Consider the following 57,671-nt stretch of genomic DNA (forward strand, 5'->3'; position numbering starts at 1 on the left):
GGGCGGCGGCACCGCCGGTGACCTCTACGTGGAGATCCACGAGCGCCCGCACGACGTCTTCTCCCGCAAGGGCGACGACCTGCACTGCCGGGTCACCGTGCCGATGACCGCCGCCGCGCTCGGCACCCGGCTGACCATCAAGACGCTGGACAGCGAGGAGCCGGTCGACGTCAAGTCGGGCACCCAGCCCGGCAGCACGCTGCGGCTACGGGCGCGCGGCGTACCGCACCTGCGCGGCGCCGGCCGGGGTGACCTCTACGTCCACCTGGACGTGCGGACCCCCACCAAGCTCGACGCCGACCAGGAGCGGATGCTGCGCGATTTCGCCAAGACCCGTGGCGAGGAGGTCGCCGAGCTGACCAAGCAGGGCGGCTTCTTCTCCCGGATGCGGGACGCCTTCAACGGCCACGCCTGACGTGTCCGCTCCGCTGTTCCTGGTCGAGTCGTTGCCGGCCACCGACTCGATGGTGCTCGACGGCCCCGAGGGCCACCACGCCGCCACCGTGCAGCGGCTGCGGGTCGGCGAGGAGTTGCTCCTCGCCGACGGCCGGGGCGGTACGGCCACCGCCGTGGTCACCGCCGCCGGCCGGGGCACCCTCGACCTCGACGTGGTCCGCCGCGGGTACGTCGACGCGGCGAACCCCCGGCTGGTGGTGGTGCAGGGCATCGCCAAGGGTGAGCGGGGCGAGCTGGCGGTGCAGGCGATGACCGAGGTTGGGGTGGACGAGATCGTCCCCTGGGCGGCGAGCCGCTCGGTGGTGCAGTGGCGCGGTGACCGGGGCGTCCGGGCCCGGGGCAGGTGGTGGCGACCGCCCGGGAGGCCGCGAAGCAGGCCCGTCGGGCGTGGCTGCCGGTGGTGGCGGGCGCTCCGGACGAGGCGACCGTGTCGGTGGCCCGCCGGATCGCCGGTGCCGCTGCCGGCTACGTCCTGCACGAGGAGGCGGCGGATCGGCTGACCACCGTCGAGCTGCCCGAACGCGGCGAGATCGTGCTGGTGGTCGGCCCCGAGGGCGGCATCACCGCCGCGGAGCTGTCGGCCTTCGAGGAGGCCGGCGCCCGACCGGTCCGCCTCGGGCCCTCGGTGCTGCGCACCTCCACCGCCGGTGTCGCGGCCCTGGCGCTGCTGGCCACCCGTCTGCTGCGCTGGTGACGTTCACACCGCGACCCGGACCCGGCGTGTCGCGCCGGCCGGCGGTCGCTCCTCGTGCCCTTTGCTCTGCTTCAACCGACGCAACGCCTGGTTGCTGGCGACACCGTTGCGTCCGGTGAAGCAGAGCAGCGGGTGCGTCCGGTGAAGCAGAGCAGGGGATTTCGTGCCGGGGTGGGAAGCGTGGCGGGCGTGCGGTGCGGTACGGCCGGCGGCGTCAGCTGCGCAGGTAGGACGCGCCGTTCAGGTCGATGATGGTGCCGGAGGCCCACTCCGCCTCGGTGCTGGCGAGCCAGTGCACGGCGGCTGCGATCTCCTCGGGCCGGGCCACCCGGTCGAACGGGCTCTGCGCCCGGATCGCCGCACCCCGCGGTGCCTTGAGGTACTCGTTGGTCATGTCCGTCTCGACGAAGCCGGGCGCGACGGTGGCCACCGCGATGCCGTACGGCGCCAGGGCCACCGCCAGTGACTGCGCCATCGCGTTGAGGCCCGCCTTGCTGGCGCCGTAGGCCGGGTTGGCGGGCTCGCCGCGAAACGCGCCGCGCGACGAGACGTTGACGATCCGTCCGCCCCGCGCCCGCATGTGCTGTGCGGCGCACCAGGCGGCGTTGGCCGCACCGAACAGGTTCGTGTCGAGGACCTCGCGCCAGCGCTGGCGCCACTGCTCGTAGCTGCTGTCGAAGACCGGGTGCGGCGGGTCGATCGGGCCGAACACGCCGGCGTTGTTGACAAGTACGTCGAGTCCACCGAGCCGGTCGGCGGCCTGGTCCACCATCGCCCGTACCGCGTCGGGGTCGGCCAGGTCCGCGCGGACCACCACGTGACCCTCGCCCGGCAGCTCCGTCCGGAGCTGTTCGGCCAACTCCGCCGAGTCGCGGTGGTGGATGGCCAGCCGATCGCCACCGGTCGCGAAGGCCCGGACCACCGCCCGGCCGATGCCGCGCGAGCCGCCCGTCACCAATACCGCCCGTGCCGTCATGCCCGCCATCCTGCCGCACCCCGTCGGCGTTGCCGAACCTAGACTGCCCGGATGGGAAGCGACTGCCTGTTCTGCCGCATCGTCGCCGGGGAGATCCCGGCCACCGTGGTCCGCGAGACCCCCGCCACGCTCGCCTTCCGGGACATCGACCCGAAGGCGCCGGTGCACGTGCTTGTCATTCCGAAGGAGCACTACGCCGACGTGGCCACCCTGGCCCAGGGCGATCCGGCGCTGGCCGGCGAGGTGCTGGCCACGGCCGCCACGGTGGCCGAGGACGAGGGCCTGCTCGGCGACGGGTTCCGGCTGATGTTCAACATCGGGGCGTACGGCGGCCAGGAGGTGTTCCACGCGCACGCGCACGTGCTGGGCGGCGCCCCGCTCGGCCCGATGGTGGCCCGGAGCTTCTGGTGACCGTGGCCGTCGGCGCCACCGCAGCCGCCGGCCAGCTGGGACGGCTGGTGCGCCAGCTCCAGGCGCAGGCCCGGGTGCCGGCGGTCTCGGCGGCGGTGCACCGGGCCGACCGGCCCCTGTGGACCTGCACGGTCGGCGGCACCGGCAACGACACATCGCTGGACGAGCAGACCCGGTTCCGGATCGGGTCGGTGACCAAGACCTTCACCGCCGTGCTGATCATGCAGTGCCGCGACGACGGCCTGCTCGACCTCGACGATCCGGTGGGCCGGCACCTCGACCTGCCGGCGCACGGCGAGCTGACCGTGCGCCGGCTGCTGTCCCACACGGCCGGCCTGCAACGGGAGCCGTACGGCGACGTCTGGGACACGCTGCGCGCGCCGGACGCGGACGAGTTGACCGCCGAGCTGGCCCGGGCCGAGCGGGTGTTGCCCCGGGGCGCCGCTACCACTACTCCAACCTGGGCATGGCGCTGCTCGGGCGGCTGGTCGGGCAGGTGCGCGGCGGCACCTGGGCGGACGTGCTCGCCGAGAGGGTGCTGACCCCGCTCGGGCTGACCGCCACCACGGTCACCCCGGGCCCACGGGCCGCGACCGGGTTCCTGGTCGACGCGTACTCCGACGCGGCGCATCCGGAGCCGCCCACCGACTTCGGTGCGGTCGGCCCCGCCGCGCAGTTGTGGAGCACCGCGGCCGACATGGCTCGCTGGGCCGCCTTCCTGGCCGACCCGACGGCGCTGGACGCGGCGGGTCGGGTGCTCGCCCCGGCCACCCTGGAGGAGATGCGCTGGCCGGTGACGGTCACCGACGAGACGGTGTGGGCCGCCGGGTTCGGCCTCGGGCTGATCCTGCTGCCGCAGGGGGATCGGGTGGTCCACGTCGGGCACGACGGTGCGATGCCCGGCTTCCTCGCCGCCGTGTACGGGCGCCGGGGCGGCGAGGGCACCCCGGGCGCGCTGGGCGGCGCCGTGCTGGGCTCGTCGGGGACCGCGTCGCAACTGTTGGAGCTGCCGCACCGGCTGCTCGCCGCCGCGGCCGAGCACGACCCGGCCGACATCGACCCGTGGCGGCCCGGCGAGCCGGCACCGCCGAACGTGCGCGGGCTGCTCGGCCGCTGGTGGGGCGAGGGCTTCGAGTACGTCTTCCGCTGGCACGACGGTGCCCTCCGCGCCCAGGGTGCCGGCGACCCGCCGGGAAGCCGCCGGCGGTCTTCGCGCCGGTGCCGGACCGGCCGGACGTGTTCCGCACCGTCGCCGGCCGGGAGGTCGGCGAGCTGCTCCGGCTGACCCGGGACCCGGCCGGCGTGGTGGTCCGGCTGCACTGGGCGACGTACCGGTTCACCCGGCACCAGGAGACATTCGACCGCTACGACTTTCGCGCCTGACCGCGCTTGCCGACCGACCGGAGCGTCTGTTCGCCGTGTCCGTTTTGTCCGGTGGTGCGGGCTCGTCGGGGCGGCGGAAATGGGCAGCGTGCCCGCGCCGTTGACCCGATACGATGGCGGTAACGTTCGCACGCCGTGGCGCCAGGCCCGGCACCGAGATCGAGAGCAGGTGGCGCAGGGCCCCTCGGCCCGACCTATGACCGGCACCCCACCTCCCGGCCCGCCCCGGGTGCAGACCAGGATCACGGTCCCCGACTCGAAGATCATGGTCAACCTGCTCGGCGCGGGTGACGAGATCCTGCGACTGGTCGAGCGCTCGGTGAACAGCGACGTGCACGTGCGGGGCAACGAGATCACCATCACCGGAGCGCCCGCCGACAACGCCCTCGCCGAGCGGCTCTTCAGCGAGCTGCTCGAACTCATCGAGAAGGGTGAGACCCTGACCACAGACGCCGTCCGGCGTACCGTCGGCATGCTCGAGCAGGGCGGCACGGAGCGGCCCGCCGAGATCCTGACGCTCAACATCCTCTCCCGGCGCGGGCGCACCATCCGCCCCAAGACGCTCGGGCAGCGGCGCTACGTCGACGCGATCGACGGGCACACCATCGTCTTCGGTATCGGCCCGGCCGGCACCGGCAAGACCTACCTCGCCATGGCCAAGGCGGTCCAGGCGCTGCAGGCCAAGCAGATCAACCGGATCATTCTGACCCGGCCGGCGGTCGAGGCCGGGGAGCGGCTGGGCTTCCTGCCCGGCACGCTCAACGAGAAGATCGACCCCTACCTGCGCCCCCTGTACGACGCGCTGCACGACATGCTCGACCCGGATACGATCCCGAAGCTGATGGCGGCGGGCACGATCGAGGTCGCCCCGCTGGCATACATGAGAGGGCGGGCGCAGCCGTACGACGCGCGCGTACTGACGCCGGAAGGCTTCAAGCCCTTCGGTTCGCTCCAGGTGGGCGATCTTGTCATCGGCTCGGACGGGATGCCCACTCCGGTGATCGGGATCTACCCCCAAGGGCCCAAACAGGTCTACCGGGTGACCACGCAGGACGGGGCTTCCACCCTGTGTTGCGGTGAGCACCTCTGGACCGTGGCCACCCCCGAGGACAAGCGGCGCGGGCACCGGCGCACGCTCGAGACCCGCGAGATGGTCGGCCAGGAGCGGCGGGGGTACCTCCGCCGGTACGAACTCCCGGTGGTGGCTCCGGTCCAGCTGGAGCCGCAGGACGTACCCCTCGACCCGTACGTCCTCGGTCTGCTGCTCGGTGACGGTTCGATCTCGTGCCGGACGACGCCCGGGTTCACCACGGCGGACCCGGAGCTCGCCCGCGCGACAGAGGGACATCTCGTGGACATCGAGCTCCACCGCACGGGCGACCACGACCACGGACCCCGGCACGCCAAGGGCCACCGCGGCGGAGTGATCGTCGCGAACCCGGTGACGGTCGCGCTCCGCGAGCTGGGTCTGGCCGGGACGAAGTCGGGCACCAGGTTCGTGCCTTCCGTTTATCTCCGGAACAGCGTCGATGTCCGACTGGCCGTCCTGCAGGGGCTGCTGGACACCGACGGTGGACCGGTCGTCCAGGCGGGAGGTACCTGCCGGGTGCAGTACTCGACGACCTCTCCCCGCCTCCGCGACGACGTCGTCCACCTGGTCCGGTCACTCGGCGGGGTGGCGACCTGGCGCGTTCGAGTGGCTGAGGGCCGTACGCCTGGACTGGCGAACGGTCGACCCGTCGCACACCGGTCGGACGCCTACGTCGTGGAGATCCGCCTGCCGGAGGGCGTAGCGCCGTTCCGGCTGTCGCGTAAGCGCCAGCGGTACGAGGAGTGCGGCGGCGGCCGGCCGATGCGTTTCATCGACTCGATCGTCCCCGCTGGTGTCCAGGAGACGATGTGCATCCAGGTGGCGGCGGAGGATTCGCTGTATGTCACCGATGACTTCCTGGTCACGCACAACACGCTCAATGACGCGTTCATCATCCTCGACGAGGCGCAGAACACCACGCCCGAGCAGATGAAGATGTTCCTCACCCGGCTCGGCTTCGCCTCCAAGATCGTGGTGACCGGCGACGTCACCCAGGTGGACCTGCCCGGCGGGACGACCAGCGGGCTGCGCGTCGTACAGGAGATCCTGGAGGGCGTCGAGGACGTGCATTTCGCGCAGTTGTCCAGCGCCGACGTGGTGCGCCACCGGCTGGTCGGGGAGATCGTCGACGCGTACGCCCGGTGGGACGCCGAGCGGGAGAACCAGCAGACCCAGGGCGTGCACGCGGTGGCCGGGCGCAGCACCCAGGGCAACCGCGCCAGCCGGCGCCGCTAGACCGAGGGAAGACAGTTGTCCATCGAGATCGCCAACGAGTCCGGTGTCGAGGTCGACACCGACGCCGTGCTCGCCGTCGCCCGGCACGCGCTCGACGAGATGGGGGTCAACCCCCTCGCCGAGCTTTCCGTGCTGCTGGTCGACGTCGACTACATGACCGAGCTGAACCACCGCTGGATGGGCGGCGACGGCCCGACCGACGTGCTCGCCTTTCCCATGGACGAGGGCAGCGTCGACCACGGGCCCGGTGAGAGCGCCGCCACCGGTGCCGAGCCGGCGCTGCTCGGCGACATCGTGCTCTGCCCGGAGGTGGCGGCGAAGCAGGCCGCGACCGGCGGGCACAGCTCGGCCGACGAGCTGCACCTGCTCACCGTGCACGGCGTGCTGCATCTGCTCGGCTACGACCACGCGGAGCCGGAGGAGGAGCGGGAGATGTTCGGGCTCCAAGCGCGGCTGCTGGCCAGCTGGCGGTCGACCCGCGCCCGGTGATGGACACTCCACTGGCCGCGGCCGCCACCGGCCTACCCGACCTGCAACTTCTCGTCGTCGCCGCCGGGCTGGTGGTGCTCGCCGGTCTGATCGCGATGACCGAGGCCGCCCTGGCCGCGGTCTCCCCGGCTCGGGCGGCCGAGCTGGCCCGCGACGGCGTGCGGGGCGCCCGCACCCTCCAGACGGTCGCCGGTGACGTGGTGCGTCACCTCAACCTCCTGCTGTTGCTCCGGTTGCTCGCCGAGCTGACCGCGACCACCCTGGTGGCGCTGGTCGCGGTGGACACCTTCGGGGCGGGCTGGCGGGCGGCGCTGGTCACCGCCGGGGCGATGACCGTGGTCAGCTTCGTCGTGGTGGGTGTCGGTCCACGTACCCTCGGCCGGCAGCACGCGTACGCCGTGGGTCGGGCCGCCGCGCCGCTGGTCCGCTGGCTGGGCCGGGTGCTCAACCCGCTCGCGTCGCTGCTGATCCTGATCGGCAACGCGGTCACCCCGGGGCGTGGCTTCCGGGAGGGGCCGTTCGCCACCCAGGTCGAGCTGCGTGAGCTGGTCGATCTCGCCGAGCAGCGTGGCGTGGTGGAGCACGGCGAACGGCAGATGATCCATTCGGTCTTCGCCCTCGGCGACACCATCGCCCGCGAGGTCATGGTGCCGCGTACCGAGATGGTGTGGATCGAGTCGGGCAAGAGTCTCTCCCAGGCGCTCGCCCTGTTCCTGCGCTCCGGGTTCTCCCGGATCCCGGTGATCGGCGAGAGCGTCGACGACGTGCTCGGGGTGCTCTACCTCAAGGACCTCATCCGGCACACCCAGGGCGGGGCCGCGGAGGACCGCCAGCTCCCGGTGGCGGAGCTGATGCGACCGGCCACCTTCGTGCCCGAGTCCAAGCCCGTCGACGACCTCCTGTCGGAGATGCAGGCGGCGCGGAACCACCTGGTCATCGTGGTCGACGAGTACGGCGGCACCGGTGGTCTGGTCACCATCGAGGACATCCTCGAGGAAATCGTCGGGGAGATCACCGACGAGTACGACGTGGAACGTCCGCCGGTCGAGCAGCTGCCCGACGGTGCGGTGCGGGTGACCGCCCGGCTGCCGGTCGAGGATCTCGGCGAGCTGTTCGACACCGAGCTGCCGCACGACGAGGTGGAGACCGTGGGTGGTCTGCTCGCGCAGTCCCTGGGACGGGTGCCGATCCCGGGCGCGCAGGTCGAGGTGGCCGGGCTGCGGCTGCTCGCCGAGGGCACCACCGGCCGCCGCAACCGGATCGACACCGTGCTGGTGCGGCGGGCGGAATCGACCGGCCCGCCAGACAAGCCGGGCGGTACGCCGACCGCCTCCCGATCCGACACCGACCAATTCGAGGAGAGGCAACCCGCCGATGCCTGAGTCGTCCGCCGTCCCGACCGTCCGGCCCACCGGCTCCGAGCTGAGCGCCGAGGACGCCAAGCTGGTCATCCTCGCCCGGGGCGCCCGAGGCCGGGTGGGCGCCGTGGAGGGCGCCGCGGTCCGGGACCAGGACGGCCGGACCTACGCGGCGGCCAGCGTCTCGCTGCCCTCGTTGACGATCACCGCGCTCCAGCTGGCGGTCGCCTCGGCCGCTGCGGCGGGCGCCAGCCGACTGGAGGCAGCCGCGGTGGTGACCGAGGCGTCCACGCTGGACGGTGCCGGGCACGCGGCAGTGCGTGACCTGGCCGCCGACGCGCCGGTCCATGTCGCCGCGCCGGACGGCACGGTGCTGGGCACGGTGACCGAATGAGCGAGCGCGGCGAGCGTGAGCGGCCCGCCTACCGGGCGGGTTTCGCCTGTTTCGTCGGCCGGCCCAACGCCGGCAAGTCCACGCTGACCAACGCGATCGTCGGGCAGAAGATCGCGATCACCTCGAACAAGCCGCAGACCACCCGGCACATCATCCGAGCGGTGCTGCACCGTCCGGATTCGCAGTTGGTGCTGGTCGACACCCCCGGCCTGCACCGCCCGCGTACGTTGCTCGGCGAGCGGCTCAACGACCTGGTCCGGCAGACCTGGAGCGAGGTCGACGTGATCGGCCTCTGCATCCCTGCCGACGAGCCGGTCGGCCGCGGTGACCGGTTCATCACCGGGGAGCTGGCCGCGCTGAAGGCGACCGTGCTGGCGGTGGTCACCAAGACCGACCTGGTCGACCGGAAGCGGCTGGCCGAGCAGTTGCTCGCCGTCGCCGAAATGGGCGAGTTCGCCGAGGTGGTGCCGGTCAGCGCGGTTTCCGGGCACCAGGTGGACACCCTGGTCGAGGTGATGACGCGGTATCTCCCCGAGTCGCCGCAGCTCTACCCGGACGACATGCTCACCGACGATCCGGAGCAGGTGCTGGTCGCGGAGCTGATCCGGGAGGCCGCGCTGGAGGGTGTCCGGGACGAGCTGCCCCACTCCATCGCGGTGGTGGTGGAGGAGATGATCCTCGAGGGCCAGCTCATGAAGATCTACGCCGACGTGTACGTGGAACGGACCAGCCAGAAGGCGATCGTCATCGGGCACCGGGGCAGTCGGCTCAAGGGAGTCGGTACGGCCGCCCGGCGGCAGATCGAGGAGTTGCTGGGCACCAGGGTCTACCTCGACCTGCATGTGCGGGTCGCCAAGGATTGGCAGCGCGACCCGAAGCAGCTGCGCAAGCTCGGGTTCTGAACCGGGCCCGCCGGGCAGGGCGATCGGACGGCCGGTAGCGGATCGACTGACCGGTCCCGGTCGGGCAGGTGGGAAGTTTCACTGTCTCCGTGGGCGCCTGACGGTTTCGGTGTCGGCTAGAGCAGGGTAGGGAACGGTCGCCTCAACGCCCCCCGGACCCAGATGCAGGCTGATGCGAAACAGATACCTGGACCTGCTGCGCTTCCTGGCTATCGTGCGGATCGTCGTCTACCACGTCACCGGCTGGGCGTCGCTGACGCTGCTGTTCCCGGCGATGTCGGTGATGTTCGCGCTGGCCGGGTCGCTGATGGCGGCGTCCCTGCTCCGGTCGGGGCCGTCGGCGGTCGGTCGGCGGCTGCGTCGCCTGCTGCCGTCGCTCTGGGTGGTGGCCGCGATCTTCGTGCCGGCGATGGTGCTCACCGGGCTGCCGCTGACCCCGAAGGTGTTGCTCTGGCTGTTCCCGGTGGCCGACCCGCCGGCGAACCACTGGGGTGCGCTGGCGTTGAGCCCGATCTGGTACCTGCGGGACTACCTCTGGTTCGTCCTCGCCTCGCCGTTGGCTCTCTGGCTGTTCCGGCGTTTCCCGCTACCCACCCTGCTCGCCCCGTACGTCCTGTTGCTGGTGATCGAGGTGGGCAGCTACCCGAACGCCCCCGTCGTGCTGCGCCACTTCGGCCTCTACTTCGGCGCCTGGCTGCTGGGCTTCGCCCACCAGGCCGGGATGCTGCGTCGCCTGGCCGTGCGGGCCCTGGTGCCGGCCGTGCTCGTGCTCGCCGCGGCCGGCGGCGCCTGGATCCTGGCCAATCCCGGTCCGCGTGGTTACGACCTGAACGACAATCCGCTCGGCAACGCCCTCTGGTCGGCAGCGTTCATCCTGCTGGCGCTCGGTCGCGCCCCGGCGACCGCGCGATGGGTGGACCGCAACGAGGTGTTCGGCCGGACGGTCACGGTGCTGAACCGGCGGGCGCTGACGGTCTACCTGTGGCACATGGCGTTCGTGGTCGCGCTCACCCCGCTGGTGGACGTGGTCGGCTGGTCCCATCAGGATCCGCTGGGTCTGGCGATCCGGGTGGTGCTGGTCTTCCTGCTGGTGGGCCTGGTGACCGTACTGTTCGGCTGGGTGGAGGACGTGGCGGCCCGGCGTCCGCCCGAGCTGGTCCCCGGCCGGCGTCGGCGGGCGGGCACCGCCGGCCGACGACAGGCCGAGTCCTGCTCCGGCGACGATCGGACCCCGCCCGGCCCGCCGTCGGTCGCTGACGGGCGGGCCGCGGAGTGTCCCGCGGACGCCGTACCACGTCAGCGCGGTCCCGACGGTGGGGTCACCGCGAGGTGAGGGTGATGTTGCCGCTGCCGGTGCGCAGGTCGAGCACGAGCGTGGCGGACGGGTCGTGCGGCACGCCAAGCTCGGCCTCACCGGAACCAACCTTCGAACGGACCTGGTACCCGCCGCCCGGCACGGTCAGCTCGACGTTGCCGCTCGACGCGTGCGCCCGCGCGGAGACGGGCCGGTCCAGTTCGAGGCTGACGTTGCCGGAGTTCGCCTCCGCGTCGACCTCGCCGCCGAGCCGGGTTCCCGTCACGTTCCCGGAGGAGGCCCGCAGCACGACCGGCGAAGCCACGTTGTCCACCTCGATGTTGCCCGAGCCGGTCTCCACCCGGACCGGCCCGGCGGCGCCGGCCACCCGCACGTCGCCGGATCCGACCCTGAGGTCGACCCGGCCGACGTCGCTCAGGTCGACGTTTCCGGAGCCGGTCTCGCCCTCGAAGCTGACCCCCTCGCCGGCGGTCACCTCGAAGGAGACGCTGCAGCGGCGGCCGCACGAGGTGTCCAGCACCAGTTCCGTGCCCTTGATCTCGTAGGTCGGGCCCGGCTGTCCGCCCTGGTACCGCACCATCCGCTTGATCCGTACCCCGTCCGCGTCGGCGTCGGCCCGGATCACCACGCCGCCGGCGCCGGGCAGCACCCGGATCGCGGTGATCTGTGCGGACTCGGTGGTGTCGAAGTCCAGCCGGCGGAACGAGATGTTGTCACAGCCGACGAGGACGATGAGACCGGTGATCGCGGCGACCGCGATGCTGGTCCGGCGTGCGGTGCTGGTCCGATGCAGAGCCATGCCGAGGACGCTACGACCGCAGCCGGTGGGTACGCATCCGGGTTCGCCGGCACCGCGACCCCGAGCGGACCCTGAATTCCGACCCGGGGTCGGACCTGACTTCGGGTCGGGAGGGAGAATGGCGCGATGGCCGGTTACCGCCGACAGCTCTACCGCGACGACGCGGTGGTGCTGCGTGTGCAGAAACTCGGCGAGTCGGACCGGATCATCACCCTGCTCACCCGGCGGCACGGCCGGTTGCGGGCGGTCGCCCGGGGGGTGCGCCGGACCACCTCGAAGTTCGGTGCCCGGCTGGAGCCGTTCGGCCACGTCGACCTGCAACTCGCCGGTGACCCCAAGGGGGAGCTGGGCAGTTCGCTGCACAGCGTCAGTCAGGTCGAGGGGATCGACCTCTACGGCAAGCGGTTCCTCGGCGACTATCCCCGCTACACCGCGGCCAGCGCGATCGCCGAGACCGCCGAACGCCTCACCCCGGTCGAGCGGGAGCCGTCGCTGCGGCTGTTCCAGCTCACCCTGGGGGCGCTGCGGGCCCTCGCCGAGGGCGGACACGCCACGACCCTGGTGCTCGACGCGTACCTGCTGCGCGGCATGGCCCTGGCCGGCTGGGCGCCGGCCCTGACCGCCTGCGCGGTCTGTGGCACGCCGGGCCGGCACCGGGCCTTCTCGGTGCCGGCCGGGGGCGCGGTCTGCCCGGACTGCCGCCCACCCGGCGCCGCCCACCCGGCCCCGGCCACCATCGACCTGATGTCGGCGCTGGCCATCGGCGACTGGCGGGTCGCGGACGCCACCGAGAACGGCGTACGCCGGGAGTGCAGCGGGCTGGTCGCGGCGCACCTGCAGTGGCACCTGGAGCGCGCGCTACGCTCGCTGCCGCTGGTCGACCGGGGTGGCGTGCCGGTGGCACCCGGCCCGGTCCGGTCCGCCGGCGAGGTGCCCGTGGTGGCCCCACCGCCGCGGGCCGCCGGTGGCGAGCCACCCGACCGGGTTTCGCAGGACGTGAGCAGGGAGAGAGCCGAGTGATCCGATCCACCAGGGCCGGCCGGCGTGCGCCGGTGCCGCCGACGCCTCATCCGTCGGGAGCCCGACCGCCGGCACTGCCGGCGGGGGCGGTGCCCCGGCATGTCGCCGTGGTGATGGACGGCAACGGTCGGTGGGCCAAGGATCGCGGGCTCGCCCGCACCAGGGGGCACGAGGCGGGGGAGTTCTCCCTCTTCGACACCGTCGAGGGCGCCATCGAGCTGGGCATCCCCTACCTGTCGGCGTACGCCTTCTCCACGGAGAACTGGCGGCGCTCGCCGGACGAGGTGCGGTTCCTGATGGGCTTCAACCGGGACGTCATCCGCCGCCGCCGGGACCAGCTGGTCGACCTCGGGGTGCGGGTGGTCTGGTCGGGCCGCGCCGGGCGGCTGTGGAAGAGCGTCATCACCGAGTTGCAGACCGCCGAGGAGATGTCCCGCGGCAACTCCACGCTGACCCTGCAGTTCTGCGTCAACTACGGGGGTCGGGCCGAGATCGCCGACGCCGCCGCGGCGATCGCCCGGGACGTCGCCGCCGGGCGGCTCGACCCGGCGAAGGTCACCGAGAAGACGATCGGGCGCTACCTCTACCACCCCGAGGTGCCGGAGGTGGACCTGTTCCTGCGGCCCTCCGGCGAGCAGCGGACGTCGAACTTCCTGCTCTGGCAGAGCGCGTACGCGGAGCTGATCTTCCTGGACACGCTCTGGCCGGACTTCGACCGCCGCCACCTCTGGTACGCCTGCGAGCTGTACGCCCAGCGCGACCGGCGGTTCGGTGGCGCGCTGCCCAATCCGGTGGCCCCGGTCACCTGAGCGCCGGTGGCCCCGGCCACCTGAGCGCATATCCGGCGGCCACGCTGGGTATCACCGCTGGCAGCAGCCACTGACGGAGGTGAACCCATATGATCCGCAAGCGCATCGGGCAGTGGGCGGTGATGGCCATCGCGTTACCGGTCGCCGCCGCCGGAGCCCGGAAACTGAGCCATACGCTGGAGGCCCGACGTGGCCCCAACCGGGCCACCCGCCTGCTCAACAAGGGCGCCGACCTGATCCGCCCCCGGCAGGCCAAGCGCCGCCGCTTCTTCTGACGCGACCGGTAGCCCAGCAACACGGCATCTCGCGGTATCCCTCAACGGGATACCGCGAGATGCGGTGTATCGGGAGGTGCCGGCGCTGGCCCCGACCTACGGGCTCAGGCCGTTACCTCGGCCCGGTCGGGGGTGGCCCAGAGGGTGTGGAACGAGCCGTCCCGGTCGACCCGGCGGTAGGTGTGCGCGCCGAAGTTGTCGCGCAGGCCCTGGATCAGCGCGGCCGGCAGACGCTGGGCGCGCAGCGCGTCGAAGTACGCCAGCGACGAGGCGAACGCGGGTGCCGGCACCCCGGCACGGGCCGCGTCGGCCACCACCCGGCGCCAGCTGGGCACCCCGTCGCGGACGGTGTCGGCGAACCACGGCGCCACCAGCAGGGTGGGCAGTTCCGGCTGATCGCCGTACGCCTGCTTGATCCGGTCGAGGAAGCGGGCCCGGATGATGCAGCCGCCGCGCCAGATGGTGGCGGTGCCGCCCAGGTCGATGTTCCAGTCGTACTCGGCACTGCCGGCCCGGATCTGGTCGAAGCCCTGTGCGTACGCGACGATCTTCGAGGCCAGCAGGGCGCGCCGGACGTCCTCGACGAAGGCGTCCCGATCACCGACCTGCCACTTCTCCCCGGCATCGGGGAACGCCCGGACCGCTGCCTCGCGCTGGCCGACGTGCCCGGACAGCGACCGGGCGAAGGTCGCCTCGGCGATGCCGGTGATCGGGATGCCCAGGTCGAGGGCGATCTGGACGGTCCACCGGCCGGTGCCCTTCTGCTCGGCCTGGTCCTGCACCACGTCCACGAACGCCTCGCCGGTGGTTGCGTCGGTGTGTGCCAGCACGTCGGCGGTGATCTCGATCAGGAAGGACTCCAGCTCGCCGGAGTTCCACTCCCGGAAGATCTGCGCGATCTCCGACGGCGTCGCGCCCAGACCGGCCCGCAGCAGGTCGTACGCCTCGGCGATGAGCTGCATGTCGGCGTACTCGATGCCGTTGTGCACCATCTTGACGAAGTGCCCGGCGCCGTCCGGTCCGACGTGCTGGCAGCAGGGCGCCCCCTCGACCTGCGCGGCGATCTTCTCGAAGATCGGACCGAGCTTGCGGTACGACTCGGCCGAGCCGCCCGGCATGATGCTCGGCCCCCACAGCGCGCCCTCCTCGCCGCCGGAGACACCGGTGCCGACGAAGTGCAGGCCATGTGCCCGCAGCGCCTCCTCCCGGCGGCGGGTGTCGGCGAAGTGCGCGTTGCCGCAGTCGATGATGATGTCGCCCTCTTCGAGCAGCGGCACCAACTCGTCGATGACCGCGTCGGTGGGTCCGCCCGCCTTCACCATGATGATCACCGCACGGGGGCGCTCCAGCGCGGCGACGAAGTCCGCGAGGGACTCCGCCGGGACGAAGGTGCCCTCGTCGCCGTGCTCCGCCACCAGCGTCCGGGTCCGCTCCGGCGAGCGGTTGTGCACCGCCACGGTGAAGCCGTTGCGGGCCAGGTTGCGAGCCAGGTTCCGGCCCATCACCGCCAGCCCGGTCACACCGATCGTCGCCGTAGCCCGATCCGCCATCCTCGTCGCCACCTTCCGCCTTCTGCCTGTAGTGCTGCGACGGTATCGCGGTCCCGTGCCGCCGCGCGCCGTCCCCCCACCTCTGGTCATCAGGTGGTCGCGGAGCGCAGGTGGCAACTCGACGGTCCACCACGCGGTCGCGGGTGCGGTCGCCGTCGGCGCGGCGACCGCACCCGCGCCCTCAGTGGTCGGCGCAGCAGGGTGTCGGGTCCGGCACCTCGAACGGGGCCAGACCGCCGCGGTGGTGCGGCATGGTCACCAGCACCAGCTCGCCGGCCTGCCACTGCGGCCGGACGAAGTCCCGGGTGTGCACCGGCGTCTCCGGCGCGGCCGAGGCTCCGCCCAGCACCACGACCCGTTCGATCGCGCCGGCGGCGAGCAGTTCGCCGACGGTGAGCGTGCCGACCAGCCGATCCGCGCCCGGATACCACACCGCCCGACCCGACCGGCGGGCGGTGTGTTCGCCCGCCGCCCGCGCCGCCGCGGCCCGCAGTTCGGGCGGGGTGGCCGGCAGACCCGCGAACCGTTTCGTTTCCGTCGCGGCCACACTGAGCGCCACGTGCGGAAACGGCGTGCTGACCAGGTGCGTGCAGGTGACCAGGTCCGGCCCGCCGAGCGGCCGCACCTGGGTGTCCAGCCAGTGGTCGGCCTCCCGGAGGGTCCGGTGACCCAGGCTGAGGCCGAGGATCACTGTGGCAGGACCCAGATCGGGTTCGCGTAGAACCACAGGTCGTCCCACGGGTCGGCCGCGCCGGTGACGTCCAGCGCCGGGCCGAACGGGTCGACCGCGGCGCCCATCAGGCCGGGCTGGCTACGCTTGCCGTCCGTGCCCCGGATCCGCAGATAGAACGGCTCGTCGACCCGGCCGAAGGAGTAGCTGAAGGAGACCCGCCCGGTCCGCTTGGTCACCTCGAAGGACTTGACCACCTTCGTGGTCGGGGCGGTGAAGGTGTCCTTGTCGGCGACCGGGCCGGTCACCCGGCCGGCGATCACGTCCACCCGGGCGAGCACCGGCAGGAACTGCGACCAGTTCGGGATGTCGGCCAGGTCGACGTCGATGGTCACCTCGACCCGCGTCCCGCGCTTGACCCGCAGCACGCCGCCGAGCGGCGCACCGGAGTGCCGCGCCGGTCGCCCGCGACGCGGGCACGGACGTCGAGGCCCTTGATCAGACCACCGTGGTCCACCCAGACCCGGCCGGCGCGCAGGCCGTCCATGACGGCCCGGTAGCTGAAGCTGCTCGACCCGACGTGGGTGCGGCTGTACTGGCCCGGCCAGTAGTCACCGGCCTCGGTGATCACCGGGCCGTGGACCGGGTCGTTGTACCTGCCGTTGAGGTTGAAGTCGCTGTCCGGCCCGCGCTGCGAGGTGTCCAGGTAGTTGACGTGCGAGTCGGAGTTGGCGCTGATCCACCAGGCCCGTCCCTCGGCGAGCAGGCTGTCCCAGAGACCGCCGACGGTGGAGGTCATCCAGTCGAAACCGCCCCAGGTGCGGTAGCTCTCCAGCGGGAAGCCGGGGAACGAGTTGGCCGAGGGGTTGTTGTCGTAGTAGCCGCGGGCCCGGCCGCCGCTCTCGCGGGGGAGGCCGGCGGCCTGGTGACCGGGTGCGCCCTCCATGCCGATGGCGACGCTCGGGTCGGCGTCCCGCCAGGCCCGGATCTCGTGCGGCGAGTCGATGCCGCGGCGGGCCGGGTGGTTGGCCAGGAAGAGCGCACCCTCGACGCGGCGTTTGCGGACCGCCTCACCGAGGAACTTGATGCCGGCGATGGCGAGCGCCTCGTTGGCCGGGGTGTTGTCACCGGCGTTGCGGACGCTGCCGTCGAAGGAGTTCTCGAACTCCTTGAGCACGGCGACCTCGTTGCGTCCCGGGTGGACGAAGACGGTGGCGTGCTCGGCCGCCGGGATGTTCCATTCCAGGCCCTGGTAGATCAGCATGTCCTTGAGCCGGCCCCGGGCCTCGACGATGTCCGGGTTGACCTTCTCCACGCCGATCTTCGCGTGGGTCGCGCTGCCGTGGTCGGTGACGACCATCCAGTCCAGGCCGTACGCCCGGGCGTGCCGGGCCTGGTCGATGACCCGGTACATGGCGTCCGAGCTGTACTGGGTGTGGATGTGGTGGTCGCCGGCGAGCCAGTGGAACCCGCCGGTCCTGCCGTGGTCGCCGCCGGGGCCGTGGTCGTGTCCGTGGTCGTGTCCGTGACCGCCGGCCAGCGCGGGCGTGCCGGTGGCCAGCACGGTGGTGGCCGCGCCGGCGCCGAGCAGACCGGCGTTGCGCAGGAAGCCACGCCGGCTCAGGTCGGCCGGCGGCAGCTCGCCGTCGGGGATGGACAGGTCGAGCGCCGCAGGTACGTCGGTGGCGGCGGCTGAGTCGTGATCGTGGTGGTGCGCGTGGCCGTGGCCCATCTGCTGCTCCAGGTTGGTCGAGGAGTCGTCGCAGGCCAATCTCGTCGGGCCAGGGGAACGTCGCGTGTCACCCTCACGGCGAACATGCGAACATGCGACTCCGGCCATGTGCGGGCGGCCCGGCTGGCCCGGTGTCGGGCCTCAGCCGATCAGCGGGCGGAAGGTGCCGAGCGCCACGCTGGCGGCCAGCGCGGCGCCGGCCAGCGCCGCGGCGCCGGCGACGAGCAGCCAGTCGGCCGCGCCGAAGTGCTGCCGGCGGGCGACGGTGCGGGGACGCCGGAGTCGAAGCCGCGGGCGTCCATCGCCACCGCCAGCCGGGTGCCCCGCCGGATCGCCCCGACCAGCAGCGTGAACGCGGTCGAGACGAACAGCCGCAGCCGCGCCACCGGGTCGCGCCCGGCCTCCACGCCGCGTGCCCGGCGGGCCATCGCGATCATCTGCCACTCCTGGCCGAGCAGTGGCACCAGCCGGAACGCCGCCAACGCGCCGATCGCGAACCGGGCGGGCACCCGGGCGTTCTGGGCCAGCGCGTCGGCCAGGTCCGTCGGGTCGGTGGTGGCGAAGACGATCACGCCGGGGAGGGCCACCGCGAACAGCCGCAGCACCAGGCCGAGCGCGGTGACCAGCACGCCCGAGGTCACCACCACCGGCCCCGCGTCGAGCAGCACGCGCCCCGACCGGTCGGCGGCGAAGAGCACCAGCGTGACCAGGATGCCGCCGGCGGCGGCCAGCAGCGGCCAGGCCCGGCGGGCCAGCAGCCGGGGTGCACCCCGAACAGCGGCAGCACCGCCAGCTCCACGGCGATCGCGATGGCCGGCGCGACCGGGTCCAGCGTGGCCATCAGCGGCAACGCGAACAGTATCGCCGCCGCCAGCTTGGCCACCGGGTTGCGCCGGACCAGCGGCGCGTCCGGCCGGGCGATCGGCTCCAGGGTGATCATCGTTGCTCCGGTCCGGCGCCGGGCGGTTCGAGGGTCACCGTGCGGTCGGCCAGCGCGGCCACGAAATCGGCGTCGTGGGTGACCGTGACCAGGCCGTGACCGGCGTCGCGCAGCTCGGCGAAGAGGTCCAGCAGTTCCCGCCAGGTCCGCCGGTCCTGACCGAAGGTGGGTTCGTCGCAGATCAGCAGGCGGGGCGCGGTGGCCAGGGCGGTCGCCACGCTCAGCCGCCGCGCCTCGCCACCGGAGAGGGTGTACGGGTTGGCGGCGGCGAGCCGGTCCAGCCGCAGCCGGTGCAGCAGTTCCCCGACGCGGTCGCGGACCGCCGTGTCGGTGGCCCCGGTCCGCCGGGGACCCAGGGCCAGTTCGTCGAAGACCGTGCCGGTGACGAACTGGTGCTCGGGGTTCTGGAACACCGAGCCGATCCGGTTGGCCAGTGCGGGGGCCCGCCAGCGGTGCGGGGCAGTGCGCGAGTCGGCGCCGGCCAGCTCCGGGCTTGCCGCCAGTCGCCCGGTGCCCGGCCTGAGCAGCCCGCCGAGCAGCAGCGCGAGGCTGGACTTCCCGGCGCCGTTCGGCCCGAGCACGGCGAGCGCCTCACCGGCGCGTACGGTCAGGTCGGTGGGGGCCAGCCGGGGTGGCTGGCCGAGCCGCTCGGCGGTGAGCAGCGTCTCGCCCGCCGGGCCGGTGGCCCGGCGCGGCGGGATCTCCGGCCGGGCACCCAGACCCCTCGGCGGCGAGCGCGTCGCCGTGGGCGGCGAAGACCGCCGCCGGCGCGCCGTCGGCCCGGACACCACCGCCGGGTTCGAGCACCACGACCCGGTCGACCAGGGGCAGTGCCTCGGCGACCCGGTGTTCGACCAGGATCAGCGTGGTGTCGGCGGTCACCGCCCGGGCGAGCGCCGCGCGGACCAGGGCGGCCCCGGCCGGGTCGAGGTTGGCGGTGGGCTCGTCGAGCAGCAGCAGGCCGGGGCGGAGTGCGAGCACCCCGGCCAGGGCGAGGCGCTGCTGCTCGCCGCCGGAGAGTGCCGACGTGGGCCGGTCCCGGTGATACGGGAAGCCGACCCGGTGCAGTGCCTCATCCACCCGGTGCCAGATCTGCCCGGCCGCCACGCCCCGGTTCTCCGGCCCGAACGCCACGTCGTCACCGCTGCGGGCCATGACGAGTTGGGTCTGCGGATCCTGGAAGACGACGCCGACCCGGTCCCGGGCCTCCCCGGCCGGCCGGCCGTCGATCTCGATGGTGCCCTCGTGCTCCCCGGAGTCCTCGGGCAGCAGCCCGGCCAGCGCGGCCAGCAACGTGCTCTTGCCGGCACCGGAGGGCCCGAGCAGCAGCACCCGCTCGCCGCGGTCCACCCGCAGGTCCACCCCGCGCACCGCCCAGTCACGCCGCCCGGCATGCCGCCACCCGAACCCCCGCACCCACACCCCCTCACCCACGCCACCCTCCCTTCTTGTCGATCATGAGGTTGACGGTTGATTTGGAGATCGAAACTGCCGCCAACCTCATGATCAACGGGATTGGTCGTGGGGAGGTCAGACGAGGGGGCGTTCGCGGGCGGCGGGGAAGCGGTCTAGGGCGCCGGTGCGGGTGAGGGCGCGGGTGAGGGCATGCGCTCCGGCGCCGGCGATCACCGTGGCGCTGACGATGGTGAGCAGGGCGTAGGGGAGCCGGTAGGTCGCGATGTCGCGGCCGGCGTTCCAGTAGACGAAGTCGAACACGGCCGCACTCAGACCGGTCAGCGCGCCGGCCAGCAGGGCCGCCGGCAGCCGGTACGAGCGGTACCGGAAGGCGGCGAAGGCCAGCTCGGCACCGAGCCCCTGCATCAGGCCCTGCAACAGGACGATGGTGCCCCACTGGCTGCCCAGCAGGGCCGAGATGATCGCCGCCAGCAGTTCGCAGTACAGCGCGGCGCCGGGCTTGCGGATGACCAGGCCGCCGAGCACGGCCGGCACCAGCCAGACGCCGTAGATGAGGGTCTGCGCCGGCGGGAAGAAGGCGAAAGCGCCCTCGGTGGCGCTCCACACCAGGCCCCAGGCCCAGAAGATGACGCCGAACGCGACTGCGATGACCGAGGCCACGACGATGTCCACGGTGCGCCAGCGGTTGGTGTCGGGGTGATTCACGATGGTTGCTCCCAGTCCATGGTCGAACCAGGCAAGACGCACGCCCGGCCCGGCGGCGCCGGGCAGTGGCGGGCTGGAGGTGGACCGAACTCCCTGCGCTGGCATTACCCAGATCAGGTTCGAGGGTCTGCGGGCGGACCCGCACTCTCAGCGCTGTGCGCTCCCCTGTCGGAGGTGTCGTCTGTCCCGCCGACGCTAACACCATCGAAGATCAACGGGCAATGTGATCTTCGCAGGTCACGACCGGTGCTCGCCTCCGGCCGGGCGGTGTCGGTCAGGCGGTGTCGGTCGGGGTGCGGTCACCGGTGCCGATTTTGTGACATCCATCGACGTTGCCCGGGTCGGACGGTAATCTCAGGCCGCCGATGCCGGACGGGCCGAGGGGCGACGCGTGACCGCAGACACTGACCAGGCCGCGTCGACCGGCGAACCGGAGGGCCGTCCGCCGGGCACGGGCGTCGCCACCCAGGTCCGCGCGCCGGAACCGGCCGGTGTCGAGCCGCCCCGGCGGTGGCTCGGCGACCGGATCGGCTCGGTGGAGATCCTGGCGGCGCTGCTGATCCTGCTGATCATCTTTCGCGAGCCGCTGGCCGCCGCGCTGGACGATCCGCGCCTGCAGACCTGGACCACCGTCTTCGTCTCGATCATGGTGCAGGCGGTGCCGTTCCTGGTCTTCGGGGTGCTGCTCTCGGCCGTGATCGCGGTCTTCGTGCCCCGCTCGTTCTGGGCGCGGGCGCTGCCCCGGCATCCGGCCCTGGCGGTGCCGGCCGCGAGCGTGGCCGGGGTGGTGCTGCCCGGCTGCGAATGCGGATCGGTGCCCATCGCGGGGTCGCTCATCCGGCGGGGTGTCACCCCGGCCGCCGCGCTGGCCTTTCTGCTCGCCGCCCCGGCGGTCAACCCGATCGTGCTCACCGCCACCGCGGTCGCCTTCCCGAACAATCCCGAGATGGTCCTCGCCCGCGGCGTCGCCAGCCTGGTGGTCGCCATGGTCATGGGCTGGCTCTGGCTGCGGCTCGGGCGCACCGAGTGGATCAGGATGCCCCGCCGGCCGGAGCTGGACGACGCCTCCCGGGGCCGCGCCTTCTGGGCCGCGGTCCGGCACGACGTGACGCACGCCGGTGGTTTCCTGGTGCTCGGTGCGATGGCCGCGGCCAGCATCAACGTGCTGGTGCCGGAGCGGTGGTTGCAGACCCTCGCCGACAACGCCTGGCTGTCGATCCTGGCGCTGGCACTGCTCGCCGTGCTGCTCTCGCTCTGCTCGGAGGCGGACGCCTTCGTCGCGGCCTCGCTGTCGCAGTTCTCCCTCACGTCCCGACTGGTCTTCCTGGTGGTGGGGCCGATGGTCGATCTCAAGCTCGTCTCGATGCAGGCCGGTGTCTTCGGCCGCCGGTTCGCCTTCCGGTTCGCGCCGACCACGTTCACGGTGGCCCTGCTGGTCGCCGCCGGCGTCGGGGCGGTGCTGCTGTGAACCGGCAGGCACAGGCGGTGGTCCTGCTGCTGCTCGGCGGCGCGGTGATCCGGGCCAGCGTCACCGACCTCTACCTGCGCTACGTCAAGGATGGCCTGCGCCCCTTCCTGATCGCCGCCGGCCTGCTGCTGGTCGCCGCCGCGATCATGACCCTCTGGTACGAGCTGCGCCCGGCCGCGCCGCGCGTCCTCGTCCCGACCGGCGGCTCCGACGCCCCGACCGGCGGCTCCGCTGCTCCGGCCGATCACGACGACCACGGCCACGCCCACCACGAACCGCGGGTCGGCTGGCTGCTCATCCTGCCGGTGCTCGGTCTGTTGCTGGTCGCCCCGCCGGCCCTGGGCTCGTACGCCGCGGGTCAGGCCGGCACCGCGCTCAGCAGCCAGCAGCAGTCGGACTACCCGCCGCTGCCCGAGGGCGACCCGGTGCAGGTCAGCGTCCTCGACTACGCCTCCCGGGCCCTGTTCGACCGAGGTGCCTCGATCGGCGACCGGCGGGTGCTGCTCACCGGCTTCATCGCCAGCGGCGCCGGCGGCGAACCGATCCTGGCCCGGATGGTGCTGTCCTGCTGCGCCGCCGACGGTCGACCGATCAAGCTCGGGCTGACCGGCGACGTGCCCGCCGGGCTGCCCAACGACAGCTGGGTGGAGGTGACCGGCCGCTACAGCGACCGACTCGGCCGGGATCCGGTCAACGACGCCGAGATCCCGTACCTCGAGGTCGAGTCCTGGCGGCAGGTGCCGGTACCCAGGCAGCAGTACGACTGACCGGGCCGGGCGGCCGGCGAGCCGGCCGCCCGGCGGTGCCGGGTCCGGAAACGTTCGCCGCGCCGGCCCGGACGACGACCGCCCGCGCTGGAGTCGGGCGTGGACACCGAACTACGCTGCCGGCATGCGCATCGACGCCAGAGGTCTGCGGTTCGACGTCACCACCGGCGGCCCCGAGCATGGCGAACCGGTGCTGCTGCTGCACGGATTCCCGCAGCACTCGGGCGAGTGGGACGGCGTGGTGCCGGCCCTGCACGCCGCCGGTCTGCGCAGCTACGCGCTGGACCAGCGGGGCTACTCGCCGCAGGCCCGCCCCACCCGGGTGGAGGCGTACCGGCTGGGCGAGCTGGTCGCCGACGCGCTGGCCGTGCTGGACGCCCTCGGCGTCGCCACCGCGCACGTGGTGGGTCACGACTGGGGCGCCATCGTCGGCTGGGCGCTGGCCGCCGCCCACCCGGACCGGGTGCGTACGCTGACCGCGGTCTCCGTGCCGCATCCGGCCGCCATGGCGGACGCGCTGGCGAACGATCCGCAGCAGCGGGCGCGCTCGGCGTACATGCTGCTGTTCCGGCAGTCGGTGGCCGAGCGGACGCTGCTGGCGCTGGGCGCCGCGGGGTTGCGCCGGCTGCTGCGCGGGGTCGGTGACGCGGCCCGGGTGGCCGCGTACGCGGACCCGATGCGTGAGCCGGGCGCGCTGACCGCGGCACTGAACTGGTACCGGGCGATGTCCCGGGCGGAGTTGGCGGCCACCGGCCCGGTGTCGGTGCCGGTCACCTTCGTCTGGAGCGACGGTGACGCGGCCATCGGGCGCGCCGCCGCGCAGGCGTGTGCCGCCCACGTGACCGGGGACTACCGGTTCGTCGAACTGCCCGGGTTCACCCACTGGATCCCGGACGAGGCGCCGGCTCCGCTGGCCGAGGCGATCCTGGCCCGGGTACGTCCGGCCGGCTGAGCGAGCGGAGAGCATGGGCCCGGCGCCGAGGACTACCTGGCCGCGGTGACCGAGACGATGGCCCGGGTGGCACACGGCCAGCGGGAGCAGGTGGCCCGGCTGCTCGCCCGCCGGCCTACCGGTCGGGCCAACATCGGCGGTGGTGACGCGCACGACGACGCCCCCGAAGCGCGGTACGCGGTACGGATCCGCCAGGGCTCCTGAGTTGGTTTCGGATCGCGGCCGGCGGGGCATCAGCGTTGCCGCCGGCGTCGGAACGCGCCGGCGGAGTTGCTCCCCCGGAGGTCCGCCGTGTCGAAGGAAACCGAGAAGCAGCGGTGGCAGCGCAACTTCGCCGACCTGCTCCAGGAGTTGCGGGTCGCGCAGACCGGCGTGCAGATTCTCTTCGCCTTCCTGCTCACCCTGCCCTTCAGCAGCGGCTTCACGCGCACCACGCAGTTCCAGCGGGACGTCTACATCGTCGCGCTGCTCGCTGCGGCGGGCGCCACCGCGATGATCATCTCACCGGTCGCCTTCCACCGGGCGCTGTTCCGGCGGGGCCGCAAGCCGGAGCTGGTGCGTTTCGCGCACCGGATGGCCAGCGGCGGTCTCGCCTTCATGCTGATCGCGATGGTGAGTTCGGTGCTGCTGGTCACCGACTTCGTGCTCGCCCGGCCGGTCGCCTTCCTGCTCAGTGCCGTCGCCGGCCTGTGGTTCCTGACCTTCTGGATGGCCCTGCCGATCACCCGGCGCGGTTGGGGCGACGACGACATCGACGACGACGAGGATCCGAGCGGTCTGTGACCCGGTGCCGCGGTGCCGGCACGCGAACCGTCGAGTCCTTCGGAGCCGCCCTGGCGAGGGCATCGCGGCCCGCCGATTCGTACTAGCATGACGACATGCCGGAATATCGCGATTTCCAGCCGCGGCTGAGGTTTCAGTCGACACTCGCGCTTTCTCCCAGCGGCGACGAGGTGGCATATGTGGACGACTCCAGCGGCCAGTTCAACGTGGTGGTCCAGAATGTCGAAGACGGGTGCCGGCGGGTCCTGACAACGCATCGGGAATCGGCTGTTCGCAAGGTGGCCTGGAGCAGGAATGGCGATCGGGTCGTCTATCTGGCGGATCGCAACGGCGACGAGCGGACGCAGATATATCAGGTTCCGGCCGGTGGGGGAGAACCAGTTCAGTTGACTGACGCCCCCGGCGTGCAGCACGAATTCGGCGCCGGGAATCCATTCTCGCCGGTCGGCGATCTGCTGGCCTACACGGCCAACGACCGCGATCCGGCCCGCAAGGACGTGCTGGTCCTGAACGTCGACACCGGTGAGGTGCGGCGGGTGCACCTCGGTGGGGGTGGGACCCACGTGGGCCACTGGTCGCCGGACGGCCGGCTGCTCACGGTGGTCGACTGGCTGGACAGCAGCAACCACCGGGTCCACCTGCTGTCGGTCGCCGATGCCGACGCCCGCCAGATCAGCCCGGCCGACCGCGCGGCCCGGTACGTCCTGGGGCCCTGGCTGCCGGACGGCTCCGCCTGCTACGTGCTGTCGAACCTCGGCCGCGACTACATGGCACTCGCGCGGATGGACGCGGCGAGTGGCGCCCTGGAGTGGCTGGACACCCCGGACTGGAACGTGGAGGAGGTGGCCGTCGCGCCGGGCGGTGGGACGGTGCTGTGGACGGTCAACGAGGAGGGGTCGTCCGAACTGCGTTGCCGGCGGGGCCGGGGCGAGGCCGCGGTGGTGCTGCCGGGGTCGCGGATGGGAGAGCTCAACAACCTGACCCTGGACCCACCGGGGCGGTGCGCCGTCATGCTCGGGTCCACGCCGACCCGACCGTGGAACGTCGCGGTCCTGGAGTTGACCTCCGGTGACCTTCGCTGGCTGACCGACGTCGACCCGCCCGCCGCGCGGGCGTCGGTCCTCGCGGAGCCGACCCTCGTCCACGTCCCCTGCCGGGCCGGCCACCGGGTTCCCGCGCACCTCTACCGGCCGCCGGGCCGCCGGGAGCCGGTCGGGGTGGTGCTGTCCGTGCACGGGGGGCCGATGTCCCAGGAACGCCCGGTGTACCAGTACGACGGGTTCTACCAGTTCCTGCTCAGCCGTGGGCTGGCCGTGTTCGCCCCGAACGTCCGAGGCTCGTCCGGGTACGGACGGGCCTACCAGGAGTCGGTGTACCGCGACTGGGGCGGCGTGGACCTGGACGACCTGGCCGACGCGGTGCGCTATCTGCGGGAGCAGAGCTGGGTCGATCGGTCGCGGGTCGGTCTGTTCGGCGGGTCGTACGGAGGCTTCCTCGTGCTCTCCTGCCTGGCCCGGCTGGCGGACCTCGGCTGGGCCGCCGGGGTGTCGTACTGCGCGCCGAGCAACCTGGTCACCCTGGCCGAGGCCACGCCACCCGCGTGGCGATCGCAGGTGCTGGCCGTGATCGGTGATCCGGTGGCCGACGCGCCTCGGCTGCTGGACCGGTCGCCGGTCACCCACGCGGACAAGATCCGTGCGCCACTCTTCGTGATCCAGGGTGCGAACGACCCCCGGGTGCCCCGGTCCGAGAGTGACCAGATCGTCGAGCGGCTCCGCGACCGCGGGGTCCGGGTCAGGTACGACGTGTACTCGGACGAGGGCCACGGCTTCCTGAAGCGGGAGAACCAGGCGCGGATGCGGAGCAGTGCGGGCGACTTCCTGGCGGCCCATCTGGTCCCGTGAACGCGCCGGTGGGCGGGGCCGTTCGGGTTCGACCCGCCCACCGGCGCTGTTCAGGAAATGTTTGTCAGCAGCCGCACCACTGATAGTCGGCGAGGGGCTTGGTCGGCTCGCTGGAATTGACGCTGCCGGCAGCGGCGACGCCGGTCAGAGCGAGAGCCGCTGCGGCCAGGATGGCGATTAACCTGCGCTTCATAATATCCTCCCGTGTAATAGCGCTCGGTCAATGTTAGCCTGTGTCTCAATGTGGCGACTCACCCTTTTGTACCATACTCATTGTCCGTCTGATGTGGCCCTCCAGAAGAGTGGGCCGGGGCTGCCGGACAAGCTTCAGTGCGTCCGCCAGAACCGATTCTGCGCGGTCGGTCTCGCCGCGCCCGTGATATGCGAGAGCGAGGCCACGGAGGGCTTGCGCCTGGCCCGCCGCATCGCTGAAGGAGCGGCTTTTCTGCAGCACTTCGAGAAACAGGCCCTCGGCCTCGCCGTGCCGGTTCTCGGCCAGCCGCAGGATGCCCTGCCAGAACAGCACCTGGGCCGCCGCGCGATCCAGCCCGGCTTCCCGGGACAACGCCAGCGCCTGGGTGTAGTACGTGTCGGCCCCGCCCGGATCGTCGAGATCCCGGCGGATCTGGCCGAGGGCGCGCAGTGCGTTCACCTCGCCGGCGCGGTCTCCGACGTCCCGCAGGGCGACGAGGACGTTTCGGTACCTCGTCTCCGCGGCGGCGCGGTCGCCGCGGAACCGGTCGATCATGGCGAGGTGGATGTCGGCGACGGCCGCCCCGTGCCGGTGCCGCTCCTCCCGGAACAGATCGGCGGCCTGTTCGTACGCCTGGTATGCCTCGTCGAAGCGTTGCCGGTCGGTCGCCACACCCCCGGTGCGCAACAGGATCGCGGCCTGCGCGCGCCGGTCGCCCGCCGCCGAGGCGGCGGCCAGCGCGGGCAGCAGCACGGAGTGCCAGTCGTCGAACCGGCGACGCAGCTGGAACAGCGGCCACACGGTGTACGCGAGATCGGCGGCCACGTCCGCACGCCCCTCGTCGACCGCCCGGGTGATGATCGCGATGATGGCCGGCCGTTCGGTCTCGAACCACTGCTGCGCGTCGGCCGCGAGCTCCCGCAACAACGTCCCGGTCCGGTCCCACCGTGGCGCCGCCGTCATGAACGGTGTGTGGTCGCCGGCCTGGGACACCTGGTGCATCAGGTCCACCGCCCGCAGCCAGACCCCGTAGACCCGGGACCGGGCGGAATGCAGGTCGTCCCGCGCGTCGTGCTGGTCAGCCAGCTCCCGGGCGAGCAGCCGGACCAGGTCGTGCAGCCGGTAGTGGGAGTGGCCGGTGCTCTCCTGGCCGGCGAAGTCGAGCAGCCGGGCGTCGAACAGCTGCTCCAGCTCCTCCTCGGCGTCGGTGGGCGGGCAGTCGAGCACGGCCGCGGCGGTCCAGATGTTCACCTCGGGCAGGCCGAGGTCGCCCAGCCGGCGTAGCAGGCGTTGCCCCTGGGGGGAGAGCCCGGCATAGCTCAGGCTGATGCTGGCCCGCACGTCGAGCTGGCCGTGCGCGAGCTGGTCGAGCCGCTGGCGCTCGTCCTGTAACCGCCGCACCAGGCGGTCCACCGTCCAGTGCGGTTTCGCGGCGAGCTTGGCGCCCGCGATGCGCAGTGCCAGCGAGAGATGCCCGCACAGCTGACCCAGCCGGCCGAGTGCGCTGGGCTCGACCCAGACCCGGTCGCCGGCGATCCGCGCCAGCAGCTCCGCGGCCTGCGCGGGCTCCATCAACCCGAGGTCCACCGACCGGGCACCGACCGAGGCGGCCAGGTGCCGCCGGCTGTTGACAAGTACGGCGGAGCGCGGTCCACCGGCGATGAGGGGTCGGATCTGCTCGGCGCCGGCGGCGTTGTCCAGCACGACGAGGACGGCCCGGTCGGCCAGCAGGCTGCGGTAGAGGTCCACCCGCTCGTCGAGCGTGTCGGGCAGTGCCCCGCCGTCGACGCCCAGTGCGCGCAGGAAGCGACCGAGCACATCCGCCGGGGCGACCAGGTCCCGGTCGTCGGCGCCGTGCAGGTTCGCGTACAGCTGTCCGTGCGGGAACCGGGCGCGCAGCAGGTGCGCGACCTGTACGCAGAGGGCGGTCTTGCCGACGCCGGCCGGCCCCGCCACCGCGACCAGCGGCAGGTGCACCGACGGCTGTTCGTCCAGCAGCCGGACGAGCCGGCCGATCTCCTCGCCGCGCCCGGTGAAGTCGGCCAGCGCGGGCGGCAGCAGGCGGGGGACGGCGATCCGGAACGCCTCCTCTGCGGCGGGGTCCGCTGCCCGCCCGGTGACCGGCTCGGCCGCCGGCGCGTCGCCGGCCCGTTCCCCGGCCACGGCCCGTTCCCCGGCCACGGCCCGGTCCGCGTTGCCGCGCAACACGGTCATGTGCAGATCCTGCAACTCCTCGCCCGGGTCCACCCCGAACTCCTCGCGCAACCAGCGCCGGCAGTTCTCGTAGACCTGTAGCGCCTCAGCCGTCCGCCCGACCCGCAGCAGGGCCGCCATCAGCAGGCCGGTCAGTCGCTCCCGGGTGGGGTGGGCGAAGGAGAGATCCCAGGCGTCCTCGATGACCCGGTGATAGTTGCCGAGTCGAAGCTCGATCGCGCAGACCTCCTCGACGGCCGACAGTCGGGTCGACTCCAGTCCCAGGCACAGCGCCGCGTGTGAGGTCTCCGGTAGCCATCCACCCAGCGCGCGTCCTCGCCACAGCCCGAGGGCCCGGCGGAGCTGGTGGGTCTTCTCCGCGTCCGAGGTGGACTCGCGGGCCGTCTCGACCGCGGTGCGGAAGCGGTACGCGTCGACCGCGTTCGGGGCGATCCGCAGCTGGTAGCCGCGGTCGCCGCTGACCAGCTCGGGCCGCAGCGCCGGATCGCCCGACCGCAGGACCGCGCGCAACTCCGAGAGCCGGCTCTGCACCACCGCCCGGGCCTGGCGCGGCGGGCGGTCCTCCCACAGCAGGGTCACCAGCCGGTCGGTGCTCATCGGCTGGTTGACGTCGAGCGCCAGGATTCCGAGGATCAGGCGTTGCTGGCGTCGAATCAGCGGCAGTTGGACGGAGCCGGACCACACCTCGACGGGCCCGAGCACCCGGATCTGCATGGACGACACCTCATCCGGGTCAGCTGGGTGCCAGGAGTGTACTGACAAGCCTGCTGCCGCGGGGGGTCCTCCGCGAGGGGACGTGGGAGCGCTACCGGCCCGATCGCCGTACGGTGTCCGGGCGGCCCCGCCCCACCTGGGCGGACGGTGCCCGGGGCGGCTCACCCACACCGAACGCGCGGGTGATCGGGTGATTGCGGAACGTGCTCGGGTCGCCCGCATTCAGGCGCCCACCACTTGCGCGCCGGCCGGCGAGACCCGGCCGGTGGTGGCCACCGCCGGAGTCTGCCGGATCCAGCCCTCGTCGCGGCGCAGCACCGCGTGCTGGAGACGCTCGATCCGTTCCGGCAGCCCGATGCCGAGCAGTTCGTCGAAGTCCGCCCGGGCCTGCTGGTACGCCAGCAGGGCTCCGGACGGGTCACCGGCGAGGTAGAGCGCGCGGATGAGCTGGGCGCGCGGCCGTTCCCGGGTGGGATTCTCCAGCACCATCGTCCTGAGCTGCTGTAGCAGCGACCCGGACTCGCCGAGCGCGAGCCGGACGTCCAGCAGATCCTCCACCGCCACCACGCGCTGCTCGTCCAGGTCCTCCAGCAGGCGCATCAGGGCGCCGCTGACGTTGACGTCGGAGCCGGCCGGGCCGTGCCACAGCCCCACCGCCCGGTGCAGCAGGTCGGCCGCGTCGTCTAGCCGCCCCTGCCGCAGCCGGGCCTGTGCCCGGCGGGTCAGCTCGGTGAACACCGCCAGGTCGAACTCGCCGTCGGCGACCCGCAACAGGTAGCCGCCACGTCCCCGGGCACTGGTCAGCCGGGCCTCCAGGTCCGGACCGGCGGTGCGGAACCGGGCCCGTAGGCGGGCGACGTAGCTGCGGATGTTGGACTCCGACGACGGCGGCGGCCGGTCCCACAGGACGCGCTCGAAGCCGTCGAACCGCAGCTGGTGCTCGCGGCTGATCAGCAGGGCGGCGAGCACGGCGCGCAGCGCCGGCGAATCGATCGGCACGGGAACCCCGGCCACCGCCACCCGCGCCGGCCCGAGGATCGAGAAGGTCATGTCCACAGTTCCCCCGTTCGGATGGCCGCGAACCCGTCGCGTGCGTCCGTACGGCCGACGCTAGTGGCCGGCGCTTGCCGCCTCCTTCCCAGATCCTTCCCACCGGGCCGCGTCCATGCGCAGCGCCGGCGGCCGTGCCCCGTGTGCGCCGGGTGTGCGCCGCGTGCGCGTCGCTCGGCAAGCATTGCCGGCATCCGATCGGACGCCGCGGCGGCGACGTCCGAACCGAGCACAGCCGCTGGAGTGATGGATGAGCGAGTCGACCGTGACGCCCCGGAGGAGGGCCAGGTTCGCTCACTCGTCGTCCGGTGCACGGCTGTCCGCCGGACGGCTGCCCTACGAGCAGCCGGTGTCGAAGTCGTGGGCATGGGGCCAGCCGAACGCCACGGGGGTGCGGGTGTGCCTCATCGACTCCGGCGTCGACCGGTTGCACGAGGAGTTGGCCGGAGCCGAGATCACGGCTCTGGCAGTCGAACTCGACGGTGGCGGTGTACCGCGCATCGTGGCGGACGAGGAGTCCGACCCGTCGGGGCACGGCACCGCCTGTGCCGCCATCATCCGGCGGATGGCGCCAGGCTGCGCGATAACCAGCATCCGGGTACTCACCGGTGCGCTCCTGCGCGGGCGCGGCGAACTGCTCCTGCACGCGCTCGAATGGGCCGTCGAGCACGGGTACAAGCTCGTCAACCTGAGCCTGTCCACCACGGACCCCGGCCGCAAGGAACGCCTGCGCGACATCCTCGACCGGGCCTTCACCCAGGGCACCACGGTCGTCGCGGCGGCGCACAACGGGCCGTTCGTGAGCTATCCGTGGCGGTTGCCGACCACCATCTCGGTCGGCGCGCACGGCGTGCCGGACCCGGAGCACCTCGAAGCCAATCCCGCACCACCGGTCGACTTCTTCGCCCACGGGGTCGAGGTGTTGTCCACCCGGGTCGGCGGCGGCTCCTGCCGGATGTCCGGCAACAGCTTCGCCGCGCCGCACGTTACCGGGTTGTGTGCGCGGGTGCTGCACCGGCATCCCGAGTTCGGCACCGAGCAGCTGCGCCAGACCCTCACGGCCCTCGCCGACAACGTCACAAAGGACTCTAAGCCATGACTCATGCTCACGCGCCTGGTCATGCCCGGGCCTCCGGTGCGATCCACGACGCCCTGGTCCGCTCGGCGGTCCGGCTGGCAAGGCTGACCTTCGCCGGGGCGGCAGCCTCGATCTTCGTCTACGACGAGCAGACGAACCACCTGGTGCTGGAGGCGTCGTCGGGCATCGGTGAGGACCGGGTCGTCGGTGCCTCGGTGCCGGCCCAGCGTGGCATCGCCGGCTGGGTGCTCCAGTCCGACGAGACCGTCATCGCCCACGACGTACGGGCCGACTCCCGTTTCGACCGGGAGTTCGCCGAGCGCACCGGCTACGTGCCCCGGTGCATCGTGGCCGCTCCGCTGCAGGGCGACGGCGTCACCGGGGTCTTCGAGGTGCTCGACCCGGATCTCGACCGGTTCGCCGGAACCGAGGCCATGGACCTGCTCGGCTCACTGGCCCGGCACCTGTCCCTCGCCCTCGACCTGCTGGTGACGGCTCGCCGGATCGATGCCTCGACCGGCGCCGAACCCTCGCAGTGGAACCGGTTGGCCGACACCCTGCACGGCACGCCCGAGCGGGACGGCGCGGTCGTCTCGGACTTCGTGCTGGCACTGGACGCGCTGCTGCGGACCAGGATCAGGACCGGCGCGCCGGAGGGGGAGATCTGATGCACCTGGTGGAGATCCTGGAACGCCGTACCCGGCCGGCGGCCGGCGTGCTGATGGCGCTGACCCGCCGCTGCCCGCTGTCGTGCAGCCACTGCTCCACCAACTCGATGATCAGCAGTGAGGAGTATCCGGACCAGCCGTTCCGGAACCTGGTCGACTCCTTCACCCCGCAGTGCCGGCCGGACCTGGTCTACCTCTCCGGCGGGGAGGCGCTGCTCCGGGCCGAACTGGTCCGCTACCTGGCGGCCGGTACGCGGCGGGCCGGTGGCCGTACCGTCCTGCTCTCCGGGATGTACTTCGCCCGCGACGGGCGGCAGATCCCGCGGGCGGTGCGCGAGGCGATCGCGTCCGTCGACCACTTCACCGCGAGCCTGGACGAGTTCCACGAGCGGGAGGTGAGCCGGGCCGAGGTCTTCGCGGCCATGCACCGGATCCGTCGGTGGGTTCCCGCGGTGAGCTTCCAGCTCACCGGGCTGGACGACGAGGATCCCTACCTCGCCGGTCTGGTCCGCGACGTGCGCGCCGAGTTCGCCGACGAGGTCCCGATCCTGGTCGACCACGTCAACCCGCGCGGCCGGGCACAGCGCTTCGTCAGCGAGCAGGAGGAGGTGCTGATACCCGGCGCGGTCATCCCGTGCGGCCTGGCGGCCTGGCCGCTGGTCCACTACGAGGGGACGGTCTTCGCCTGTTGCGCACAGGACGTCGTCGCACGGCACCGCCCCGAGCACCTCGTCCTCGGCCACGCGGAGACCGATCCATGGCCGGTCATCCGCGAACGGGCCCTGCACAGCCCGATGCTGCGGGCCATCCGCCTGGCCGGTCCGTTGCACGTCGAGAGCCTCTTCGCCGCGGCACCGTCGGGGTCGCCCAGCTACTGCGGAACCTGCGTCGCCCTGGCCGGCGATCCGGGGATCGCCCCCGCCGTCGAGCGCTACCTGGACACCGAGGCCGGTGCCGGCCTGGAACTGGTCGGCGGGCTGATGACGCAGCGCGCCGGCGCCGACGGCTTCGCCCGCCGGCTCGGCGCCCCCAGGTACAGCGAACTGGTCACCCTCGGTCGGGAGGCGCCGTGATCCGCCGACTGACCCATCAGGAGACCGAGGCGCTGCGCGCCCAGCCCGGCCGGACGGTCCTGCTCATGGTCACCGATCGCTGCCCGGTCGGCTGCGGGCACTGCTCCGTGGACTCGCGTCCGGACAGCCCCACCGTCACCGACTACGAGTTGTACGAGGAGGTGCTCGCCGGCATCGCCGCGTCGCCGACCGTGGAGGTGGTGGCGATCTCCGGCGGGGAACCCTTCGCCGACCGTCGGGCGCTGCAACTCGCGGTCAGCCGGTTCCGCGCGGCCGGGTTGAGTGTCGTGATCTTCACCAGCGGCTACTGGGCCGGTGGCCGGCGGTGCCAACCCTGGATCGAGCGGATCCTCGCCGAGACCTCGACGGTGGTGCTCAGCACGGACAGCTTCCATCAGGGCACGGTCGCGCGGCAGCGGTTCGCCCAGGCGGCGGGCTTCATCAGCCGGGCCGGCTGCCGGCTGGTGGTGCAGGCGCTGGACGAGGCGGACCAGCTCGACGGCGTCCGGGACACCCTCGTCGACCTGTACGGCCCGGACTGGCCGGCGCACGCCGACCTGGTCACCATCCCGCCGCTGCCGCACGGGCGCGGGCAACTGGTCTTCCAGGTGACCACCCGCCGGCCCGCCGACCAACTGCCGCCCTGCCGGCTCACCCGGTCGCCGACGGTTCGCTACGACGGGGTCGTGGTGCCCTGCTGCAACGAGCGGGTGGTGATGGGTGCCGGTCCGGCGGCGCTGCGGCGGCGGATCGCCGACCGGTACGAGCTGCTCGACGTACTCGACGAGAACTGGCGTTCGCCGGTCCTGGCCGCGGTCGGCGCGGCCCGGCCGCACCTCTTCGCCGCCGCCCCCGGCCTGGCGGACCTGGCCAGCGACCGCTTCGAGTCGATCTGCGGGCCGTGCTGGCGGATCCACGAGGAGGTCGACCGTTCGGACCGGACGAGAGCCGTCGTGGCCGCCATCGGAAATGCCTACGGAGGGGATCGGAAATGACTCGGCAACTGTCGGCCAGCCGCCGCCTGCTGGTGAAGCTCGACCTGGTGGTACCGGGCATGATGGCGCACCTGCAGCGCCTGTGGGCACAGCCCGACCAGCGGGCCGTCTACCTGTCCTGGTTGGCGGCCACCCACTGCATGATCCGGTCCACGGTTCCGTTGATGCTGCTGGCGACCCAGCGTTGCCTGCAGGCACCGGACCCGCTCACCCAGGGCCTCGCCCGCTACTTCGCCAAGCACATCCGGGAGGAGTTCGGGCACGACGAATGGGTGCTGGAGGACTACGCGGCGGCGGGCGGTGATCCGGCGCAGGTGCGCGACGTCAACCCCTCGGCCGGCGTGGCGGCGCTGGTGGGCGCGCAGTACTACTGGATCGAGCACCGCCACCCGGTCGCCCTGCTCGGCCACATCGCGGTGCTGGAGGGCAACCCCCCGAACCCGCGGCTGGTCGACAAGCTGTGCGCCAGCACGGGACTGCCCGCCGAGGCATTCCGGACGCTGGAGCGGCACGCCTCCCTCGACGTCCGGCACCGGCGCGAACTGCACGAGGCCCTCGACCGGCTTCCCCTGGAGCCGTGGCACGAGGCGCTCATCCTCAGCAGCGCACTGCACACCGTGCACGCCATCTGCGACGTGGTCGACGAGGTGCTCGGCAGCGCCCCGTCCCTGGTTTCGGTCTCTCGCGCGGCATGACCGGCGAGGACCCATCGGCTCCGACGGCCGTGACGGGTGGCGTGACCACCAGCGGCCGACGGATGAGTCGTCCAACGAGAGGAGGTGAAGTTATGGCGGACATCGCAGCGCTCCGCGCGCTGGGTATCGCCCCCGACCAGCTCCAGCCCGAGTACCGGGAGGTCCTCGAGTCGCTGACCGAGGATGAGGTGCGGGTGCTTTCCCAGCTCAAGCAGCGGATGGACAGTGTCGGCGACGTCGAGGGTCACGGTGACGGCGGGGTGTTCTGGTGACACTCGCCCTCTCCTGTGGCCACCGAGAGTGAACCGCGTGGAGATCCGGACGACCTGATCCGGATGTCGTAGGTCGGCGTCATGGCTCCCGGCACGGCCGGGAGCCATGATCGCCAGCTGGGGTGGAGGGGACACGTGACACGGCAGCAGGGATGGTCGGCGCAGTGCCGGGGTTGCCGGACGGTGAACCCCGACGAGGCCCAGTACTGCATCGCCTGCGCGGCGCCGCTGGCCGCCGACTCCGGCAACGTCGGCCTGCGTACCGTGTCGGTGGTCTTCGTGGACCTGGCCCGGTCCACCGAGCTGGCGGGACAGTTCAGCACCGAGGCGTGGAGTGGGCTGCTCACCCGCTACTTCGCCCTGGTGGGAGAGTGCCTCGCCGCCCACGGGGGGCGGGTCGAGAAGTTCATCGGGGACGCGGTCGTCGCCGTCTTCGGGGTCGACTCGGCCAGCCAGGAGGACGCCCACTCCGCCGTCCTGGCGGCCCGCGCGGCGGTCGCCGCGGTCGACCGGGAGGCGTCCCGGATGGTCGGCGGTCGCGGTGTCAGCCTGTCGATCCGGCTGGGCGTGGCGTCGGGCCGGGTGGCGGTCAGCGAGCATCGCAACTCCTCGTTCGCGATCGGCCGGACGCTCAACCGGGCCGCCCGGTTGCAGGCAACCGCCACGGACGGGGAGGTCGCCGTCGACCTGCGTACCTGGCTGCTGGTTCGGGACCGGTTCGAGACCACGAGACTGCCCGATGTGCGGGCCAAGGGGTTCACGGAGCCGCTGTCGGCCTGGCGGGTCGGCGAGGAGTCGCCACCCCGCCGCCCCGACTCCAGCCCGTTCGTCGACCGGGCCGACCTGACGGAGACGTTCCGGGAGATGGTTCGCGCGGGGGTGACCGGCGGGTGCTCCGTGGTCATCGAGATCATCGGTGAGGCGGGCATCGGCAAGAGCCGGCTGGTGGAACACGTCCTCACCGAGTTCGCCACCGAGGCGGCGTGCCTCGTGCTGCCCACCACGACGACGGAACAGGAGAGCTACGCTCTCTGGCCGCTCTACCAGATGCTGGCCAGCCTGGCACCGCTCGGCGGGGAGCCGGACCCGGTGTCGGGCGGCGGGACCAGCAGCGTGCAGACCCGGGTGGAGCTGCACTGGCGGATCCGTCAACTGCTCACCGAGACCGCCCGGCACCGGCCGCTGCTGCTCGTCCTGGAGAACCGTGAGCGGTTCGCCCATCCGCTCGCCGCGCTGGTCGACGACCTCGCCGCCGCGCCGGTCGACGCAGCGCTGGTGCTGATCACCACCGGCCGTGGCCCGGACCAGTCCCGGGCGCCGGACAACCCGAGCCGGTCGCTGCGGGTGGGACCCCTGCCGCACGAGCACGCGTACGCGCTCTTCGGTGCGCTGGCCGGCGACGTCTCGGCGCACACCGTCGGGGACCGCACCGGAGAACTGGTGCAGCTCTCCGGCGGCAACCCGCTCTACCTGGAGCAGATCGCCCTGCTCATGAAGGAGGTCGTCGAGGACGGGGACCTGATCCCGCCGACGGCGGAGGCGGTGATCGGGGAGCGTCTGGACCGCCTGGCGGCCGGGGACCGGCTCCTGATCGCCCGGCTCGCGGCGCTGGGCCAGGAGTTCCCGGCGGTCGCCCTGGACATGATCGAGGGAGCTACCGGGCCGGGGCTGGAACGGCTGCTCGACGTGGGTCTGCTCGCGTTCGGCGAGCAGACCGGTGTGCTGCGCTTCGCCGCGCCGGCCGTGGCGGAGGTGGCGTACCGGCGGTTGGGAGCGCGGGACCGCGCCGCCATCCACACCCGGATCGCCCAGGAGACCCGCGGTCGCCTCGATGCCGAACCGGCGGCGGTGGAGATCCTCGCGGCGCACGCGGACCGGGCGCACCGGGCGTGGCAGGAGATCGACCCGATGGCTGCGGAGGCGGTACGCGCCGCCCAGGCCGCCGCCCAGGCGTTCGTCGGCGCCGCCCGGTTCGCCGCGGCGGGCTGTGAGTTGCAGGCGGCCACCGACTTCCTGGCCCGGGCGCGGCTGCTGTGTCCAGCGGGCGGGGACGGTGCGGAGGTGGCCTCGGTCGAGGCGTACGTGGCGCTGTCCCGGGGGGATCCGGCCGAGGCGATCCGGCTCGGTGAGGAGGCCGCCGGACGAGCGGGGGAACGGGGGCGGTACGGCGCCGCCGCACACCTGTTCCTGACGACGGCCATCGCCCGGATGGTCCGCGACGGTGCGGTGGACCTCGCGGCCCTGCGTCGGGGCAGCGCGATGGCGCAGCGGTCCGGCGACCCGGGTGCGCTGGCCCGGGCGTCGCTGGTCGCCGGTCTGGCACACACCGACCGGGGTGACTACGCGTCGGCCGACCGGGCCTTCACCGAGGCGGTGGCGCGGGTGCGGGGCACGCCCGTCTCCTACGGAGTCGCCGAGATCTACGGCAACCACGCCCTGACGTTGGCCTACTCGGATCGGCCGGCGGGGGAGGCGCTCGTCACCGTCACCGATGTCTACCGGGAGGTCGCCGCCACGCCGGTGCTGCGCGCGGCGGTCGGCTGCCCGCTGGCCCTGTTGCGGCACATGACCGACGACGCCGGGGCGGCCTGGGAGGTGCTCGCCGAGTCGGAGCAGTTGCTGCGCCAACTCGACCACGTCGCGGGCCTCGCCTCGCTGGCGGAGTTCGAGGCGGTCCTTCGGCTGCGCGACGGTGACGTGGCCGGGGTGCTGGCGGCGCTCGGCTCCGCCGTACGGGGATTCCAGGCGGTCGGCCTGACGGCGGACGCGCAGCGGGTGCGACTGAAAGCAGATCTGATCGCCGGCCGGATCGGTCCGGGGACGCCGCCGCCGGGCCCGACCGATCCGCGTGACTGGCGGATGTCGAGCCTGGGACTGCTGCACCGAGCCGTACGGGAGGCCGGAGCGGGTGACCGGGAGTCCGCCGCCCGCGCGCTGTTCCGGGCCGCGCGGGTGATCAAGGGTATCGCCGGCGCGGGCGCGGTCATCGAACCACTGTTGACGGTGGTCCGGGTCGCCGGCGGTCTCCTGGATGCCGACCTCGTCCAGGACGTACGCCGGCAGCTCGCCGATGCCGCGCAGGTCAAGGGCGACCGGCTGGTCGCGCGTTCGTTGGCCGGCCCGCCGCCGGTGGCCCGAAACGGAAGCGAAGGCGGGAAATGATGCCATCGGTGGTCGCTCGGATGTCTAGATCGGCACGTCGATTCGATGTAACCTGCAGGCGTTGGTCGACAGCGTCGCTTCGAATGGGGAGCCCATGAACGCATTGAAGCCGCTGCGCTCGGCCAACTATCGGCGCCTTTTCTTCAGCACGGCGACTTCCGCCACCGGCGACTGGCTGGATTTCGTCGCGGTCCTCGTTCTCGTCACCGTGGTGTGGCGACACGGCGCCACCGGGCTCGCCGTGGTCGGCGTGTCCATCGCCGCTCCCCAACTCCTTGCGCCGCTTGTCGGTGTGCTGGTCGACCGGCGGTCACCGCGCGTGGTCATGGTCACCGCGGACATCGCCCGAGGGGTGCTCACGGCGGCCATGTTCCTGTCGCCGAACCTCGCCTTTCTGGCAATTCTGCTGGCCCTACGATCGCTCAGTGCCACCGCATTCCTGCCGGCCCAGCAACGTGCGCTCAAGGCTGCCGTTCCGCAGGAGAATCTGCTGGCCGCCAATGCGTTGACCCAGACGATGGTGCAGACCGTAAAAATTGTCGGGCCGGCTGTCGGTGGTCTGTTCATCGCATTCGTGGAACCCCGCAACATCATTCTCGTGAACGCGTTGACGTACTTCCTCAGCGCACTCATCCTCATCGGCCTGGTGATCCCCCGCCCGCAGCGGGTCGAGGGGCCGAGCGGATACCTCAGGGAACTCGTCGAGGGGGTCCGCTTCGTGGGCCGCACCTCCGCGTTGCGCATGGTGGTCGCCGTCCTGGCGGTGACGGTGTTCATGGTCTTCCTCTACGACGCGATGACTCCGCTCGCGGTGCGCGCGCTGGGACTCGATCCGTCGTACATCGGCTACCTGGTGGCCGCGGTCGGTTTCGGCGGGGTCGTGGGCGCCGTGGTGGTCGGGCAGTGGGGTGACCGGTTCCGGCCATTCCTGATCATCGCCGCGGCGCAGGTGATCGTCGGAGCGGTGGTGGTGGTGCTGGGTGTCTCCATCGCGGCCAGCCTGCGCGCTCCCGGCGCGGTCTGGCTCGGCGCGGTCTTCCTGATCGGCGTGGCGAGCGCCGGGGTGCTCGTGCCGTACCCGTACATCGTGCAGTCCTCCACCCCCGACCATCTGCTGGGGCGCGTCTGGACGGCGACCGCCGTGGTGCCGACGATCCTGCAGGTGCTGGCGCCGATGGTGGCAGCGGCGCTCGTGCCGCTGATCGGGCTCGGTCCGCTCTTCGCCATCGCCGGAGCCGGCCTGCTGGTGATCGCCGTCGTGACCGCGATCCGCCAGCGAGGGCTGGACATCGGGCCGGCGGAACCGCCCGTCCCGGATCAGGCCGTCCCGGATCAGGCCGTCCCGGAGTCGGCGGAGCCGGCGGCGACCGTGGTCGGACAACCCGCAGCACCGGCGGGTGAGGCGATGACCGACCGCTGACCATGCCCTGGTCGGACCATCGCGGATAACCGTGGCTACCTTTGGGTAACGAAGACGGGTAGCCTGCTGATCAGGCGGAACAGTCCGAGTGTCCGGATCCAGCCCGGGGGTTTGCCGTGGCCATCGCCGAGAATCACCGTTCGCCAGCCACCGACGGTCGTGGTGCCGACCCGCCGAGCGCCGCGGGCCGGGTCTCCGACCAGGCCGCGGGCCAGGTTTCCGAGAAGGAGGCCCGCCAGGTCGCCGAGGGTGCCCGGCAGACTACCTGGGACCGGCCCAGCTTCGGCAAGGAACTCTTCCTGGGCCGGCTGCGGCTCGACCTGATCGACCCGTGGCCCCGGCCGGACCCGGCCGACCAGGCGCGGGCCGAGGATTTCCTCGGCCGGCTCCGCGAGTTCGTCAGCTCCGAGGTGGACGGCGCGGCGATCGACCGGGACGCGCGCATTCCCGACGAGGTGTTCCAGGGCCTGGCCCGGCTGGGCGCCTTCGGCATGAAGATCGACCGGGAGTACGGCGGGCTGGGGCTCAGCAACCTGCACTACTGCCGGGCGCTGATGCTGGCCGGCTCGATCAGCCCGGCGATCGGCGCGCTGCTCTCGGCGCACCAGTCGATCGGCGTACCCCAGCCGTTGAAGATGTTCGGCAGCGAGGAGCAGAAGCAGCGCTTCCTGCCGCGGCTGGCGGCCGGCGAGGTCTCCGCGTTCCTGCTCACCGAGCCCGACGTCGGCTCCGACCCGGCGCGGTTGGCGACCACTGCGGAGCCGACTCCCGACGGCACGGGTTACCGGCTCAACGGCGTCAAGCTGTGGGCCACCAACGGCACCGTGGCCACCCAGTTGGTGGTGATGGCCCGGGTGCCGAAGGGCGAGGGCCGCCGGGGCGGCATCACCGCGTTCGTCGTCGACGGGGACGCCGAGGGCATCACCGTCGAACGGCGCAACGCCTTCGTCGGCCTGCGCGGCCTGGAGAACAGCCTCACCCGCTTCCACGACGTCTTCGTGCCGAAGGAGAACGTGATCGGCGGTGAGGGCAAGGGTCTCCGGATCGCCCTCAGCACGCTGACCACCGGCCGGTTGTCGTTGCCGGCGATGTGCGTCGGCGCCGGCAAGTGGGCGTTGAACGTGGCCCGCGAGTGGTCCGCCGACCGGGTCCAGTGGGGCCGGCCGGTGGGGGAGCACGAGGCCGTCGCCCAGAAGCTCTCGTTCATCGCCGCGACCACGTACGGCATGGAGACCATGCTCGACCTCTGTTGCCTGCTCGCCGATGACGACCGCAACGACATCCGGATCGAGGCGGCGCTGGTGAAGCTCTACGCCAGCGAGATGGCGTGGCGGATCGCCGACGAACTGGTCCAGATCCGGGGTGGCCGGGGGTACGAAACCGCCGATTCGCTCGCCGCCCGGGGGGAGCGCCCGGCCGCCGTCGAGCAGATCCTGCGCGACCTGCGGATCAACCGGATCTTCGAGGGATCCACCGAGATCATGCATCTGCTCATCGCCCGCGAGGCGGTGGACGCGCACCTCTCCGTCGCCGGGGACATCATCGACCCCGACGCCGGGCTCGGCCGCAAGGCGAAGGCCGGTGCGCGGGCCGGTGCGTTCTACGCCCGGTGGCTGCCGACCCTCGCCGTCGGCAGGGGGCAGCAGCCCACCGGGTACGCCGAGTTCGGTCCGCTCGCCGGGCACCTGCGTGCCGTGGAGCGTGCCTCGCGGAAGCTGGCCCGGTCCACCTTCTACGCGATGTCCCGCTGGCAGGGCCGGATGGAGCGCAAGCAGGCGTTCCTCGGTCGGCTGGTGGACATCGGAGCCGAGCTGTTCGCGATGAGCGCGGTCTGCGTACGTGCCCACGCCGAGCGGGAGGCGCGACCGGAAAACGTCGAGCTTGCCGACCTGTTCTGCCGCCAGGCCCGGGTCCGGGTCGACGCGCTGTTCACCGCCCTGTGGGAGAACACCGACTCGATCGACGTGGTGGCGGCCAAGCGGATCCTCGCCGGCCGCTACGCCGCACTCGAGGAGGGTGTGGTCACCCCGCCCGACGATCTGCCCTGGGTGGCCCCCTGGACCCCTGGCCCGTCCACGGTCACCGACGACGCCCGCCGCCGCATCCCCCACCCCCTGACCCACCCCACCCCCTGACCCACCCCACCCCTGACCCACCTCACCCTGACCCACCCCACCCCACCCCACCCGCGCCCGCGCCCGCGCCTGTCGGGTTGATCATGAAGTTAGCGGGGTCTTTGATCTCCAGATGGCCCGCTAACTTCATGATCAACGGGGTGGGACGGGGTGGGACGAGGTGGGACGGGGGATGGGGTGGGTCAGGGTGGGGTTGTGGAGGCCGAGACTTCGTAGTTCGAGGGTGGCGAGGGCGTCGACCGTGGCGTCGTCGCCACGCCGCCACGCCTCGGCCACGTCCGGGGCGATCCGGGTCAGCCGGCGCAGCGGCTGACCGGCCAGCGCGCGCAGGGCCAGCAGATCCCGGCCGGCGGGTGCGGCGGCCAACGCCGCCGCCGCACCGGCCCGGCGCATCCAGCGGACTCGCAGGGGCAGCCAGCCGAACAGCACCAGGCCGAGCGGCACGATCAGCATCCCGACGGCCAGTGCCAGGGCCAACTGGTCGGCGAGTTCCTGCTGGTCCCGGCCCGCCTCGGCGAGCGAGCGGGCCGCGTCGGCCGCCCGCTCGAACGGGGCGGTCAACTCGTCACCGACCAGCGGAACGCGGCCGACCTTCCCGCCGGCCTCGGCGAGGTTGTCGGCCAGCCCGCTGCCGGCCCCCTCCAGCTTCTGCCCGGGTACGGCCAGCTTCTGCACCAGGTCGTGCAGCCAGAACGCCCCCCGGATCGCCGCGTACACCCAGGCGACGACGAGCAGATCGGTGAGTAGTTGCCGCAGGGCGGTCGGAAAGCGATCAGCGTAGATCTTCACGCCGGACAGCCTGCCACGGCCTGGCCCACCGGGCATCCCGTCCCCAGCGCCGCCGGGGCGGGGGATCATGCAGTTCCGGGGTCAGCGGGCACAGTCGGGGCAGCTGCCGAAGATCTCCAGGGTGTGACTGACGTCGGTGAAGCCGTGCTGCGCGGCGACCCGGTCGGCCCAGGACTCCACCGTCGGCCCGGCGACCTCGACCGTCCGCCCGCAGGACCGGCAGACCAGGTGGTGGTGATGCCCCTCGCTGCACCGGCGGTAGAGGTGCTCGCCACCCGGTGGCCGCATCACGTCGATCTCACCCGCGTCGGCCAGGTTCTGCAACGTCCGGTAGACCGTGGTCAACCCGACCCGTTCGCCGCGCTCGCGCAGCATCGCGTGCAGGTCCTGGGCGCTGTGGAAGCCCGCCACCTCGGCCAGCAGGGCGCTCACGGCGGTGCGCTGGCGCGTGTTGCGGACGGCGGTACCACTCTCGCTCATGTCAGCACTCCGCTTCGCTGCGTGCTGCCATGAGGCACCAGGGCGCTGAGCCTGATGACTCGCTCGCTCCGCTCGCTCATGTCAGCACTCCGCTTCGCTTGTTCATGATCCCTCCCCGGCGTGGCTGACCGCGTCGGCCACGATGTGCGCGACGTGCTCGTCGACCAGGGTGTACGCGATCTCCCGGCCTCGCCGGGAACCACGGACCACGCCAGCGCCACGGAGCACCCGCAGATGCTGGGAGACCAGCGGCTGTGCGACTCCGAGCTTGTCGACCAGTTCGTGCACGCAACGCTCACCGCCGGCCAGCTCGCTGACGATGGCCAGCCGGATCGGCGCCGACAGGGCGCGCAGAAGCTCACTGGCACCCTCGTAGGCATCGTAGCCGGATCCGCTGGTCATCCCGTAACGGTAACCAATACCGAGGCGGACCTCGTGATCAGGATCCGCCGAGGACCACTTCGTGCGGTTCGGGCACGGGTGCCGGCTCCGGCCGGGCCCGGCGGATCCGGCGCCAACCGGCGGCCAGCAGGGTGACCACGACGAACGAGGCGATCGCGAGCACCACCACCGACGCGCCGGGCGCGGTGTCGGCGACCGCCGCCAGCCAGACGCCCGCACCCGCGGCGAGAAGGCCGAGCGCCATCGCCGCCGCCATGGTGGTCCGGAATCCCCGGGTGACCTGCTGGGCGGTGGCCACCGGGACGACCATCAGCGCGCTGATCAGCAGCACGCCGACCGCCCGCATGGCGATCGTCACCGTGATCGCGGTGGTCACCGCGAGCAGCAGGTTCAGCGTTCGTACCGGCAGGCCGGACACCCGGGCGTACTCCTCGTCGTGGCAGACCGCGAAGAGGGCGGGTCGCAGCGCGATCATCGTGACCAGCACCGCGACGCCGAGCACCGCGATGGTCACCAGGTCGTTGCGGGAGGTGGTGGTCAACGCCCCGAACAGGTACGCGTTGAGGTTCGCGCTGGTGCTGTCGGAGAGGCCCACCAGGACCACCCCGCCGGCGATGCCGCCGTAGAAGAGCAGCGCGAGGGCCAGGTCGCCGGAGGTGCGACCGCGTTCGCGGATCAGCTCGATGATGATCGCGCCGACGGTCGCCGCGACCACCGCCATGATCACAGGGGAGGTCTGGAAGAGCAGGCCGGCGCCGACGCCGGTCAGCGCCACGTGCCCGATGCCGTCCCCGATCAGCGCCAGTCGTCGCTGCACCAGGTAGATGCCGAGCGCCGGCGCGGCCAGGCCGATGATCAGTGCACCGAGCAGGGCGCGCAGCATGAATTCGTACTGGAAGAGACTCACCGTGCGCTCCACAGCCCGGCGGGTTCCTCGGGACCGTGCGGGTGCACATGGTCGTGGTCCGGCGCCGCGTGGTGCCCGGCCGGTTCCGGCACCGCGCCGTCGTGCGCGACGACCCCCTGGTGGACGACGACGGCCCGGCTGATCAGCGGGCGCAGCGGGCCGAGTTCGTGGGCGACGAGCAGCACCGTCCCGCCGCCGTCGACGAAGCTTCGCAGCGCCCCGGCGAACGCCTCCTGGCTGGCCGCGTCCACGCCGGCCGTCGGTTCGTCGAGCACCAGCAGCTCGGGCTGGCCGGCCAACGCCCGGGCGATCAGCGTTCGTTGCTGCTGCCCGCCGGAGAGGGTGGCCACCGGATCGTTCGCCCGGTCGGCCAGGCCGACGGCGCGCAGCGCCCCGGTGACGGCCTCCCGGTCGGCGCGCGCCGGCGGACGCAGGACGCCGCGGCGGGCCAGCCGGCCGGAGGCGACCACCTCGGCCACCGTGGCCGGCACACCGCTGCCGGCACCGAGGCGCTGCGGGACGTACCCGATCCGGCGCCACTGCCGGAACCGGCGTGCCGGTTGGCCGAAGAGGGTCACGGCGCCGGCACTGAGCGGAACCAGCCCCAGAATGGCGCGGATCAGGGTCGACTTGCCGGAGCCGTTGGCGCCGAGGATCGCGACCACCTCGCCGGTGGTCACGGTCAGCGAGACGTCACGGAGCACGGGGCGGCCGTCGTAGCCGACCACCCCGTGCGTGACGGTGATGACTTCAGGTGTCACGAGCAGCTCAACGCCGTCCTCAGGGTCCGCAGGTTGGTACGCATCACCGAAAGGTAGTCCCCGCCGTTCCCCCCGGACAGGCCCTCGATCGGATCCAGCACCGCGGTCTGGGCGCCGACCTCCCGGGCGATCGTCTCGGCGACCTTCGGGCTGACCAGGGTCTCGAAGAAGATGGTGGTGGCCTGGTGTTCCCGGGCCTCCTCGGCGACCGCGGCCAGCCGTTGCGGGGACGGCTCGTCCTCGGGGGTCAGCCCGCTGATGCCGATCTGCTCAAGCTGGTACTTCTGCGCCAGGTAGCCGAAGGCGGCATGGCTGACCACGATCTCCCGGCGCTCGCAGGTCCGGAGGCCCTCGGTGAACTCGGTGTCGAGCGTCTCCAGCTCGGTACGCAGGGCAGCCGCCCGCTGGGTGTAGTCGCCGGCCCGGTCCGGGTCGGCGGCGCCGAGCCGCTCGGCGAGATTGTCACCGATGGTGGCCAGCCGGGTCGGGTCGAGCCAGACGTGCGGGTCCTTGGCCTCCGACTCGTCCTCGGCGTGCTCCTCGTCCTCGTGACCGTCCTCCTCGTCCTCGTGGCCGTGGTCGTGGCCGCCGCCGGCGGCGGCGTCCAGCAGCGGCTCGACGCCTGCCACGTCGAAGGCGCGGTCACCGGCGTTCTGGTCGACCGCCTCGTCCACGGCGGGCTGGAAGCCGTGCAGGAAGATGACCAGTTCCGCCTCGCTGACCTGCCCGACCTGGCTCGGGTTCAGCTCCAGGTCGTGCGGCTCGGCACCGGGGCGGGCCAGGTTCGTCACGGACACCGCGTCGCCGCCGATGCGCTCGGCGAGGAACTGCAACGGGTAGAAACCAGCCACCACGTCGACCGGCTGCGGGTCGACGTCGGCCGGGCTGTCGTCGGTCGAGCAGGCGGTGACGCCGGTCAGGGCGAGCAGTGCGGCCGCGGCGGTGGCCAGGGCGCGCGGGGCGGGGCGGAAGGTCATGACACCGACTCTCCGTGACAACGAGAATGATTGTCAAAAACGCATGATTGCATGTCAGGGAGGGTCTCGGTCCACGCTCAGAGCAACTTCACCAGGCCGGCGGTGACCAGCAGGGTCAGCGCCAGCAACCGGATTGCCCTGGTCTGCGGAGTTTGCACCGGCCAGGTGGTCACCAGCAGGGCGGCGACCCCGCCGGCCAACAGGAGGGTCAGCAGCCCGCCGACCAGGCCCGGGGTGAAGAACGCCACCAGCACCAGGAGCAGGGTGACCAGGAACACCGTCGTCGGGTTGGCCCGGGCCAGCCGGCCGGCGATCCCGCGCTGCGTACGCTGCATGCCACAGACTCTACGAGGAGGAGAATCCGGTGCTGGTGACCAACCGGTTCGTGGTCGACGAGAGCGTCGTCGAGGCGTTCACGGCCCGGGCCCACGCGGCCCTCTCGGCCCTCGCCGCCCGGCCCGGCTACCTGCGCGGGCAACTGGTCCGGGCGCTGGACGACCCCCGGCACTGGTGCCTGGTCACCGAGTGGGAGTCGGTCGGCACCTACCGGCGGGCGCTGGGCGGCTTCGACGTCAAGATCACGGCGGTGCCGCTGCTCGCGGAGAGCATCGACGAGCCGTCCGCGTACGAGTCGTTGGCGACCGCCGCCCCGGGCGGTGACGTGGTGACGGTCGCCAGCGACCGGGCTGCGGGTCCTTACCGCTGAGCCGCCGGGCATTACTGTGACTCCTATGACCGCTCCCGGATCGGCAGCCCCACCGCCGGACCCACCGCTGCCCGGCCAGCAGGGACCTCAGGTCCCGAGCGAGACCGACGCGCCGCCGGCAGCCGGCGGTTCGGATCCGGGCGTGTCCTCACCGCCGCCCGGGCCCGGGGTCGCCCCGCCGTTCGCGGCACCGCCGACCGAGGGGGCCGGTCCCGGCTCTGGCTCGGCCTCGGCGCGGGCGCGCTGGCCCTGCTGCTCTGTTGCGGTGGTGGCGGCACCGCCGTGATCGGTCTGCTGGTCAGCGGGGTGCAGGCGATCGAGGAGCAGGGCCGCACGGTCTCCGGGGACTACTACCGGGCCCTCGCCGACGGCGAGTACGGCCGGGCGTACGACCAGCTCTGCGAGGACGCCCGGCGGCGCGAGTCCCGGCGGGAGTTCGAACGTCGCGCCGCCGCGGAGCCGCAGATCGCCTCCTACCGGGTCGGCGAGGTGGACACCACCACCCTCACCGTGCCGGTGGACGTGACCTTCGCCGGCGGCGGTCGGGAGCGGCAGCAGGTCGTGCTCGCCCAGGACAGACAGACCGGTGGCATGGAGGTCTGCGGAGTCAACTGACCCGGCGCAGGTAATGTGCTGGGCCGGGGACCACACCGGTCGTACCGTGGTCCCGGACTGTTCGATCCATCCCACCGTCCCCGCCGACCGCCAGTCGGCGTAGGAGGAAAAATGCCAGCCGACCGTATCGACGCCGTCGTCAGCCTCGCGAAGCGTCGGGGCTTCGTCTTCCCCTCCAGCGAGATCTACGGAGGCACCCGGTCGGCCTGGGACTACGGTCCGCTCGGCGTGGAACTCAAGGACAACGTCCGCCGGCAGTGGTGGAAGACCATGGTCCAGCAGCGCGACGACGTGGTGGGTCTGGACTCCGCGGTGATCCTGGCGCGTGACGTGTGGGCGGCCTCGGGTCACCTGGAGGCCTTCGTCGACCCGCTGACCGAGTGCCAGTCCTGCCACAAGCGGTTCCGCGCGGACCACCTGGAGGAGGCGTACGAGGCCAAGCACGGCCGGCCGCCGACCTCGCTGGCCGAGCTGAACTGCCCCAACTGCGGCAACAAGGGCACCTTCACCGAGCCGCGGATGTTCAACGGTCTGATGAAGACCTACCTCGGCCCGGTGGAGAGCGACGAGGGCCTGCACTACCTGCGTCCGGAGACCGCCCAGGGCATCTTCGTCAACTACAAGAACGTGGAGACCGTCGCCCGGAAGAAGCCGCCGTTCGGCATCGCGCAGACCGGCAAGTCGTTCCGCAACGAGATCACCCCGGGCAACTTCATCTTCCGCACCCGGGAGTTCGAGCAGATGGAGATGGAGTTCTTCGTCGAGCCGGGCACCGACGAGGGCTGGCACGAGTACTGGCTCGCCGAGCGCTGGAACTGGTACCTCGACCTCGGCCTGTCAGAGGGCAACCTGCGCTTCTACGAGCACCCCAAGGAAAAGCTCTCCCACTACTCGAAGCGGACGGTCGACATCGAGTACCGCTTCCGGTTCGGCGGCACGGAGTTCGCCGAGTTGGAGGGCATCGCCAACCGGACCGACTTCGACCTGTCCACGCACAGCAAGCACTCCGGCGTCGACCTGTCGTACTTCGACCAGACCAAGGGCGAGCGCTGGGTCCCGTACGTGATCGAGCCGGCCGCCGGCCTCACCCGCGCGGTGCTGGCGTTCCTGCTGGAGGCGTACGACGAGGACGAGGCGCCGAACACCAAGGGCGGCGTCGACAAGCGGACCGTGATGCGCTTCGACCCGCGACTGGCTCCGATCAAGGTGGCGGTGCTGCCGCTGTCCCGCAACGAGGCGCTCTCGCCCAAGGCGAAGGACCTCGCCGCGCGGCTGCGCAAGCGCTGGGTGGTCGAGTTCGACGACTCGCAGGCGATCGGCCGCCGCTACCGCCGGCAGGACGAGATCGGCACCCCGTTCTGCGTCACCGTCGACTTCGACACCCTGGATGACGACGCGGTGACCGTCCGGAACCGGGACACCATGACCCAGGAGCGGATCGGTCTGGACCAGGTCGAGCGCTACCTGATCGACCACCTGCCCGGCTGCTGATCCGGAGCATCGGGCACGCCGGGTCGGCCCGGCGTGCCCGATGCGGCCCCGGTGCGGGCTGCGCGGGCCGGCATCCATCCCGGATGATGTCTTCGGGGACGGATCGCGAAGGCGACCCCACCGTTACCACGAAGGGTCGGCGGACGTGGATGCCCAGGCACGCGAGGAACTCTTCGAACGGGCGCGCGAGTACTCGACCCAGCCGGCGCGGCGGCCCGAGGCGGACGCCCTCTGGGCACGGGTCGTCGAGGCGTACCGGCAGGCCGTCGCGGGTGGCCGGGTCGACCGGCACGATCAACGCCAGTTGGCCCGGGCACTGTGGCGGCGCGGCATGCTGCTGACCGCGCTCGGCCGGCACGACGAGGCGAGGGAGCCGGGCCAGGAGGCCATCGTGGTCTTCGCGGAGGTCCATCAGGCGGTCGCCACGGAGCAGCCGGATCCGACCGAGGCGCGCCGGGACGGCGCGCTCAGCGAGCTGATCACCGCAACGGTGGACGCCGGCGAGTCGGCGTTCCTGGCCGGTCATCCGGCCGTCCGCATCCAACTGATCGAGCGGGCACTGGAGATCGGGTTGCGGGTCGCCGGCCCGCCGCCGGGCGCGGGCCCGCGTACCCGGGAGGCCATGGGCACGGCCTACCACAATCACGCCACCGCGCTGCTGCACCGCCACCTCCAGCAGCCGTCGCCCGGCGGGTCGGACGCCCGGGAGGCCGCGCTGGCCGCCTCCCGGGCCACGGAGCTACGCCAGAACGCGCTCGACCCGGGCAAGCCGATCACCGCGTGGGAGTTGGCCAACACGTACTCCACCTACGCACACACACTCGTGCTGACGGGTGACGTCAACCGCGCCCGGCTGGTGGTGGAGTTGGGCAGCCGGCTCACGGACGCACTGGGGCCGGCCGGTGCGGAGATCCGGCGCAAGTTGCGGGCGGCGGCGGACCTGATCGAGCGGTCCGCCGGCTCCGGCGGCGACGCCCCGCCGAGCCGATGGCCATGGCGACGACGCCGGTGACCGGCGGACGCCGCCGAGCCGTGGCGGCGCGGGTCACCGGCGGCCGGCGGACAGCCCGGCCGGTGCGGCAGCCGCCGGCCGGTGCGGGCAGCCGCCGCGCGGTGCGGGCAGCCGCCGGCCGGTGCGGACAGCCGGTCGGGGGCGCGGGTGGCCGCCGTACCCTGGTCGGGTGGACATCGCCCCTCGCCCCGCCGCCGAGCCGGGATCGCTGCGGATCGGGCCGCACCGGGTGTGGCCGCCGGTGGTGCTCGCGCCGATGGCTGGCATCACCAACGTCGGATTCCGGCAGCTCTGCCGGGAGCAGGGCGGCGGCATCTACGTCTGCGAGATGATCACCACGGTCGCGCTGGTCGAGCGGAATCCGAAGACGCTGCGGATGATCGCGTTCGGCGCGGACGAGCGCCCGCGCAGCCTCCAGCTCTACGGCACCGACCCGGCGACCACCGCCGCCGCGGTGCGGATCGTGGTCGAGCGGGATCTCGCCGACCACATCGACCTCAACTTCGGCTGCCCGGTCCCGAAGGTCACCCGTCGTGGCGGCGGCGCGGCCCTGCCCTGGCGCCGGCGACTCTTCGCCCGTCTGGTGCGGGCCGCGGTGGACGCCGCGTCGCCCGCCGGGGTGCCGGTCACGGTCAAGATGCGCAAGGGCATCGACGACGACCACCTGACGTACGTCGAGGCGGGGCTCGCCGCGCAGGAGGCCGGTGTCGCCGCTGTCGCCCTGCACGGTCGTACGGCGGCGCAGCGCTACTCGGGCACTGCGGACTGGGACGCCGTCGCCACCCTCAAGCAGGCGCTCGACGTGCCGGTGCTCGGCAACGGCGACATCTGGGAGGCCGACGACGCGCTGCGGATGGTGGCGCACACCGGGGTCGACGGTGTGGTGATCGGTCGCGGCTGCCTGGGCCGGCCGTGGATCTTCGCCGACCTGGAGGCGGCGTTCAACGGCTCGCCGCGGCGCCGGCTGCCGACCCTCGGCGAGGTGGCGGTCACCATGCGCCGGCACGCGGAACTGCTGGTCGAGCAGTTCACCGCCGGGGCCCGCAACCCGGCCCGGGGTGAGCGGGACGGCTGCACCGACTTCCGCAAGCATGTCGCCTGGTACCTCAAGGGCTTCCCGATCGGCAGCGAGCTGCGCCGCTCCCTGGCGATGATCGACGGCCTGGCCCAGCTGGACGACCTGCTCGGCAAGCTCGACCCGACGGTCCCGTTCCCGGTGGAGACGCTGGGCCAGCCGCGTGGCCGCACCAACTCCCCGGGCAAGGTCTTCCTGCCCGACGGTTGGCTGGCCAGCCGCGACGACGACACCGTCCCGGAGGGCGCCGAGCTGGCGGACTCCGGGGGCTGACCCCGCCCACCCGTGTGCACCCGCGCCTCCGTGTCTGCGCCCCCCGGGGCGTCTGCGTGCTGGCGGCGGGGTAGCAAGATCGGGGGTGGTGCTGTGTCGTGGTGGTGTGACGGGGTTGTATCCCTGATGTTGTCGTCGTGTCCCCGGGGTGGTTTGGGGGGGACGACGAAGGGCCGGCCCTGGGTGGGGTCGGCCCTTCGTGGTGTTCGGTTGGTCAGGAGGTGGCGCTGTAGCCGCGGGTGGCGATCCAGTCGGCGAGGGCGTCGATGCTCACCCGGTAGGAGGCCTGGGCGGGGTCGGCGGAGTCGGCGATGGTGACGGTCTCGCCGTTGTCGTGGTAGCCCACGACGCTGATGTAGTGGCCGCCTTCGAAGCTGTGGGTGGTGCCGTCGGTGTCGGTGGCGGTGCCGGCGATGTTGGCGACCACGGCTCGGCCGTCGTCGACGGTGTGGACGATGTCGTCGCGTAGCTTGTCGGTCTGCTTGTCGTCGGCGTTGGTGTTGGAGATCTCGACGGACTTGTAGACGTTCTTGCCGGTTTCCTTGTTCAGTACCGGGGTGATGTCGTTGATCGAGTTGGTGCCGGCTTCGGTGGTGCGCATTTCCTTGGCCATGGTGTCCATGTCGATGTTTTTGCCCTGCACGCTGAGTGCGTTGCGGGCGGCGGCGGGGCCGCAGTAGTAGAAGTTCGGCTGTGCCTCGTAGCGGACGCCGAGTTCGCGCTCGCCGCCGGGCTTGCGGTCGGCCTGCACCTGCGCGACCGGCTTGGTCGCGGGAGCGGCCTGGGCGGCGATGGCGGGGCCGGCGATGCCGGCGGTGGTGGCGGCGGCAGCGGCGATGGTCAGTGCGGTCTTGCGCAGGATGGTGGTAGCCATGATGGTTCACACCTTTCGGTCGGGGGTGCGCGCGGCTGCGCCCGCGTAGGGGGATGCGGGTGGGCCGTGCGTGAAGGGAAGGTGCTCCGACATTCGTCCGGCGCTCGGTGTCCGGGAGGTGTCGTCCGGGAGGGTGTAACGCGGGGTGGGCCGGGGCCATTCCGGGGGCCTCGCGGGGAGGCCGATGCCCTGGCGGTGTCCGGAGGGGTGTAACGCCCGGGGGTGGGGGGTCGTTCCGGCCGGCCCGGGGGGCGGCGCTCGGCGGCGCTCGTGGTTACGCCATGTACAACCACCGGACCCGCCCCGCGATTCCGCAGGTGGCGTGGCCCCGGTCACCGACAGATCGGACATCCGGCCACACCGCCCCCGACTCGCCGCCGGCCTACCTCGGGAGCCCTCGGGCCTGCCGCAGGAGACAGGTGCCAGCCACACACCATCCGCACCGGAGCTCGCCGGCCCGGGGCGTCAGAGGCGGGTCGGGAGTCCGGTGCCGGCTATGCCGAGCCGGATAAAACCGGCATGCGGCGCAATCCGCTCGAACCGACCACTCGGGGTGTCGGGGGCCAGCCCGGCAGGGCCGAGGGTGGCGCAGGTGGCCACGTCGCGTCCGCCGATCGGCGGCAACCCGGCCCGCATCGCGGAGGCGCTACTCGCGATCCTGCGTGTGGCCGGTTTCCCGGACCGCCTCACCCTTGGCCTGGAGCCGTTCCTGGGTGGGCTGGCGGCTTGCCGGGACGGCTGACCGGCGCGTGCCCGACCGGGTCGGCGCCGGCCGACGGTCCGCGCGGGGCGGGAACCGGCAACGCCGCTGCCGGCCAGGGCAGCCCGGGACAGCGGTGGTACGCGATGCCCGCGGTGGCCCAGCGTGCGCCGTGCCCCGCCAGCCGCTCCCGGAAGGAGCCCCAGTCGTGCGTCGACCGGGGCGACCAGCCCAGTTCGGCGATGGCGGGCAGTCGGGGGAACAGCATGAACTCGATCTCGGCGAGGGTGGTCACCGACTCGGTCCACAGCGGCGCCTCGACACCGAGCACCGCCTCGGCCGGTACGCCGGTCAGGTGACTGCCCGGATCCCAGTCGTACGCCCGGCGTACGTCGATCAGGCCGGCCCAGTCGTGCCCGATCGGGGTGTCCGGGGCGTACTTCATGTCGAGGTACGCGTGGTTGCCGGGGGAGAGGACCAGCCGGGCCCCCCGGCGTACCGCCTCGGCGGTCACCGGGTCGTCGCCGGTCGTGCCCCACCATTGCAGGATCCGCCCGTCGGAGTGTGCGACGGGGGCGATCTGGTGCCAGCCGATCACGTCCCGGTCCAGCCCGGCGACGATGCGCTGCACCCGTTCGACGAAACCGGCGTACCGCTCGGCGGTCACCTTGAACGCCTCGTCACCACCGACGTGCAGCCACCGCCCGGGAGTGAGCGCGGCGATCTCGGCGAGCACGTCGGCGACGAAGTCGTAGGTGCGCTCGTTGGCCGGGTCGAGGTAGCTGAACCCGACATCGGTGCCGGTGTACGGCGCCGGTGCCACCCCGTCGGGCGCCAGCTCGCCGTACGCGGTCAACGCGGCATTCGTGTGACCGGGCAGGTCGACCTCGGGGATCACGGTGATGTGCCGCTCGGCCGCGTACGCCACGATCCGTTGGTAGTCGGCCCGGGTGTAGTGCCCGCCGGGGCGTCGCCGACCGCGCCGGCCCCGCCGACCGTGGCCAGCCGGGGCCAGGAGTCGACCGCGATGCGCCAGCCCTGGTCGTCGGTGAGGTGCAGGTGCAGCCGGTTGAGCTTGTAGCGGGCCAGGTGGTCGATCACGCGCAGCACGTCGGTGACGCCGAAGAAGTGCCGGGCCACGTCGAGCATCGCGCCTCGGTGCGGATAGCGGGGGCGGTCGACGATCGACCCGCCGGGCAGCACCCAGCGTTCGCTGACCGGGGTGGCGCCCTCGACGGTGGCCGGCAGCAGTTGCCGCAGCGTCTGCACCCCGTGAAAGAGGCCGGTGGCGGTGTCGGCGGCGATGCGTACCCCGTCGGTGGTGATGTCGAGCCGGTAGCCCTCCGTGCCCAGTGCGGCCTCGCCGGTCAGGTCGAGGGCGACGCCACCGGCCGGTACGGGTGCGGCGGAGTCGGTCACCGGCAGCGGGTATCCGGTGGCCGGGCGCAGCAGCGCGGCGAGCTGCCCGGCGACGGCCAGGGCGGCCGGATCGGCGCTGACCCGGATCACCGCGTCGGCGGCGAGCAGGTAGTCGGCCGCCGCGTCCGGCTCGACCCGTTCCGGCGCGGGCACCACGTCGCCCAGCCGGACCGGTGCCGGCGGTGCGAGCGCCGCCGCCGCGTTCCGCTCCGCCGCCCTGGCCAACTCCCCCGCGGTACGCCCGGCGGCCCGAGCCGCGTCGTCGGCCCGCGCGGCGGCCTCGGCTCCGGCGGTGGCGTTCGCCCGCGCGGCGGTCTCGGCTCCGGCGGCGGTTTCGGACCCGGCGGTGGCATTCCCGCGCACGGCATCCCCGCGCACGGCATCCCCGCGCACGGCAGTGCCGGCTTCTGCGGCGGGCGTCGGCTCGGGCGGCGCGGCGACGTCGCCGGGGCGGGACGGGTCGAGCGGCTCCGGTGCGGTGCCGGTTGGGGCGGACACGAGGACTCCCGAGGGGTGTATTCGCGGCGGTTGTGGCAATGGTGCGAGGTGTGGTGACGCTGCGTGCCGTCAAGCGTACGGGGAGGTCGGCGGTTGCGTGATAGTGCGCGTGGGACCGTTCCCAGCGACTGCCGTGAACGCGGACAGTCGTGATTGCTGTGCCTATTGTCACCGAATGGTCCCGGGCCACGCGTTGTTCGCTTAGCCTTCGCCCACCGATCGGCACAGTTCCCGGATTACCGGCGGTCGGTCTCGGGGTATCGAAAACTGAACCTTCGTTAAGTGTCAGTCCGGGGCAGCGTGGGAGGCACTGGTGGTAGCGAAAGAGACGGCCGGGCACAAATATGTCTACGATTTCGCCGAGGGCAACAAGGACCTCAAGGACCTCCTCGGCGGCAAGGGAGCCAACCTGGCCGAGATGACCAATCTCGGCCTGCCGGTGCCGCCCGGCTTCACCATCACCACCGAGGCGTGCAAGGCGTACCTGGCCACCGGGGCGGAACCCGCGGGGCTGGCCGACCAGATCGCCGCGCACCTGGCGGGGCTGGAGCGGGGGATGGGCCGGCGCCTCGGCGACCCGGACGATCCGCTGCTGGTCTCCGTCCGCTCGGGGGCGAAGTTCTCGATGCCCGGGATGATGGAGACCGTCCTCAACGTCGGGCTCAACGACCGCAGCGTCGAGGGACTCGCCCGGCAGGCCGGCGGCGCAACCGACCGGGCCGCCTCCGGCGGCGCGGCGCGCTTCGCCTGGGACTCCTATCGGCGCCTGATCCAGATGTTCGGCAAGACGGTCTGCGACGTGCCGGGCGAGGAGTTCGAGGAGGCGCTCGACGACGCCAAGCGCGCCCGGGGCAGCACCGACGACCTGGACCTGGACGCGGACGACCTGCGCGGGCTGGTCGACGCGTACAAGAAGATCTTCACCAAGCACACCGGGCGGGAGTTCCCGCAGGATCCGCGCGAGCAGTTGGACCTGGCCGTGCGGGCGGTGTTCGAGTCGTGGAACGCCGACCGCGCGGTGGTCTACCGCCGGCAGGAGCGCATCCCGGCCGACCTCGGCACCGCCGTCAACGTGGTGGCGATGGTCTTCGGCAACCTCGGCCCCGACTCCGGCACCGGCGTCGCCTTCACCCGGGACCCGGCCAGCGGCGCACAGGGCATCTACGGTGACTACCTGGCCAACGCCCAGGGTGAGGACGTGGTCGCCGGCATCCGCAACACCGTGCCGTTGCAGGAGCTGGAGCGGATCGACAAGGGCTCCTACGACGAGTTGCTCGACTACATGACCCGGTTGGAGCGGCACTACCGGGATCTGTGCGACATCGAGTTCACCATCGAGCGCGGCAAGCTGTGGATGCTGCAGACCCGGGTCGGCAAGCGCACCGCCGCCGCCGCGTTCGTCATCGCCGGCCAGCTGGTCGACGAGGGCCTGATCGACCTCGACGAGGCGCTGCACCGGGTCAACGGCGCACAGTTGGCCCAGCTGATGTTCCCGCGCTTCCAGCTCGACCACGAGTTCCAGCCGGTCGCCACCGGCATCGGCGCCTCGCCGGGTGCGGCGGTGGGCAGGGTGGTCTTCACCTCCGCCCGCGCGGTGGAGCTGGCCGCCGAGGGCGCGGACGTGATCCTGGTCCGGCGGGAGACCAACCCGGACGACCTGAACGGCATGATCGCCTCGCGGGGCATCCTCACCTCGCGCGGTGGCAAGACCAGCCACGCCGCGGTGGTGGCCCGGGGAATGGGCAAGACCTGCGTCTCGGGCGCCGACGACCTGGACATCGACGTGCCGAAGCGGCGGTTCACCGTGGCCGGACGGACGGTGGTCGAGGGCGACGTCGTCTCCATCGACGGCACCACCGGCAAGGTGTACCTGGGTGAGGTGCCGGTCAGCCCGTCGGAGGTGGTGCGGTATTTCGAGGGCGAACTCGATCTGGCGACCACCGACGACGCGCTGGTCAGGGCCGTACACCGGATCATGTCGCACGCCGACGCCAGCCGGCGGCTGGCGGTCCGCACCAACGCCGACACCGCCGCGGACGCGGCCAGGCCCGGCGCTTCGGCGCCGAGGGCATCGGGCTCTGCCGCACCGAGCACATGTTCCTCGGTGAGCGGCGCGAGCTGGTCGAGCGGCTGATCCTGGCCCGCGAGACGACCGCGCGGGAGAACGCGCTCGCCGCGTTGCTGCCGCTGCAACGGGCCGACTTCATGGAGATCTTCCGGGAGATGGACGGGCAACCGGTCACCGTCCGGCTGATCGACCCGCCGTTGCACGAGTTCCTGCCGCCGCTGGAGCAGCTCGCGGTCGACGTGGCGGTCGCCCAGGAGCGTGGCGAGGACGTCGCCAAGGAGGAGGCGCTGCTCGCCGCCGTACGCCGGATGCACGAGGAGAACCCGATGCTGGGGCTGCGGGGGGTGCGCCTCGGCCTGGTCATTCCCGGCCTGTTCGCGATGCAGGTCCGGGCGATCACCGAGGCCGCCGTGGAATGTGCGCGCCAGGGCGTACGCTCCTGCCCGGAGATCATGGTCCCG

At 72.4% G+C, this 57,671-nt stretch carries 47 protein-coding genes, 11 pseudogenes and 1 riboswitch (2 of these 59 cut by a window edge); of the genes and pseudogenes, 36 read left to right on the forward strand and 22 right to left on the reverse strand.

The window, feature by feature from the left end:
- Positions 1-415: pseudogene (gene dnaJ / locus KIF24_RS06325) on the forward strand (molecular chaperone DnaJ) (it extends 730 nt beyond the left edge of the window).
- 1 nt (position 416) lies between these two features.
- Positions 417-1,150, forward strand: a pseudogene (locus KIF24_RS06330) (16S rRNA (uracil(1498)-N(3))-methyltransferase).
- A 214-nt stretch (positions 1,151-1,364) separates the two neighbouring features.
- On the opposite strand, the gene KIF24_RS06335 reads toward KIF24_RS06330, so the two are convergent.
- Entirely contained in the window at positions 1,365-2,126 is a 762-nt protein-coding gene (locus KIF24_RS06335; protein ID WP_221083240.1) for an SDR family NAD(P)-dependent oxidoreductase, read from the reverse strand.
- Positions 2,127-2,177: 51 nt separating this feature from the next.
- Here KIF24_RS06335 and KIF24_RS06340 point away from each other — a divergent pair, with 51 nt between their 5' ends.
- From KIF24_RS06340 to KIF24_RS06375, 10 genes and pseudogenes are all read left to right on the forward strand, one after another.
- Positions 2,178-2,537 (forward strand): histidine triad nucleotide-binding protein, encoded by a 360-nt coding sequence (locus KIF24_RS06340; protein ID WP_221083241.1) that lies wholly within the window; start codon positions 2,178-2,180, stop codon positions 2,535-2,537.
- A 2-nt stretch (positions 2,538-2,539) separates the two neighbouring features.
- Positions 2,540-3,920, forward strand: a pseudogene (locus tag KIF24_RS06345) (serine hydrolase domain-containing protein).
- A gap of 196 nt (positions 3,921-4,116) precedes the next feature.
- Positions 4,117-4,863 (forward strand): annotated as a pseudogene (locus KIF24_RS32250) (PhoH family protein); the annotation flags it as partial.
- A 207-nt stretch (positions 4,864-5,070) separates the two neighbouring features.
- A pseudogene (locus KIF24_RS32255) lies at positions 5,071-5,613 on the forward strand (LAGLIDADG family homing endonuclease); the annotation flags it as partial.
- A 270-nt stretch (positions 5,614-5,883) separates the two neighbouring features.
- Positions 5,884-6,246: pseudogene (locus tag KIF24_RS32260) on the forward strand (PhoH family protein); the annotation flags it as partial.
- Between the two features lie 15 nt (positions 6,247-6,261).
- Complete coding sequence (gene ybeY, locus KIF24_RS06355; protein ID WP_221083242.1) at positions 6,262-6,735, forward strand: rRNA maturation RNase YbeY; 474 nt, start codon at positions 6,262-6,264, stop codon at positions 6,733-6,735.
- Entirely contained in the window at positions 6,711-8,117 is a 1,407-nt protein-coding gene (locus tag KIF24_RS06360; RefSeq protein WP_230416038.1) for a hemolysin family protein, read from the forward strand. Before ybeY ends, KIF24_RS06360 begins: the two co-directional genes overlap by 25 nt.
- Positions 8,110-8,487: a cytidine deaminase gene (locus tag KIF24_RS06365; RefSeq protein ID WP_221083244.1), complete on the forward strand. Its 378-nt coding sequence runs from the start codon at positions 8,110-8,112 to the stop codon at positions 8,485-8,487. The genes KIF24_RS06360 and KIF24_RS06365 overlap by 8 nt, the downstream gene beginning before the upstream one ends.
- Positions 8,484-9,389, forward strand: coding sequence for a GTPase Era (gene era / locus KIF24_RS06370; RefSeq protein ID WP_221083245.1), 906 nt, complete (start codon positions 8,484-8,486; stop codon positions 9,387-9,389). The genes KIF24_RS06365 and era overlap by 4 nt, the downstream gene beginning before the upstream one ends.
- Positions 9,390-9,561: 172 nt before the next feature.
- Positions 9,562-10,722: an acyltransferase family protein gene (locus tag KIF24_RS06375; protein WP_230415316.1), complete on the forward strand. Its 1,161-nt coding sequence runs from the start codon at positions 9,562-9,564 to the stop codon at positions 10,720-10,722.
- Here KIF24_RS06375 and KIF24_RS06380 read toward each other — a convergent pair.
- Positions 10,709-11,503, reverse strand: a complete 795-nt coding sequence (locus tag KIF24_RS06380) for a DUF4097 family beta strand repeat-containing protein (RefSeq protein ID WP_221087209.1) — start codon at positions 11,501-11,503, stop codon at positions 10,709-10,711. The two genes, KIF24_RS06375 and KIF24_RS06380, sit on opposite strands and share 14 nt — an antisense overlap.
- Positions 11,504-11,629: 126 nt before the next feature.
- Between KIF24_RS06380 and recO the strand changes: the two genes are divergently transcribed.
- From recO to KIF24_RS06395, 3 genes are all read left to right on the forward strand, one after another.
- Positions 11,630-12,523, forward strand: coding sequence for a DNA repair protein RecO (gene recO / locus KIF24_RS06385; RefSeq protein ID WP_230415318.1), 894 nt, complete (start codon positions 11,630-11,632; stop codon positions 12,521-12,523).
- 32 nt (positions 12,524-12,555) lie between these two features.
- Entirely contained in the window at positions 12,556-13,332 is a 777-nt protein-coding gene (locus KIF24_RS06390) for an isoprenyl transferase (RefSeq protein WP_221087210.1), read from the forward strand.
- A gap of 89 nt (positions 13,333-13,421) precedes the next feature.
- Positions 13,422-13,607 carry a hypothetical protein gene (locus KIF24_RS06395; RefSeq protein WP_221083246.1) on the forward strand — a complete coding sequence of 62 codons (186 nt, stop codon included), beginning with the start codon at positions 13,422-13,424 and terminating at the stop codon, positions 13,605-13,607.
- Between the two features lie 104 nt (positions 13,608-13,711).
- On the opposite strand, the gene gndA is transcribed toward KIF24_RS06395, so the two are convergent.
- From gndA to KIF24_RS06425, 7 genes and pseudogenes are all read right to left on the reverse strand, one after another.
- On the reverse strand, positions 13,712-15,157 hold the full coding sequence (gene gndA, locus KIF24_RS06400; protein WP_221083247.1) for an NADP-dependent phosphogluconate dehydrogenase: 1,446 nt from the start codon (positions 15,155-15,157) through the stop codon (positions 13,712-13,714).
- A gap of 181 nt (positions 15,158-15,338) precedes the next feature.
- Positions 15,339-15,848, reverse strand: coding sequence for a hypothetical protein (locus tag KIF24_RS06405; protein ID WP_331461021.1), 510 nt, complete (start codon positions 15,846-15,848; stop codon positions 15,339-15,341).
- Positions 15,845-16,255 (reverse strand): hypothetical protein, encoded by a 411-nt coding sequence (locus tag KIF24_RS32265; protein ID WP_230415320.1) that lies wholly within the window; start codon positions 16,253-16,255, stop codon positions 15,845-15,847. Before KIF24_RS32265 ends, KIF24_RS06405 begins: the two co-directional genes overlap by 4 nt.
- A complete protein-coding gene (locus KIF24_RS06410; protein ID WP_230415322.1) occupies positions 16,219-17,559 on the reverse strand; it encodes a PHP domain-containing protein in 1,341 nt (446 codons plus the stop codon). The genes KIF24_RS32265 and KIF24_RS06410 overlap by 37 nt, the downstream gene beginning before the upstream one ends.
- A 141-nt stretch (positions 17,560-17,700) precedes the next feature.
- Positions 17,701-18,499: pseudogene (locus KIF24_RS06415) on the reverse strand (energy-coupling factor transporter transmembrane component T family protein).
- Positions 18,496-19,933: pseudogene (locus tag KIF24_RS06420) on the reverse strand (ABC transporter ATP-binding protein). Before KIF24_RS06420 ends, KIF24_RS06415 begins: the two co-directional pseudogenes overlap by 4 nt.
- Positions 19,934-20,029: 96 nt before the next feature.
- Positions 20,030-20,620 carry an ECF transporter S component gene (locus tag KIF24_RS06425; RefSeq protein WP_221083249.1) on the reverse strand — a complete coding sequence of 197 codons (591 nt, stop codon included), beginning with the start codon at positions 20,618-20,620 and terminating at the stop codon, positions 20,030-20,032.
- 72 nt (positions 20,621-20,692) lie between these two features.
- Positions 20,693-20,797, reverse strand: a riboswitch (TPP riboswitch).
- 214 nt (positions 20,798-21,011) lie between these two features.
- Here KIF24_RS06425 and KIF24_RS06430 point away from each other — a divergent pair.
- The 6 genes from KIF24_RS06430 (at position 21,012) to KIF24_RS34330 (ending at position 26,494) form a co-directional block, all read left to right on the forward strand.
- The gene (locus KIF24_RS06430) at positions 21,012-22,088 is read left to right on the forward strand and encodes a permease (protein ID WP_407939893.1); all 1,077 of its coding nucleotides are present in this window, start codon (positions 21,012-21,014) and stop codon (positions 22,086-22,088) included.
- On the forward strand, positions 22,085-22,855 hold the full coding sequence (locus KIF24_RS06435; protein WP_221083250.1) for a TIGR03943 family putative permease subunit: 771 nt from the start codon (positions 22,085-22,087) through the stop codon (positions 22,853-22,855). Before KIF24_RS06430 ends, KIF24_RS06435 begins: the two co-directional genes overlap by 4 nt.
- Positions 22,856-22,979: 124 nt before the next feature.
- Positions 22,980-23,807 carry an alpha/beta fold hydrolase gene (locus tag KIF24_RS06440; protein WP_221083251.1) on the forward strand — a complete coding sequence of 276 codons (828 nt, stop codon included), beginning with the start codon at positions 22,980-22,982 and terminating at the stop codon, positions 23,805-23,807.
- Between the two features lie 45 nt (positions 23,808-23,852).
- Entirely contained in the window at positions 23,853-24,011 is a 159-nt protein-coding gene (locus KIF24_RS06445) for a hypothetical protein (protein ID WP_230415324.1), read from the forward strand.
- A gap of 87 nt (positions 24,012-24,098) precedes the next feature.
- Complete coding sequence (locus KIF24_RS06450; RefSeq protein ID WP_221083252.1) at positions 24,099-24,590, forward strand: DUF6328 family protein; 492 nt, start codon at positions 24,099-24,101, stop codon at positions 24,588-24,590.
- 179 nt (positions 24,591-24,769) lie between these two features.
- Entirely contained in the window at positions 24,770-26,494 is a 1,725-nt protein-coding gene (locus KIF24_RS34330) for an alpha/beta hydrolase family protein (RefSeq protein WP_221083253.1), read from the forward strand.
- Positions 26,495-26,558: 64 nt separating this feature from the next.
- Here KIF24_RS34330 and KIF24_RS33820 read toward each other — a convergent pair whose 3' ends face one another.
- The 3 genes from KIF24_RS33820 to KIF24_RS06465 form a co-directional block, all read right to left on the reverse strand.
- A complete protein-coding gene (locus tag KIF24_RS33820) occupies positions 26,559-26,687 on the reverse strand; it encodes a hypothetical protein (protein ID WP_269440601.1) in 129 nt (42 codons plus the stop codon).
- A 45-nt stretch (positions 26,688-26,732) separates the two neighbouring features.
- Positions 26,733-29,615 (reverse strand): AfsR/SARP family transcriptional regulator, encoded by a 2,883-nt coding sequence (locus KIF24_RS06460; RefSeq protein WP_221083254.1) that lies wholly within the window; start codon positions 29,613-29,615, stop codon positions 26,733-26,735.
- Positions 29,616-29,837: 222 nt separating this feature from the next.
- Positions 29,838-30,665: an AfsR/SARP family transcriptional regulator gene (locus tag KIF24_RS06465; RefSeq protein ID WP_221083255.1), complete on the reverse strand. Its 828-nt coding sequence runs from the start codon at positions 30,663-30,665 to the stop codon at positions 29,838-29,840.
- Between the two features lie 250 nt (positions 30,666-30,915).
- Here KIF24_RS06465 and KIF24_RS06470 point away from each other — a divergent pair, with 250 nt between their 5' ends.
- From KIF24_RS06470 to KIF24_RS06510, 9 genes are all read left to right on the forward strand, one after another.
- Positions 30,916-31,764, forward strand: coding sequence for a S8 family serine peptidase (locus tag KIF24_RS06470; RefSeq protein WP_221083256.1), 849 nt, complete (start codon positions 30,916-30,918; stop codon positions 31,762-31,764).
- The gene (locus tag KIF24_RS06475) at positions 31,761-32,411 is read left to right on the forward strand and encodes a GAF domain-containing protein (RefSeq protein ID WP_221083257.1); all 651 of its coding nucleotides are present in this window, start codon (positions 31,761-31,763) and stop codon (positions 32,409-32,411) included. Before KIF24_RS06470 ends, KIF24_RS06475 begins: the two co-directional genes overlap by 4 nt.
- On the forward strand, positions 32,411-33,484 hold the full coding sequence (locus KIF24_RS06480; RefSeq protein ID WP_221083258.1) for a radical SAM protein: 1,074 nt from the start codon (positions 32,411-32,413) through the stop codon (positions 33,482-33,484). Before KIF24_RS06475 ends, KIF24_RS06480 begins: the two co-directional genes overlap by 1 nt.
- Positions 33,481-34,479, forward strand: coding sequence for a radical SAM protein (locus KIF24_RS06485; protein ID WP_221083259.1), 999 nt, complete (start codon positions 33,481-33,483; stop codon positions 34,477-34,479). Before KIF24_RS06480 ends, KIF24_RS06485 begins: the two co-directional genes overlap by 4 nt.
- The gene (locus KIF24_RS06490) at positions 34,476-35,174 is read left to right on the forward strand and encodes an iron-containing redox enzyme family protein (RefSeq protein ID WP_221083260.1); all 699 of its coding nucleotides are present in this window, start codon (positions 34,476-34,478) and stop codon (positions 35,172-35,174) included. Before KIF24_RS06485 ends, KIF24_RS06490 begins: the two co-directional genes overlap by 4 nt.
- Positions 35,175-35,266: 92 nt before the next feature.
- Positions 35,267-35,446, forward strand: coding sequence for an aroma-sacti cluster domain-containing protein (locus tag KIF24_RS06495; protein WP_221083261.1), 180 nt, complete (start codon positions 35,267-35,269; stop codon positions 35,444-35,446).
- Between the two features lie 135 nt (positions 35,447-35,581).
- On the forward strand, positions 35,582-38,608 hold the full coding sequence (locus tag KIF24_RS06500; protein ID WP_221083262.1) for an adenylate/guanylate cyclase domain-containing protein: 3,027 nt from the start codon (positions 35,582-35,584) through the stop codon (positions 38,606-38,608).
- A gap of 94 nt (positions 38,609-38,702) precedes the next feature.
- A complete protein-coding gene (locus tag KIF24_RS06505; RefSeq protein WP_221083263.1) occupies positions 38,703-40,028 on the forward strand; it encodes an MFS transporter in 1,326 nt (441 codons plus the stop codon).
- Positions 40,029-40,144: 116 nt separating this feature from the next.
- Entirely contained in the window at positions 40,145-42,163 is a 2,019-nt protein-coding gene (locus KIF24_RS06510) for an acyl-CoA dehydrogenase family protein (RefSeq protein WP_221083264.1), read from the forward strand.
- 132 nt (positions 42,164-42,295) lie between these two features.
- Here the strand turns inward: KIF24_RS06510 and KIF24_RS06515 are convergent, their stop codons facing one another.
- The 7 genes from KIF24_RS06515 to KIF24_RS06545 form a co-directional block, all read right to left on the reverse strand.
- A complete protein-coding gene (locus KIF24_RS06515) occupies positions 42,296-42,952 on the reverse strand; it encodes a hypothetical protein (RefSeq protein WP_331461022.1) in 657 nt (218 codons plus the stop codon).
- Positions 42,953-43,033: 81 nt separating this feature from the next.
- The gene (locus KIF24_RS06520; protein ID WP_221083265.1) at positions 43,034-43,432 is read right to left on the reverse strand and encodes a Fur family transcriptional regulator; all 399 of its coding nucleotides are present in this window, start codon (positions 43,430-43,432) and stop codon (positions 43,034-43,036) included.
- Positions 43,433-43,534: 102 nt separating this feature from the next.
- Positions 43,535-43,834, reverse strand: a complete 300-nt coding sequence (locus tag KIF24_RS06525) for an ArsR/SmtB family transcription factor (RefSeq protein WP_093407467.1) — start codon at positions 43,832-43,834, stop codon at positions 43,535-43,537.
- Positions 43,835-43,871: 37 nt separating this feature from the next.
- The gene (locus tag KIF24_RS06530) at positions 43,872-44,741 is read right to left on the reverse strand and encodes a metal ABC transporter permease (protein WP_221083266.1); all 870 of its coding nucleotides are present in this window, start codon (positions 44,739-44,741) and stop codon (positions 43,872-43,874) included.
- Positions 44,738-45,502, reverse strand: coding sequence for a metal ABC transporter ATP-binding protein (locus tag KIF24_RS06535; RefSeq protein ID WP_221083267.1), 765 nt, complete (start codon positions 45,500-45,502; stop codon positions 44,738-44,740). Before KIF24_RS06535 ends, KIF24_RS06530 begins: the two co-directional genes overlap by 4 nt.
- Entirely contained in the window at positions 45,499-46,479 is a 981-nt protein-coding gene (locus KIF24_RS06540; protein WP_221083268.1) for a metal ABC transporter substrate-binding protein, read from the reverse strand. Before KIF24_RS06540 ends, KIF24_RS06535 begins: the two co-directional genes overlap by 4 nt.
- A gap of 77 nt (positions 46,480-46,556) precedes the next feature.
- A complete protein-coding gene (locus KIF24_RS06545) occupies positions 46,557-46,814 on the reverse strand; it encodes a hypothetical protein (protein ID WP_221083269.1) in 258 nt (85 codons plus the stop codon).
- Positions 46,815-46,843: 29 nt separating this feature from the next.
- On the opposite strand from KIF24_RS06545, the gene KIF24_RS06550 reads away from it, so the two are divergent.
- The 5 genes and pseudogenes from KIF24_RS06550 to dusB all read left to right on the forward strand — a co-directional run bounded on the left by KIF24_RS06550 (position 46,844) and on the right by dusB (position 51,651).
- Positions 46,844-47,185 (forward strand): antibiotic biosynthesis monooxygenase, encoded by a 342-nt coding sequence (locus tag KIF24_RS06550; protein WP_221083270.1) that lies wholly within the window; start codon positions 46,844-46,846, stop codon positions 47,183-47,185.
- Positions 47,186-47,327: 142 nt separating this feature from the next.
- Positions 47,328-47,800: pseudogene (locus KIF24_RS06555) on the forward strand (Rv0361 family membrane protein).
- Positions 47,801-47,911: 111 nt separating this feature from the next.
- Positions 47,912-49,291, forward strand: coding sequence for a glycine--tRNA ligase (locus KIF24_RS06560; protein ID WP_221083271.1), 1,380 nt, complete (start codon positions 47,912-47,914; stop codon positions 49,289-49,291).
- A gap of 145 nt (positions 49,292-49,436) precedes the next feature.
- Positions 49,437-50,303: a hypothetical protein gene (locus KIF24_RS06565; RefSeq protein WP_221083272.1), complete on the forward strand. Its 867-nt coding sequence runs from the start codon at positions 49,437-49,439 to the stop codon at positions 50,301-50,303.
- A gap of 175 nt (positions 50,304-50,478) precedes the next feature.
- Entirely contained in the window at positions 50,479-51,651 is a 1,173-nt protein-coding gene (dusB, locus tag KIF24_RS06570; protein ID WP_221087212.1) for a tRNA dihydrouridine synthase DusB, read from the forward strand.
- Between the two features lie 214 nt (positions 51,652-51,865).
- Here the strand turns inward: dusB and KIF24_RS06575 are convergent, their stop codons facing one another.
- The 3 genes and pseudogenes from KIF24_RS06575 to KIF24_RS06585 all read right to left on the reverse strand — a co-directional run bounded on the left by KIF24_RS06575 (position 51,866) and on the right by KIF24_RS06585 (position 55,027).
- On the reverse strand, positions 51,866-52,525 hold the full coding sequence (locus KIF24_RS06575; protein WP_221083273.1) for a C39 family peptidase: 660 nt from the start codon (positions 52,523-52,525) through the stop codon (positions 51,866-51,868).
- Positions 52,526-52,990: 465 nt separating this feature from the next.
- The gene (locus tag KIF24_RS06580) at positions 52,991-53,161 is read right to left on the reverse strand and encodes a hypothetical protein (RefSeq protein WP_221083274.1); all 171 of its coding nucleotides are present in this window, start codon (positions 53,159-53,161) and stop codon (positions 52,991-52,993) included.
- A 50-nt stretch (positions 53,162-53,211) separates the two neighbouring features.
- A pseudogene (locus KIF24_RS06585) lies at positions 53,212-55,027 on the reverse strand (beta-N-acetylhexosaminidase).
- A 428-nt stretch (positions 55,028-55,455) separates the two neighbouring features.
- Here KIF24_RS06585 and ppdK point away from each other — a divergent pair.
- Positions 55,456-57,671 (forward strand): annotated as a pseudogene (ppdK, locus tag KIF24_RS06590) (pyruvate, phosphate dikinase); it runs 519 nt beyond the window's last position.

The sequence above is a fragment of the Micromonospora tarapacensis genome (assembly GCF_019697375.1).
GTDB lineage: Bacteria > Actinomycetota > Actinomycetes > Mycobacteriales > Micromonosporaceae > Micromonospora > Micromonospora tarapacensis.

Excerpts from the sequence above, each read along its gene's own strand:
- KIF24_RS06335 (WP_221083240.1), bottom strand. The coding sequence starts at position 2,126 with ATGACGGCACGGGCGGTATTGGTGACGGGCGGCTCGCGCGGCATCGGC.
- KIF24_RS06340 (WP_221083241.1), top strand. The coding sequence starts at position 2,178 with ATGGGAAGCGACTGCCTGTTCTGCCGCATCGTCGCCGGGGAGATCCCG.
- KIF24_RS06365 (WP_221083244.1), top strand. The coding sequence starts at position 8,110 with ATGCCTGAGTCGTCCGCCGTCCCGACCGTCCGGCCCACCGGCTCCGAG.
- era (WP_221083245.1), top strand. The coding sequence starts at position 8,484 with ATGAGCGAGCGCGGCGAGCGTGAGCGGCCCGCCTACCGGGCGGGTTTC.
- KIF24_RS06375 (WP_230415316.1), top strand. The coding sequence starts at position 9,562 with ATGCGAAACAGATACCTGGACCTGCTGCGCTTCCTGGCTATCGTGCGG.
- KIF24_RS06380 (WP_221087209.1), bottom strand. The coding sequence starts at position 11,503 with ATGGCTCTGCATCGGACCAGCACCGCACGCCGGACCAGCATCGCGGTC.
- recO (WP_230415318.1), top strand. The coding sequence starts at position 11,630 with ATGGCCGGTTACCGCCGACAGCTCTACCGCGACGACGCGGTGGTGCTG.
- KIF24_RS06395 (WP_221083246.1), top strand. The coding sequence starts at position 13,422 with ATGATCCGCAAGCGCATCGGGCAGTGGGCGGTGATGGCCATCGCGTTA.
- gndA (WP_221083247.1), bottom strand. The coding sequence starts at position 15,157 with ATGGCGGATCGGGCTACGGCGACGATCGGTGTGACCGGGCTGGCGGTG.
- KIF24_RS06410 (WP_230415322.1), bottom strand. The coding sequence starts at position 17,559 with ATGGGCCACGGCCACGCGCACCACCACGATCACGACTCAGCCGCCGCC.
- KIF24_RS06440 (WP_221083251.1), top strand. The coding sequence starts at position 22,980 with ATGCGCATCGACGCCAGAGGTCTGCGGTTCGACGTCACCACCGGCGGC.
- KIF24_RS33820 (WP_269440601.1), bottom strand. The coding sequence starts at position 26,687 with ATGAAGCGCAGGTTAATCGCCATCCTGGCCGCAGCGGCTCTCGCTCTG.
- KIF24_RS06460 (WP_221083254.1), bottom strand. The coding sequence starts at position 29,615 with ATGCAGATCCGGGTGCTCGGGCCCGTCGAGGTGTGGTCCGGCTCCGTC.
- KIF24_RS06465 (WP_221083255.1), bottom strand. The coding sequence starts at position 30,665 with ATGACCTTCTCGATCCTCGGGCCGGCGCGGGTGGCGGTGGCCGGGGTT.
- KIF24_RS06470 (WP_221083256.1), top strand. The coding sequence starts at position 30,916 with ATGAGCGAGTCGACCGTGACGCCCCGGAGGAGGGCCAGGTTCGCTCAC.
- KIF24_RS06475 (WP_221083257.1), top strand. The coding sequence starts at position 31,761 with ATGACTCATGCTCACGCGCCTGGTCATGCCCGGGCCTCCGGTGCGATC.
- KIF24_RS06480 (WP_221083258.1), top strand. The coding sequence starts at position 32,411 with ATGCACCTGGTGGAGATCCTGGAACGCCGTACCCGGCCGGCGGCCGGC.
- KIF24_RS06490 (WP_221083260.1), top strand. The coding sequence starts at position 34,476 with ATGACTCGGCAACTGTCGGCCAGCCGCCGCCTGCTGGTGAAGCTCGAC.
- KIF24_RS06495 (WP_221083261.1), top strand. The coding sequence starts at position 35,267 with ATGGCGGACATCGCAGCGCTCCGCGCGCTGGGTATCGCCCCCGACCAG.
- KIF24_RS06505 (WP_221083263.1), top strand. The coding sequence starts at position 38,703 with ATGAACGCATTGAAGCCGCTGCGCTCGGCCAACTATCGGCGCCTTTTC.
- KIF24_RS06520 (WP_221083265.1), bottom strand. The coding sequence starts at position 43,432 with ATGAGCGAGAGTGGTACCGCCGTCCGCAACACGCGCCAGCGCACCGCC.
- KIF24_RS06525 (WP_093407467.1), bottom strand. The coding sequence starts at position 43,834 with ATGACCAGCGGATCCGGCTACGATGCCTACGAGGGTGCCAGTGAGCTT.
- KIF24_RS06540 (WP_221083268.1), bottom strand. The coding sequence starts at position 46,479 with ATGACCTTCCGCCCCGCCCCGCGCGCCCTGGCCACCGCCGCGGCCGCA.
- KIF24_RS06545 (WP_221083269.1), bottom strand. The coding sequence starts at position 46,814 with ATGCAGCGTACGCAGCGCGGGATCGCCGGCCGGCTGGCCCGGGCCAAC.
- KIF24_RS06560 (WP_221083271.1), top strand. The coding sequence starts at position 47,912 with ATGCCAGCCGACCGTATCGACGCCGTCGTCAGCCTCGCGAAGCGTCGG.
- KIF24_RS06575 (WP_221083273.1), bottom strand. The coding sequence starts at position 52,525 with ATGGCTACCACCATCCTGCGCAAGACCGCACTGACCATCGCCGCTGCC.
- KIF24_RS06580 (WP_221083274.1), bottom strand. The coding sequence starts at position 53,161 with ATGCGGGCCGGGTTGCCGCCGATCGGCGGACGCGACGTGGCCACCTGC.